The organism is Nostoc sp. (genome assembly GCF_036917195.1).
Taxonomy (GTDB): domain Bacteria; phylum Cyanobacteriota; class Cyanobacteriia; order Cyanobacteriales; family Nostocaceae; genus Nostoc.
In genome coordinates, this window is sequence record NZ_JBALDG010000077.1 from 1 (window position 1) to 57671 (window position 57671).

Annotated in this window: 43 protein-coding genes, 2 tRNA genes and 3 pseudogenes (1 of these 48 running past the window's edge); 29 read left to right on the top strand and 19 right to left on the bottom strand. The window is 41.7% G+C overall.

Annotated features, from left to right (window positions below; genetic code table 11):
- The 3 genes from V7K40_RS26410 to V7K40_RS26420 form a co-directional block, all read right to left on the bottom strand.
- Window positions 1-3311 (bottom strand): AAA-like domain-containing protein (locus tag V7K40_RS26410; RefSeq protein WP_334965017.1); only part of this gene is annotated, 3311 nt, incomplete at its 3' end.
- A 242-nt stretch (window positions 3312-3553) separates the two neighbouring features.
- Window positions 3554-4180, bottom strand: a complete 627-nt coding sequence (locus V7K40_RS26415) for a type I restriction endonuclease (RefSeq protein WP_334965019.1) — start codon at window positions 4178-4180, stop codon at window positions 3554-3556.
- A 74-nt stretch (window positions 4181-4254) separates the two neighbouring features.
- Window positions 4255-5886: an AAA-like domain-containing protein gene (locus V7K40_RS26420; RefSeq protein WP_334965021.1), complete on the bottom strand. Its 1632-nt coding sequence runs from the start codon at window positions 5884-5886 to the stop codon at window positions 4255-4257.
- A 108-nt stretch (window positions 5887-5994) separates the two neighbouring features.
- Between V7K40_RS26420 and V7K40_RS26425 the strand changes: the two genes are divergently transcribed.
- The gene (locus V7K40_RS26425; protein WP_334965023.1) at window positions 5995-6330 is read left to right on the top strand and encodes a hypothetical protein; all 336 of its coding nucleotides are present in this window, start codon (window positions 5995-5997) and stop codon (window positions 6328-6330) included.
- Window positions 6331-6421: 91 nt separating this feature from the next.
- Here V7K40_RS26425 and V7K40_RS26430 read toward each other — a convergent pair whose 3' ends face one another.
- Together V7K40_RS26430 and V7K40_RS26435 are read right to left on the bottom strand one after the other, a co-directional pair.
- The gene (locus V7K40_RS26430) at window positions 6422-7468 is read right to left on the bottom strand and encodes a serine/threonine-protein kinase (protein WP_334965025.1); all 1047 of its coding nucleotides are present in this window, start codon (window positions 7466-7468) and stop codon (window positions 6422-6424) included.
- Between the two features lie 212 nt (window positions 7469-7680).
- Window positions 7681-8574 (bottom strand): alpha/beta fold hydrolase, encoded by an 894-nt coding sequence (locus V7K40_RS26435; RefSeq protein WP_334965027.1) that lies wholly within the window; start codon window positions 8572-8574, stop codon window positions 7681-7683.
- A gap of 153 nt (window positions 8575-8727) precedes the next feature.
- Between V7K40_RS26435 and V7K40_RS26440 the strand changes: the two genes are divergently transcribed.
- Entirely contained in the window at window positions 8728-9507 is a 780-nt protein-coding gene (locus V7K40_RS26440; protein ID WP_334965386.1) for an MBL fold metallo-hydrolase, read from the top strand.
- Between the two features lie 138 nt (window positions 9508-9645).
- On the opposite strand, the gene V7K40_RS26445 is transcribed toward V7K40_RS26440, so the two are convergent.
- Window positions 9646-10671 (bottom strand): mechanosensitive ion channel family protein, encoded by a 1026-nt coding sequence (locus V7K40_RS26445; RefSeq protein ID WP_334965029.1) that lies wholly within the window; start codon window positions 10669-10671, stop codon window positions 9646-9648.
- Between the two features lie 112 nt (window positions 10672-10783).
- Between V7K40_RS26445 and V7K40_RS26450 the strand changes: the two genes are divergently transcribed.
- From V7K40_RS26450 to V7K40_RS26460, 3 genes are all read left to right on the top strand, one after another.
- Window positions 10784-11701 (top strand): histone deacetylase, encoded by a 918-nt coding sequence (locus tag V7K40_RS26450; RefSeq protein ID WP_334965031.1) that lies wholly within the window; start codon window positions 10784-10786, stop codon window positions 11699-11701.
- Between the two features lie 121 nt (window positions 11702-11822).
- On the top strand, window positions 11823-16322 hold the full coding sequence (locus tag V7K40_RS26455) for a translation initiation factor IF-2 N-terminal domain-containing protein (protein WP_334965033.1): 4500 nt from the start codon (window positions 11823-11825) through the stop codon (window positions 16320-16322).
- 335 nt (window positions 16323-16657) lie between these two features.
- Window positions 16658-16867: a hypothetical protein gene (locus tag V7K40_RS26460; protein WP_334965035.1), complete on the top strand. Its 210-nt coding sequence runs from the start codon at window positions 16658-16660 to the stop codon at window positions 16865-16867.
- Window positions 16868-17370: 503 nt separating this feature from the next.
- Here V7K40_RS26460 and V7K40_RS26465 read toward each other — a convergent pair.
- On the bottom strand, window positions 17371-17877 hold the full coding sequence (locus V7K40_RS26465; RefSeq protein ID WP_334965037.1) for a hypothetical protein: 507 nt from the start codon (window positions 17875-17877) through the stop codon (window positions 17371-17373).
- Between the two features lie 63 nt (window positions 17878-17940).
- Between V7K40_RS26465 and V7K40_RS26470 the strand changes: the two genes are divergently transcribed.
- The 10 genes and pseudogenes from V7K40_RS26470 (at window position 17941) to V7K40_RS26515 (ending at window position 32665) form a co-directional block, all read left to right on the top strand.
- Complete coding sequence (locus tag V7K40_RS26470) at window positions 17941-18123, top strand: hypothetical protein (RefSeq protein WP_334965039.1); 183 nt, start codon at window positions 17941-17943, stop codon at window positions 18121-18123.
- 457 nt (window positions 18124-18580) lie between these two features.
- Window positions 18581-19240 carry an HAD hydrolase-like protein gene (locus tag V7K40_RS26475; protein ID WP_334965041.1) on the top strand — a complete coding sequence of 220 codons (660 nt, stop codon included), beginning with the start codon at window positions 18581-18583 and terminating at the stop codon, window positions 19238-19240.
- 223 nt (window positions 19241-19463) lie between these two features.
- Window positions 19464-19616 (top strand): annotated as a pseudogene (locus tag V7K40_RS26480) (AAA domain-containing protein); the annotation flags it as partial.
- Window positions 19617-21020: 1404 nt separating this feature from the next.
- Window positions 21021-24587, top strand: a pseudogene (locus tag V7K40_RS26485) (AAA domain-containing protein).
- Window positions 24565-26397, top strand: a complete 1833-nt coding sequence (locus V7K40_RS26490) for a hypothetical protein (RefSeq protein ID WP_334965043.1) — start codon at window positions 24565-24567, stop codon at window positions 26395-26397. The pseudogene V7K40_RS26485 and the gene V7K40_RS26490 overlap by 23 nt, the downstream one beginning before the upstream one ends.
- Before the next feature lie 530 nt (window positions 26398-26927).
- Entirely contained in the window at window positions 26928-28067 is a 1140-nt protein-coding gene (gene gshA / locus V7K40_RS26495; RefSeq protein ID WP_334965045.1) for a glutamate--cysteine ligase, read from the top strand.
- Window positions 28068-28397: 330 nt separating this feature from the next.
- A complete protein-coding gene (locus V7K40_RS26500; RefSeq protein ID WP_334965047.1) occupies window positions 28398-28859 on the top strand; it encodes a tRNA (cytidine(34)-2'-O)-methyltransferase in 462 nt (153 codons plus the stop codon).
- A gap of 800 nt (window positions 28860-29659) precedes the next feature.
- Entirely contained in the window at window positions 29660-31945 is a 2286-nt protein-coding gene (locus V7K40_RS26505; RefSeq protein WP_334965049.1) for a peptidoglycan DD-metalloendopeptidase family protein, read from the top strand.
- A 166-nt stretch (window positions 31946-32111) separates the two neighbouring features.
- A tRNA-Met gene (locus V7K40_RS26510) sits at window positions 32112-32185 on the top strand.
- Between the two features lie 147 nt (window positions 32186-32332).
- On the top strand, window positions 32333-32665 hold the full coding sequence (locus V7K40_RS26515) for a hypothetical protein (protein ID WP_334965051.1): 333 nt from the start codon (window positions 32333-32335) through the stop codon (window positions 32663-32665).
- A 10-nt stretch (window positions 32666-32675) separates the two neighbouring features.
- On the opposite strand, the gene V7K40_RS26520 is transcribed toward V7K40_RS26515, so the two are convergent.
- The gene (locus tag V7K40_RS26520) at window positions 32676-33221 is read right to left on the bottom strand and encodes a hypothetical protein (RefSeq protein WP_334965053.1); all 546 of its coding nucleotides are present in this window, start codon (window positions 33219-33221) and stop codon (window positions 32676-32678) included.
- 702 nt (window positions 33222-33923) lie between these two features.
- On the opposite strand from V7K40_RS26520, the gene V7K40_RS26525 reads away from it, so the two are divergent.
- Complete coding sequence (locus V7K40_RS26525) at window positions 33924-34313, top strand: hypothetical protein (RefSeq protein WP_334965055.1); 390 nt, start codon at window positions 33924-33926, stop codon at window positions 34311-34313.
- A gap of 260 nt (window positions 34314-34573) precedes the next feature.
- On the opposite strand, the gene V7K40_RS26530 is transcribed toward V7K40_RS26525, so the two are convergent.
- Together V7K40_RS26530 and V7K40_RS26535 are read right to left on the bottom strand one after the other, a co-directional pair.
- Window positions 34574-35551, bottom strand: a complete 978-nt coding sequence (locus V7K40_RS26530) for a DUF4351 domain-containing protein (RefSeq protein WP_334965057.1) — start codon at window positions 35549-35551, stop codon at window positions 34574-34576.
- 285 nt (window positions 35552-35836) lie between these two features.
- Window positions 35837-38239 carry an amylo-alpha-1,6-glucosidase gene (locus V7K40_RS26535; protein ID WP_334965059.1) on the bottom strand — a complete coding sequence of 801 codons (2403 nt, stop codon included), beginning with the start codon at window positions 38237-38239 and terminating at the stop codon, window positions 35837-35839.
- 131 nt (window positions 38240-38370) lie between these two features.
- Here V7K40_RS26535 and V7K40_RS26540 point away from each other — a divergent pair, with 131 nt between their 5' ends.
- The 3 genes from V7K40_RS26540 (at window position 38371) to V7K40_RS26550 (ending at window position 40385) form a co-directional block, all read left to right on the top strand.
- Window positions 38371-38982 (top strand): peroxiredoxin, encoded by a 612-nt coding sequence (locus V7K40_RS26540; protein WP_229482485.1) that lies wholly within the window; start codon window positions 38371-38373, stop codon window positions 38980-38982.
- 155 nt (window positions 38983-39137) lie between these two features.
- On the top strand, window positions 39138-39674 hold the full coding sequence (locus V7K40_RS26545; protein WP_334965065.1) for a peroxiredoxin: 537 nt from the start codon (window positions 39138-39140) through the stop codon (window positions 39672-39674).
- Window positions 39675-39731: 57 nt separating this feature from the next.
- A complete protein-coding gene (locus V7K40_RS26550; RefSeq protein WP_334965067.1) occupies window positions 39732-40385 on the top strand; it encodes a glutathione S-transferase family protein in 654 nt (217 codons plus the stop codon).
- 78 nt (window positions 40386-40463) lie between these two features.
- Here V7K40_RS26550 and V7K40_RS26555 read toward each other — a convergent pair whose 3' ends face one another.
- From V7K40_RS26555 to V7K40_RS26565, 3 genes are all read right to left on the bottom strand, one after another.
- Window positions 40464-41498 carry a DnaJ C-terminal domain-containing protein gene (locus V7K40_RS26555; RefSeq protein WP_334965069.1) on the bottom strand — a complete coding sequence of 345 codons (1035 nt, stop codon included), beginning with the start codon at window positions 41496-41498 and terminating at the stop codon, window positions 40464-40466.
- Window positions 41499-41676: 178 nt separating this feature from the next.
- Window positions 41677-42150, bottom strand: coding sequence for an AAA family ATPase (locus V7K40_RS26560; protein ID WP_334965071.1), 474 nt, complete (start codon window positions 42148-42150; stop codon window positions 41677-41679).
- A 223-nt stretch (window positions 42151-42373) separates the two neighbouring features.
- Window positions 42374-43663, bottom strand: a complete 1290-nt coding sequence (locus tag V7K40_RS26565) for a glucose-1-phosphate adenylyltransferase (RefSeq protein ID WP_334965073.1) — start codon at window positions 43661-43663, stop codon at window positions 42374-42376.
- A gap of 472 nt (window positions 43664-44135) precedes the next feature.
- Between V7K40_RS26565 and V7K40_RS26570 the strand changes: the two are divergent.
- Window positions 44136-44338: pseudogene (locus V7K40_RS26570) on the top strand (CU044_2847 family protein).
- A 43-nt stretch (window positions 44339-44381) separates the two neighbouring features.
- On the opposite strand, the gene V7K40_RS26575 reads toward V7K40_RS26570, so the two are convergent.
- Together V7K40_RS26575 and V7K40_RS26580 are read right to left on the bottom strand one after the other, a co-directional pair.
- Window positions 44382-44681, bottom strand: coding sequence for a hypothetical protein (locus V7K40_RS26575; RefSeq protein ID WP_334965075.1), 300 nt, complete (start codon window positions 44679-44681; stop codon window positions 44382-44384).
- 114 nt (window positions 44682-44795) lie between these two features.
- A complete protein-coding gene (locus tag V7K40_RS26580; RefSeq protein WP_334965077.1) occupies window positions 44796-46523 on the bottom strand; it encodes a S8 family peptidase in 1728 nt (575 codons plus the stop codon).
- A gap of 717 nt (window positions 46524-47240) precedes the next feature.
- On the opposite strand from V7K40_RS26580, the gene V7K40_RS26585 reads away from it, so the two are divergent.
- Window positions 47241-48707, top strand: coding sequence for a glycoside hydrolase family 13 protein (locus tag V7K40_RS26585; protein WP_334965079.1), 1467 nt, complete (start codon window positions 47241-47243; stop codon window positions 48705-48707).
- A gap of 131 nt (window positions 48708-48838) precedes the next feature.
- Here the strand turns inward: V7K40_RS26585 and V7K40_RS26590 are convergent, their stop codons facing one another.
- Window positions 48839-49258 (bottom strand): fasciclin domain-containing protein, encoded by a 420-nt coding sequence (locus V7K40_RS26590; RefSeq protein ID WP_334965081.1) that lies wholly within the window; start codon window positions 49256-49258, stop codon window positions 48839-48841.
- A gap of 165 nt (window positions 49259-49423) precedes the next feature.
- Between V7K40_RS26590 and V7K40_RS26595 the strand changes: the two genes are divergently transcribed.
- From V7K40_RS26595 to V7K40_RS26610, 4 genes are all read left to right on the top strand, one after another.
- Entirely contained in the window at window positions 49424-49660 is a 237-nt protein-coding gene (locus V7K40_RS26595) for a DNA-directed RNA polymerase subunit omega (protein ID WP_273767371.1), read from the top strand.
- 24 nt (window positions 49661-49684) lie between these two features.
- The gene (locus V7K40_RS26600) at window positions 49685-50293 is read left to right on the top strand and encodes a hypothetical protein (RefSeq protein ID WP_334965083.1); all 609 of its coding nucleotides are present in this window, start codon (window positions 49685-49687) and stop codon (window positions 50291-50293) included.
- 49 nt (window positions 50294-50342) lie between these two features.
- Entirely contained in the window at window positions 50343-50708 is a 366-nt protein-coding gene (locus V7K40_RS26605; RefSeq protein ID WP_334965085.1) for a DUF1818 family protein, read from the top strand.
- 50 nt (window positions 50709-50758) lie between these two features.
- Window positions 50759-50832 (top strand) — tRNA-Pro (locus V7K40_RS26610).
- Window positions 50833-51096: 264 nt separating this feature from the next.
- Here the strand turns inward: V7K40_RS26610 and V7K40_RS26615 are convergent.
- The gene (locus tag V7K40_RS26615) at window positions 51097-51540 is read right to left on the bottom strand and encodes a PIN domain-containing protein (protein WP_334965087.1); all 444 of its coding nucleotides are present in this window, start codon (window positions 51538-51540) and stop codon (window positions 51097-51099) included.
- Complete coding sequence (locus V7K40_RS26620; protein ID WP_334965088.1) at window positions 51528-51767, bottom strand: hypothetical protein; 240 nt, start codon at window positions 51765-51767, stop codon at window positions 51528-51530. The genes V7K40_RS26615 and V7K40_RS26620 overlap by 13 nt, the downstream gene beginning before the upstream one ends.
- Window positions 51768-52151: 384 nt before the next feature.
- Here V7K40_RS26620 and V7K40_RS26625 point away from each other — a divergent pair, with 384 nt between their 5' ends.
- On the top strand, window positions 52152-53792 hold the full coding sequence (locus tag V7K40_RS26625) for a metallophosphoesterase family protein (RefSeq protein WP_334965090.1): 1641 nt from the start codon (window positions 52152-52154) through the stop codon (window positions 53790-53792).
- Between the two features lie 322 nt (window positions 53793-54114).
- Here V7K40_RS26625 and V7K40_RS26630 read toward each other — a convergent pair whose 3' ends face one another.
- Window positions 54115-55047 (bottom strand): serine hydrolase, encoded by a 933-nt coding sequence (locus V7K40_RS26630; RefSeq protein ID WP_334965092.1) that lies wholly within the window; start codon window positions 55045-55047, stop codon window positions 54115-54117.
- 9 nt (window positions 55048-55056) lie between these two features.
- On the opposite strand from V7K40_RS26630, the gene V7K40_RS26635 reads away from it, so the two are divergent.
- The 3 genes from V7K40_RS26635 to V7K40_RS26645 form a co-directional block, all read left to right on the top strand.
- Entirely contained in the window at window positions 55057-55779 is a 723-nt protein-coding gene (locus V7K40_RS26635) for a C40 family peptidase (RefSeq protein ID WP_334965094.1), read from the top strand.
- A complete protein-coding gene (locus V7K40_RS26640) occupies window positions 55776-56789 on the top strand; it encodes a glycosyltransferase family 2 protein (protein WP_334965096.1) in 1014 nt (337 codons plus the stop codon). The genes V7K40_RS26635 and V7K40_RS26640 overlap by 4 nt, the downstream gene beginning before the upstream one ends.
- 516 nt (window positions 56790-57305) lie before the next feature.
- Window positions 57306-57671, top strand: partial view of an MFS transporter gene (locus V7K40_RS26645; RefSeq protein WP_334965098.1) — the beginning only. Its footprint extends 888 nt past the window's final position; 366 of the gene's 1254 nt are visible here — the first part of the coding sequence; its start codon is at window positions 57306-57308; the stop codon falls past the right edge of the window.

Consider the following 57671-nt stretch of genomic DNA (forward strand, 5'->3'; position numbering starts at 1 on the left):
GTGGTAATTTCTTTGCGCGTGTCGAGATTCCACAATTTGATTGTCTTGTCACCACTGGCGGAAGCTAAAGTTTTGCCATCCGGGCTGAAGACGACACTGTTGACATAATTGCTATGCCCACTCAGAGTGGTAATTTCTTTGCGCGTGTCGAGATTCCACAATTTGATTGTCTTGTCACCACTGGCGGAAGCTAAAGTTTTGCCATCCGGGCTGAAGACGACCCTTCTGACCCAATTTCTATGTCCTTTCAGAGTAGTAATTTCTTTGCCCGTGTCGAGATTCCACAATTTGATCGTGTTGTCAGAACTAGCGGAAGCTAAAGTTTTGCCATCCGGGCTGAAGACGACACTGTTGACATAATTGCTATGCCCACTCAGAGTGGTAATTTCTTTGCCCGTGTCCCGATTCCACAATTTGATCGTCCTGTCAAGACTAGCGGAAGCTAAAGTTTTGCCATCCGGGCTGAAGACGACGCTTGTGACCGAATTGCTATGCCCACTCAGAGTGGTAATTTCTTTGCGCGTGTCCAGATTCCACAATTTGATTGTCTTGTCACCACTGGCGGAAGCTAAAGTTTTGCCATCCGGGCTGAAGACGACACTGTTGACATAATTGCTATGCCCACTCAGAGTGGTAATTTCTTTGCCCGTGTCCCGATTCCACAATTTGATTGTCTTGTCATGACTAGCGGAAGCTAAAGTTTTGCCATCCGGGCTGAAGACGACGCTTGTGACCGAATTGCTATGCCCACTCAGAGTAGTAATTTCTTTGCGCGTGTCCAGATTCCACAATTTGATCGTCTTGTCAAAACTTGTGGAAGCTAAAGTTTTGCCATCCGGGCTGAAGACGACACTGTTGACATAATTGCTATGCCCACTCAGAGTGGTAATTTCTTTGCGCGTGTCCAGATTCCACAATTTGATCGTCTTGTCAAAACTTGTGGAAGCTAAAGTTTTGCCATCCGGGCTGAAGACGACGCTTCTGACCCAATTTCTATGTCCTTTCAGAGTAGTAATTTCTTTGCCCGTGTCGAGATTCCACAATTTGATCGTCCTGTCAGCACTGGCGGAAGCTAAAGTTTTGCCATCCGGGCTGAAGACGACGCTTGTGACCCAATTTCTATGTCCTTTCAGAGTAGTAATTTCTTTGCCCGTGTCGAGATTCCACAATTTGATCGTGTTGTCACCACTGGCGGAAGCTAAAGTTTTGCCATCTGGGCTGAAGACGACGCTGAAGACCGAATTGCTATGCCCTTCCAGACGATTTTTTTCACGAATATTAGTACTAGATAGAATTCTCTGTAAACTAAACAAAGGGCTGTATGCTGGATAGTCTGCTAAAGATTGTTTATCCTTGATCAGACTTTTTAATCTTCCTGCCGTCTCCATTGCTAATAGCAGTGCATCAAATTCTCTCGAAGCCTCGAACAGCTGCAACGTATTTGTTACGCCTTGTTCCAATTCCGTAGCCGTTAAAGCAACTTCTCTGGCTGCTTTTGCCTTTTTGAGTTCCTCCACAGAAGTTTTACGGGCATTGACTGCCTCTTGCCGTTGTTGAATTGCTTGGCTTGCCTGTACTTCCGCTTGACTAGCGTTTGCACTAGCTGCTGCCACTTTATTTTGGGCTAGTTTCAACTTTTGCTGTGCCTGATTCACTTTGTTATTTGCAACATTCAGTTCTGAAGCTGCGTAACTAAGATTCAGTTTTGCCTGTGTTGCTTGTTTTGATATCCTTTGATTGTCACGTGATATTTTGGCATTGTCTGCCGATATCCGGTGATTATCTTTCTTGGTTGCTTCAGTTTCTCTCTTCGCCTGATTTAATTCGGTTTGGGCATTATCTATTTCTGCCTTTACTGTTCGTGCTTGCCCTAATTGATATTCAGCAAATATTAATGATGCAAATGCCCCCAGCACAGTCAGTCCTAAGACTAAATAACCAATACGAATTCGTTGATTAGCTTTGTGGTTCGCCTCTGCTAATACCTGCTTTGCCTGTTCCTCTACCTCCAGCCTTTTCTGCACATCGCGCTTTTCTAACTCTTGGCTAGCAGCTAAAAACTGATAGTCCAAATCACTCAAACTTTTACCGACTGCCCATTCTTGAGCATCGTGCAAAGTTTGTCCCCGCAAGAAGCGCGACTCATCTTGACGTTCCGACTCAACCCAGGCATTAAATGTATTGGAGTAAGGGCGCAAGTTTGCTAAAATCTTGTCACACCATTCTTGTTTAAACACCTCTGCATAAATCCGGTTATAAATTCGCAGTTTCCCTTCCCGCTTCACCACCAAACCTGTCAGCCGCAGTTCCGTTTGTTCAGGACTATCATCAGTTGCTATCTCTCCCTGCTGCAAAATCTGCTGATACAACCCCAACAATCGCCCAGTCCGCTGTTCCCCACTCCGCAAAATTCTGTCTCGAATTGTCTTCAAATGCTCCGGCTCATCCTGCGTCTCCCAATTTTCAATAATCCCCCTTCTTACCAAATTCTCAACCCACTCCTCTGCTCCTCTGGTTACTGAGCGTAGTCCAAGTATGCCCCTCTGCTCCTCTGCCAGCAACTTACAAACTTTTTGCGTCAAAAATGGCTGTCCGCCCGTCCACTCCAGCACCACCTGCATCAACTTTTGAGAATCACCCACTTCTGCCAATCCCCGCGCCAATGCTTCCGCCTCCGCGAGTTTAAACCCAGTTAAATCAATTGCTTGCCCAATATTAAAAGGTGTGCGCCGTTTATCTTGAATCAAATCTGAAGGTGTAGATACGCCAATCAAAGCAAAGGTGAGGCGATTATATTCAGGATGGTCTGCTCGTCGGTTGTAGCAATCGCGGATAACTGCAAAAAAGTCATCCAAGTTAAATAAAAGACTTAGAATGCTGTCAATTTCATCAATAAAAATAACAATCTTTTCAGTAATTGTTTGAAGTAAAACCGTTTCAATAAACTTGCTCAAGCGCTGTACTGGTGAAAGCAAACCATTATCATTCCACCAAGTATCTAAATCAAAAGTCGTATAAATATTCAAACTTCCCACCAAAGTCTCAATCACCCCGGCATACCACTGTTCTGGTGTAATATCTGCTGTCCCAATAGCTGTGAAATCAACAACAGCACAAGCAAATCCCTCAGTTTGCAACTGCTGCATTACCTGCACCCGCAAGCTAGATTTACCCATCTGCCGGGAATTGAGTACATAACAAAAATCCCCAGCCTTCAAGCCTTCATAGAGGTCATGGTCAGCTTGCCGCCTAACATAAGTTGGTGCATTTTGAGGCAGACTACCACCGACTTGATATTGATACTGGGTCATAAACAATTCAAAATTCAGCGCGAGTTAGACAAACCTCTCCCTGCCTTGAACTAAAGTTCAAGTCTGTCCCTCTCCGATTCGGAGAGGGACGGTTTTGCGTAGTAAAACCAGGGAGAGGTCTTTTTGTTATGGTTAGGCTACTTAGAGAGATAGTACATAATTTATCGAACTCACGTAATATAAGTTTGATAGGGTATGTTAGTAATCGCATAGGGCATCGAAAGTCTTAGTGTACGCAATAATTACGAATTACGAATTAAATGAGCTAGCCGTTTTAAGACTTTGACGACAGTATGTATGTCATCCCGACTATCTAAAGCAAACAAATCAGATAGGGCGTATTGTGAGGTTTCGGCTTTTATCAGTTTGAGAAATCTAAATTCATTACCATTGGAGATAAACCCAAAAACAGGTTTTTCGGAACTTACATCCGCTAGCATATAAGCCAATGCTTGTGGAATTGCTGGCACTAAGGAGTAATCTGCTCGTTTTGCTTCTACAACCAGAACCCAGAATGGTGGTTTAAAAACTAAGATATCAATACGTCCTCTAACAATTGTGCCTTCGTCTTCAGAACAAATTTCCACCTGTTGTTCCGACGCAATGTAAAAAGGCGGTTGATAAAAACCTGCTAGACGCAATAGTGGAGATAGCACCACCATTTTGACTACAGGTTCTAAAATTTGGTAGCGAGATAAATGCAAATATTCTGCCTTGACTTGGTTGAGAGATTGCTTTTCTAAGTCACTCAACTCAGGTAAATCTTGCTGCCACTCTACAAAAAACTGTTCATTGTCTGCACGTTGTAGCCCAAATTGATCGATGAGTTGGGCTAAGGTTATATCTCTTCCTTGAATAAATTGAACCATTGTTAATCCTTTTTGTTAAATGGTAATTGCTGATAAAAGTCCTATTGCACTCCTAATGTACTTTTTTAATTTTTCTACCCCAAGCGATCGCAAAAATATTGACGATACAATTCACACAGTGGCACTACTTCATTGCCTTGAAACTTAACTAACCCCATACTGCGGAGTTTAAACGCTTCAGTTGTGCCGACATCCACGGGGCGATTTGCCATCATCACTTGTTTAACCGCAGCTAGCAATTCTGCATCCTCTTGCAAATTCAGCCAATGGCGGCGTAAATGGTCACTGTAAGGCCCTTCCTCAGTTGCAGCAATTTTTTGCAGATTTTCCAGCGTTATCCTCCCACGGGCAATTTCATAAAGCGCTACCCGCACTAAATAAGGATGACCACCCACCAGCGTGATTAATTCTTCAATTTGTGAGTTAGACCAATTGAGGCTGTGACGCTGTACCAAGTTTTGTACTTGTATTTGATTTAAGTCTGGCAACTCAATGGGTAAACCCACATTAAAAGGGGACTGATTTATATTGAGTGGAATATAAACTTCCTTAGAATGCACAATCACCAACCGGAGATTTTTCCAAATTGTTTCATTCTTTGACCGCTCATGCCAAGCTCGTAGTAATCCAAAAAAATCAGCAGCAATTATCGGATGCTTGAAGACTTCATCGACTTCATCCAAACCCAAAGCTATAGGCTTATTAATCGCGGGTAATAAATACCGTTGAAAATAATTTGTAGATTTATTCTTGCTACCTAAAACACCTTTCCAATACTCGTCTAATTTATCGGGTAGATTCAGTTCGTAAGTAATGCTGGCGCAGAACCACTGCAAAAACTGATCTAAATTGCTGAGAAATTCTGCATCGGCTGATTGGAAATTCACGGGTGCAGTCTGATAGCCATGTTGACTAGCATAATGAAGAACCCGCGACATCAGCGAAGTTTTGCCCATCTGCCGGGGAGCTTTGATGCGAATTAAGGCCCCTGGTTGAAGAATCGCTTCATAACAGTCTACCTCAATAGGCGATCGCTCGACATAGAAGGCAGAGTTTAGAGATACCTGCCCTTCTGGATTTTCTAAGGAAACTGCTGGTTTTATCTGGTTATCAGCAATAGCTTCGTTAACAGAGATAGCACCTTTGGGATTGTTCCGACTTTTCAGCACTGGAGTCGAAGACTCTGGAATACTTTCTAAGTCAATAGCGCTACAGCCAAACTCGTAGGCATCCTCATACGACCTGTCAGCACCTAGTGCATCATAAAAGCCTACCGCAAATTTAATCGCGGCGCGATCGCCAATTGCCCGATTCATCCCAACCACGCAGTTAATGTGTTGATAAATTGCCTCGGCTTGCACCTCGCTATAGCAAGCATTTAATAAGATACACTCAACTTTGTCCTTAAATAACTTAAATAGCCTTGCCAGTGACTCTGTACTCACCAGCTGCATTTGCCCTGTATTATTTTCCAAGGCTAAACCTTGATTTCCTCCCCCATGTCCAGAAAAATGGATAATATGAGGATCGTGATCTAAAAGCGCCCGCCGCAAATCATCAGGACGCATTGCCCATTTAGTAATAAGTTCAAACTTCTCTCGGCTGCGAGAACGTTGCAACCCTTCCTGAATTTCCCTTACTTCCTCGTCCAAGCGGAGTTTATCTGTCGTTGTGGGATTAGCTGACACAATCAGGATTTTTTTCACAGCGCTATCAACTATTGAATGCAGGCTTCTGACTTAGATGTAGTTTACTACAGCAGATAACTGGACAATTACTGATAGCGCATTACCGTTAACGAGTTTTTTATCCTCGTGAACGAGTCTTTGAACTCCGTCAACGAGTCTTTTAGCTCCGTTAACGAGTCTTTGAACTCCGTTAACGAGTCTTTTAGCTCCGCGAATGAGTCTTTTAGCTCCGTGAACGAGTCTTTTAGCTCCGTTAACGAGTCTTTGATACTCGTGAATGAGTCTTTTAGCTCCATTAACGAGTCTTTGAACTCCGTTAACGAGTTTTTTATTCTCGTGAATGAGTCTTTTAGCTCCGTGAACGAGTCTTTAATACTCGTGAATGAGTCTTTTAGCTCCGTTAACAAGTCTTTAATACTCGTGAAAATGACAGCAATTTTCACAAGCGTGGAATATACATAATTTTAGGGGCACAATATATTGTGCCCCTACACGTATAGTCTATTCAATTGAAAACTACTGTAATCCCTAGCCGGATGCAACCTAACTAATCTTAATGCCCAGTATTTTCTTGGCAACTTGCGTTTAAATAAAAACTTTGACATTCCCTAGCTTCCAGTAATTGCCTAACCTGCTCACCAGACTGACAACTCATCAAAGTTGCCTCCAGTGCAGCTAGTGTAACAACAGTGGCTAGTCCCAGCACTGTAGCTCGTTTTCTAGGTTTGATTATACTGACTAAAGTATCTATCCCAGTGGCACTACCAACAACTTCAATGGGCTTGAGTACTTTCAAAGCAACAGCCGCATTAGCATAGCGGCGTTTCTGGTTTGGTTCCACCATTTTCATCAACCACGACTGAAAACGCGGACTGATTTGAGGAACTAATTTCTGGAAATTAAAGCGATAGTTATGATCAATTAATTTCCCAATCTCAACCGAACGGGTATTAGTAAGTAAGCAAATTAGTGTTGCTCCTAAACTATATAAATCTGATGCCTCAGTCAGGGAATGACCAAACTGTTCCTCTGGTGGCATAAAACCTGGGGTTCCTGCTACAAAGCTACTAAGAGCTATTTTTGCACCCTGTATCCTAGCTAAACCAAAATCAACTAGGTAAGCATTTAGTTGTTCATCAACCAAAATATTCTCTGGCTTAATATCCCGATGGATAATTGACGGAACTTGCTTTTGCAAATAAACCAAAATTTCTAAGATTGACAGAGCAATTTGCTTAATTTCTTCAGGATGAAAGCTGCGTCTTAATCCCAAGGATGGGGCATTTTTGTATTCCTGCACCAGATAAAAAACCCCTGGCATTTCAAAGCAATCTATATAGTGAGGGATGCGGGAATGATTCAGTTGTTGCAGGATTTCAATTTCGCGCTCATAGGCTTTCACTCCTGACAAATCAGCACCTGCACAGGCAAAACAAAACTCTTTAATCACCACCTGTTGATTAGAGTTGAGGACATTAGCTAGATAAGTAATGCGTCCCCCTTCTCTATTGCGTCCTAGTTCGGTGATAACTTGATAGCCAAGTTCGGAAAAATCTGGATGGTGATTTAAGGGAATTATCCCTTTATATCCATTGTGCATATCAAGCTCCCTTCCACTTCACATGAGTTTGATTTTGTCAAGGTGCAATAAAAAATAAGAGGGACTCACCCAGATTGTTAGCCGTATTCTTGCACGCACCAAGATACATAGGTACAAAGTTATTCTTGGTGACGGACACTTGGCTCAATGTCACACACAAGTGTCTTCAATGGTCAGTCTACTTTCGTCTTTGCGTCTTGGGGCGGAAATTATCACCTTTGCGCTAACCAATCGACAATCTGGGCATTAACAACATCTGGAACTTCATCGTGGGGACAATGACCGGCATTGGGAATGGGAACAATTTTGATTTCTTTGCCATTCTCCCGCGCCTTTTCGTAAATCTTAGCCCCGGTAATTGGTGTCCAAGGATCATCAGCACCCCAAATCACTAATAAAGGACGTTCGACTTTGGGCAAAAGTTCCTCTGGACTTGGGCCAGGAGGCGCTGTGAGAATGGAGGCGAAGACTTGTTGCGCTCCTGGGTCGCAAGAGGGAGTATAAAGTAAATCGACTAATTCATCGGTGACGGCTTCACGGTTCCGGTAAACTTGGTAGAGAGTGCGGCGAATTTGGGCTTTTTGACGGATGCGGTTATAGACAAATTTACCTGTAACTGGCGATCGCACAAATCGATTAAAAGCTGTCATTACCATCCGTAACGGCGGGTTCAATTCGTGGGGACGATGACTCAACCCACCCGCAGAGTTAATTAAAATACCACCAGCAGCAATTTCTGGATGTTCTACCAGTACAATCAAGCTCAAAAGTGCGCCGATAGAGTTGCCAATAAATACAGCAGGTTCGTGTATGTGTGCTGTGCAGAAATCTTTCAGCAGTTCCACCCAAACCTCCACAGTGTAATCAATGGGTGCTTTATCGGAACCACCAAAACCCAAAAGATCCAAAGCAAATACCTGGTAGCCAGCATCAGCTAAGACTGGGATATTTTTGCGCCAGTGTCCAATGGAAGCACCAAAGCCGTGAACCAGTACCAAAGGGCGTCCTGTGCCCATGACAGTGTACTGAATTTTGTAGCCCTGCCAAGTCCAAATGAGTTTTTCAAAGGCGTCTTGGCTCGCAAACTGCTGTGTAGTTACAGTCATTAATAAGATTCATAAAGTATTTCTTCAATATTAATGTTCCCTGACCTGAAAGAATACTGAATAAAATGTTATTTTTGAACCCTTTGCCAAAGCGGCGTTCCTCCTCCCCGTGACCAGTTGATAATGAAGATAGGCGTTATCTTTACAAATTTTATGTTCTTAACTTGGTTAGACAGCAACTCTTGGCTGCTAGAAATCGGCGGGAAACGGATACTGATTGACCCTTGGCTGGTTGGTTCCTTAATTTTTAGCAATTTGGATTGGCTATTTAAAGGTTCGCGATCGCAAGAGCGCCCGATACCAGATAATATTGATCTGATCCTGCTGTCTCAGGGTTTAGAAGACCATACTCACCCACCAACGCTCAAGCTGCTGGATCACAGCATCAAGGTTGTAGCTTCTCCCAATGCAGCCAAGGTAGTACAGCAGTTAGGTTACACCCAGGTAACAGTATTGGCTCATGGTGAAACTTTCACTTTAAATAATCAAGTTGAAATCAAAGCTTTCCCCGGCTCTCCAATTGGCCCGACTCTGGTGGAAAATAGTTATCTCCTAAAAGAATTGGAGAGTGGTTTAACTGTATACTATGAGCCTCACGGGTATCATTCACCGCAACTTAAGCAGGTTGCACCTATCGATGTAGTGATTACACCGTTTGTAGACATGACGCTACCTTTGCTTGGGCCGATTATTAAAGGACAAAATAGTGCCTTAGAAGTAGTAAAGTCCTTACAGCCTCAAGTAATATTATCTACAGCGGCTGGAGGCGATGTGGCGTTTGCGGGATTGCTGATGAAATTCATTCAGACTAAAGGGAGTGCTGATGAATTTCGTTCGTTAGTAGAGAAAAACAATCTTTCGACGCAGGTACTTGAACCGAAACCAGGCGATCGCTTTCAACTAGCATTAGAAAAGCGAGCATTAGCAATCTAAGTTGCAGCTAGCCCTAGCGATTAGAAATCGTGGCTATACAAACGTAGTCCACCTACGCAGACTAACGGAAAATTAAAGGTTTGCTAATCTGCAAAGGCAGGTAAAGTCTCGTATAGCTGGGACTTCTAGTCGCCAGGGCTAATTCCGTTCTCTAGCTGAATTATCTTGCATATACACTTTTCTAATCGGAAAAGGAATTTGAATTCCTGCTTGCTGATAGCGTTTGTGTAATTTTTTAACAAACAGATGTTTACCAATCCGCTGATCAAAGTATTCACTTACCCGCATATAAAGCGTAAAATCTATACTAAAATCATTAAAAGTATGAAATCTGATATATGGTTCACTTTCTTTTAATTCCGGTGCAATTTCTTGCATAACTTCTTTGGCAACTTCTACAGTCACTTTTTCAACTTGTTCCAAATCACTATCATAACTGACACCCACATCCATTGTTAAAGTAATTTCCTTGGCAGGTAAATGATAGTTGGTGAAAATTGCAGTAGACAACTTAGAATTAGGAACAATAACTACATTATTTGAAATTTCTTTAATTGTTGTATTCCGCCAAGAAATATCTATAACATATCCCTCATGTCCAGCATCTAATTTTACATAGTCTCCGGTTCTAACTTGCTTAGAAATAATTAAGTAAAAACCAGAAAATAAATTTGCAAGTGTGTCTTGAAGTGCCAAACCAACTGCTATACCACCAATACCTAAAGTTGTGATTATCGGTGTAATTTGAACACCCACTGTTTGCAATATAATTAACGTTCCCAAAACGAAAACAGTAGCCTTAGCAAGGTTAGAAATTAGTGATGTAGGAACCCCTTCTGTTCTGCGAATAAATAAATTAACAAAACCAGCAGTCAATCTGGCTAAGACTAAGGTTACTGAAAACAGCAATGCGATCGTCAGAATTTTTTGCAGTACGATGGCAATATCTGGCTTGAGAGGAGAACTCAGGACTGCCCAAAAACAACCGCCAAGAACAAACCAAATAAAAGTCATGCGGTGCAGAGAGCGAAATATAATTTTACTCCCAACAATTCGTTTATTAGTAACTAACGTTTCCAGTTTTTTAAAGATAACTTTTTCCCCAATTATTCCAGCCAAAAAGCCAGCTAGAATAAACCATATCGGCGTAATCCATTCCATCATATAAATTTTAAATTTTGAGTTTTACATTTAGGATAACAGCACTGTTGCTGCAATTATGGCTAAATTTTACCTTGTTAGTTGTCGGATTACCTGCTTGAGATTTTCTTTCCTTATGGACTTGCCAATTATTTACCACCCAGATTACATTGCTCCCCTACCTGAAGGACATCGCTTCCCGATGTCTAAGTTCCGACAACTTTACGAATTACTGTTAGCTGATGGTGTAGCTAATCAAGAACAATTTCACACCCCCGAACGTCCGCCGCTAAAGTTGATAGAGTTAGTCCATACCCCAACCTACGTTCAAGCTTACTGCGAAGGAACCCTAGATGCCAAAGCACAGCGTCGCATTGGTTTGCCTTGGAGTCCAGCACTGGCGAATCGTACCTGTGTAGCGGTAGGTGGTACGATACTCACTGCTAAACTGGCACTAAGTCAGGGTTTAGCTTGTAATACGGCTGGTGGCACTCATCATGCTTTTCCTAGTTATGGGTCTGGTTTTTGTATTTTCAACGATTTAGCGATCGCCTGCCGCGTTTTACAAAAACTCGGACTTGTGCAGAAAATCCTAATTGTAGATTTGGATGTCCATCAAGGAGACGGCACCGCTTTTATCTTCCAAGACGACGACAGTGTTTTTACTTTTTCCATGCACTGCGAAGTCAATTTCCCCGGTACTAAACAAAACAGTGATTTGGATGTTCCTTTGCCGGTGGGAATGGAAGATGACGCTTATTTACAAACTTTAGCGAATTATTTAGCAGATTTATTGTCTAAAGTCAAGCCAGATTTAGTATTTTATGATGCAGGTGTTGATCCTCATATAGGCGATCGTTTAGGCAAATTAGCTTTAACCGATGCTGGCATTTTTCGCCGAGAAATGCAGGTTTTAAATACCTGTATGAGTAACGGTTATCCTGTCGCCTGTGTCATTGGCGGCGGTTATGCTGATGATATGAAATCTTTAGTCTGGCGGCATTCCCTGCTGCATCGGGCTGCTAGTGAAGTTTATCAGCAGTACAAACTTTGATGCAACATTACTTCTTGCAAAAATCTTAATTTATTATTTGGAACGACAGATGAATTATCTGTGCTCATGCGTTGTTTTATTTTCCTAAATAGAAAAACTTTGTCGGTAAAGGCAGTACTGGATGAACAAAGTCAAACTCAGAATCTACGAACTAGCAAAAGAATTGAATTTGGATAGCAAGAAGCTATTAGCAATTTGTGACAAACTCAACATTGCAGTCAAAGGCCATACCAGCACCATCTCAGAATCTGATGCAGAAAGCATTCGTTCAGTGGCAAATAAACTAACAGCAAAATCCTCGAAAGTTAAAACAAACTCTGAAGATTGGGGCTATATGTTCATAGCTTCAGCAATTGATAGTTTCATCCGCAATCTTGAAGGTGAAACTGTCCTTAAATCATATCCCGAATTTAGGGAGCGGCGCGATCGCGCCAATGAGTTAATGTTGGAATGTGTCGGTAAAAAGCCTTGTCTATTTTATGTGCGTCGCAAAGGTGCAGGGAAAGAGCCAAGAGAAGAAATTTGGGATTTGACAATAGCAACAGACTCCGATGATTTTCAATTACCTGCAAGACTTGAGAAGCTCAGAAAAACTTTAGGATTCAGAGCGGCTGTACAAAAAGATGGACACGGTGGTTTAAAGATACTGTCGGCTCAATTGTTACAACCCTCACGGGGACACGCCGATAGCTATGCTGTACCTTGTCGCTTGCGTTTGCTGGCGAATCATCAGCATCATCTCGACATTCCGCCAGTCACATTGAAACGCATAGCAGCTGCACCAGCTTGTGGCGACCATGTGCCTACAGAAGATCAGCTGAAAACTTGGAAAGCATTTTTGCAGATTGAGGAAAAAATCGCTAAAGCACGTCAATTTTGCGTGCGTTACATAGGTCATAATTATAACTTTAAAAGGCGGATTAGTTTTGAAATTGATGTAGCTTCAGCCACCCTTGACGGCTTTTATCAAAATTCCCTGGAAGTAGAAAATTTCTGGGAACGAGCAAGACAGGCAAAGAACGAAGATTTGAAGCTTTTTGAAACTGCTCCCATCGGAAAAAATTGGATTAACGGTCGTCAATTAGGGACTGTTGAAGAAGTTGATCCCAACCGTTGTATTATCAACCTCAGACTAGAACGCGACTTAGCTGAATATATGGCAGCAGAGCGTTATAAATTGCCAGCTACTGGATTTTTATGTTTTGAGGCAGTTGGTGATATTCAGCAGATTCAGCGCAAGAAAAAAGCTTTGGATGATTTGAATAATGGTTACACCCAAAATCCCTACTTGGGCAACTTTTTATTCGATGCTTCCCAGGCTAGACAAATCAAAACAACTGTCGAACTTCAACCACAAGATTTGTTATTATCTTCTGCTAATCCTGGTCAGAAAGCAGCAGTAGAAAAGGTACTAGCTGCTAAGGATCTTGTTCTCATCCAAGGGCCACCAGGTACTGGTAAAACTACTGTAATTGCCGAGATTTGCTATCAAATTGCCCTTCGTGGTGGACGTACCTTAATCGCGTCTCAAGCCAATTTAGCAGTAGATAACGCCCTGAGTAGATTAATTCATAACCCAGTGATTCGGGCTGTACGCAAGGGTAGAGCCGAAAAAGTTGGGGAGGAAGGACAGCCATTTTTAGAAGACCAAGTGATTGGCAGATGGCTAGAAAATACAGCAAATGACTGCGAAGACAATCTTACTCAACGGCTTGAAAATATCCAAACTTTCAGTCAATTACTAGCATCATCACAAAGATTCACAGCCTACTTGCAAGCCGAGGAAGAATTTAATCAGCAACAAACTAAATTCAATAAAAATAAGTTAAAATTAGAGGAAAACTTTAAAAGTCAAGAAAAATATTACAACGAAACTGTAAGACAATATAACGGGATTGAATCTCTAATTTGCGGACTGGAAAACATCCTAAATATTGCACCAAATATCAACTGGGAAGCTCCAAAAGTTACAGATTTTTTGCCACTTCTGAAGCCTTACACAGAAGGTAACAGTTTAGTGGAAGAATTTTTAGCAAATGTTCGTAAAGCCATAAAATATACTGATGAACTTGGTTTTGTGCGCCCGGCGATTGGTGCTTTTGGTTTAGCAGTTTGGTTGCGTGAAACTGTAGCAAGAGAAATTTCTGAATTTAAAACTGCTTTTGCTTATGCTCAAGATGCAACTAAAGCCATGTTAGAAGTTGCAGCATCAGTGCAGATTGTCAAACAGAATTTCGCCTTGTTAAATCAGCTACAACCAGATTATCAGCAATATCTTACCAAACTGCAAAACATCCAGCAAACAATTCAGATATGGGAAAACCGCAAACGGGAAATAGATTATATTATCTCAGCAGTTAAAGAATGGAAATCTACAGCACCTTCTCATCTGTATCAAACTTTGAAAGATTGTCATCAATCAGGTTTACCACTAACAGAGAATTTAGTGGACTTGCCGCTAGGTTTGTTGATGTTTGCTAACACATTAAAATTACCAATAGTACCAAAAATTTACAATATTAACCTACCAGACTGGGAGCTATTAGCAAAAGCGATCACTTATGAGATAGACGGAGGTTTTACTGACAGACGGGGTAAACAGCATAATTTCAGCTATTTTTTACAACAAAATTTTAGTCAGATTCCAATGGTGCTATCAAAGAGCGATACCTCCGGCGGGCTTTGCCTACGCACTCAATGGCAAGAAACCTATCAACAGTTTAGTAATTATCAACTACTCAACCCCAAACAGCGAAAATTGCTGGTTGAGAATACCCAGGCTTTCTTAATTAGAATGCAAAAAACCTATGGTGCATCATGGGAATGGAATAATATCGACTCTACTCTCACCAGAATTACACAAGAATTACTAGATACTATTCTTATAAATGCACGTCAATGTGTTTTAAAAGTAAAAACGGAAACGGAACAACAGCTTCAGCATCTGCAACGACAATTAAAAGAACTTCAGAAAAATGAAATCAGCCAACAGCAAATATCTGTTACTCAAGCTGAGGTAGAAAAAGCGCAGCAAGACGCTAATTTGCAACTTGAACAAGTTATCAATATTTTGCAAGAACTTAATCAACAAAATATACCTGCTCAATTACGCATTCTAACTGAAAAATATCTTGCAACACAATCAAATATTTGGGAGCAGCCGCAAGAATTATCAAATCAAGTGAATTCCTGGGTAACTTGTATTAATCAGCTTGAAACCTTGATTTCATCATTAGAACCTTTTGCTGTGCTGGAGATAATTAAAAATTCTCTACATGAGCATTTCTCAAAACTAAAAGAAGAAACTGAAACTTCTCTACAGCAGCTTCAAAAATTACAAATTAGCCTTCGTGAAATAGAACAGAAATTACAACCACAGCCATCAGAAAATTTAATAGGAGAAAGAAATTGGTGGTTAACAGAATGGCAAAGAATACCGGATAAATTTAAGCCAGAAAATTCTACTGCTGACTTGTTTAATATAAAATTATTACGCAGCATTAATATTAAGTTTGAATCTTGGCAAGAGCAACTTAAAAAAGAAGAAAATTATCTCAATAAATATCAAAATTTTGTTCAAGATTGGATTGGAAAACTCAGACAGCCAACTGAAGGCAATCACGACGATTTAAGGCGTATATATTTAGATAATGCCAACGTTGTTGGTATCACTTGTGTTCAAGCTGCAAATAGAAGTTTTTCTGAAGAATTCAAATCTTTTGATGTTGTGATCATTGATGAAGTTAGTAAGTGTACTCCACCAGAGTTACTAATCCCAGCTTTGAAAGGTAAAAAGTTAGTCATGGTAGGTGATCATCGGCAATTACCACCCATGCTTGATACTAGCACTTTAGAAGAAGTTGCTCAGACAATTGGCAATACACGAGAAGAACTACAATTCTTAGAAGAATCACTGTTTAAAAGTCAGTTTGAATCTGCTGATGAAAGCATTAAGCAAATGCTAACTACACAATATCGAATGCACCCATTTATTATGGGAGCAATTAATCAATTTTATGATGGGAAACTAGAATCCGGGATTTTGGAGCCGGATAGAAAACGCGCACATCATTTAGCAGGCGAAATTATCCAAGAATCTCAGCATCTTATCTGGGTAAAAACGTCTATAGAGAATCAGTTTTTAGAACAACGAAATGGAACTTCTTACTTTAATACTCAAGAAATTGATGCGATTGAACGTCTGTGTCAGCAGTTTGAGAGTACTTGGGCCTCTAAAGTTGCTAATGGTGAACCGAAAAAAGAAATTGCTGTAATTACGTTTTATGGCGCTCAATTAAGAAAAATTGATGAACGTCTGCAATCTGAACTTTTCCCTTCTCTAGAAATTCGTACTGGTACAGTAGACAGATTTCAAGGTATGGAACGACCTGTTGTAATTGTGAGTATGGTTCGCAATAATAATAAAGGAGATGTGGGATTTGCTAAGAAACCAGAACGGGTAAATGTTGCATTTTCTCGCGCTCAAGAACTGTTGATAATTGTGGGTTGCCATAATTTATTTACCGATCAATCAGGTAAAGTCGGAAGTATGTATTTGGAAGTTTCAAATATTGTAAGTCTTCATGGAGGTTTTGTAGATGTTTCTCGCCTCTTCTGCTAAACCTATTGATGACAAGCTCAAAAAAAATTTAGTAGACGAAAGTGAGGCGATATACTGGGCAAATTAGCCCGTGTAGGTAGAGGTTATCCAGTCGCCTGCGTCATTCGTGGCAGTTATGCTGATAAGATTAAGTTCCTCGTTTAGCGTCACTTCTTTCTAAGATTAAAGCGATAAATAATTGAGTTCTTTTCTCTTGCCCTTACCCGCAATGCCTTTTCCCCTTTCCCCTTTAACCGAAAAATATTGAGATACTAGACATTTCTGGAAAAGAGATTGTGGCATGTGTAGTCTAAAGCAAATATCACTTGATGCTTAATTTAGCTCAAGGGGGTCTAATGATTGATCGCTTTGTAAATCTAATTTTTATCGATTCCTTCGCCCTAGCAATTAACCTGACGTTTGGTACATTGCTTCGGACTAAAATCTGCAACTATTCATGGGATGGAATTGTAGGTGATAAGCTTTCAACACCAGAAACTAGCGCTAGTTCTTCTGAGTTGCCACCATCCTTAGAGGAGGTAGATATAACCACTCATATTTCATGAAGCCTGCCGACTTTTCTAAGGAGTCGGGAATTTTATTGTTGGTGGGTAATACTACCCAAAATCAGCAAAGTAACAGAAGTTGAAGATGTTTTTCCTTCCCAGCATTTGGGAATACTAGACTTAGAAAACTTTGTTGGCAAAGGTAAGCAGTAGATGAACAACGCCAAAGTTAGAATCTATGAGCTATCAAAAGAATTAAATTTGGAAAACGAAGAGTTATAGCAACGGACAGGGAGCTTAGGACAGTAATAAAATCACTAAAGTACGTTGTTGAAAGCGCGTTTACTGCCAACTGTCCTAACGGCTCTGGCAACTGCTATACTAGCAATATGCGACCAACTCAACATCGCGGTCAAAAGCTATAGCAGCAAGATTTCAGAATCCGAGGCAGAACGAATTCGTTTGGCTGCTGAAAAACTTGTATCTAAAAAGGAGACACCCACAAATGAATTAGGGTAACCGTTGATGGGGTCAAATTCATCAATACCTTATAGGCTGTTCTATCAAGGTTTTACACGTTGCCCAGTGAAAGTGAACGTTCCCGCTACGGGAGCATAATCTACGAGCGGATTTGCGTTTATATTGAAGATACGAAGTGTTGCTGTTCCCTGCACTGTCCCAGTTTTTAGCTCAAACTTTGCACGAAAATCCCCTCTACCAATGGAAGGGGGTAATTTCGCTGTTTGGTAATTAAAGTTGAGTGTAGTGGCACTAATCTCTCTCTCTCCAATACATTTCCAACTGCCCTGTATGTTACCAAAGGGTTGGACGGACGGAACACCGCTTTGGATGGAGTCATTGGCAAAAAAGTTACCATCTTTGGTGAACGTTATAATCCCACGAAAAGAACCGAAGTTACCAGAGTTTGTCGTGAGGTACGTACCTGTGACAAGTTTGCGACAATCCGTTATGGATTGAGCTTCGACTTTATGTAGATTCACTACATTTGGAATAGTGAGTGCTGACAAGACACAAATCGTTAACGTGGCGAAAGTATTACGAGTTTTCATTTTAAAACATCCACTTATAAGTTCTAATTACCATTTATTTGCCAAATCTAATAATATTACAATGTGTCATCAGTTGAGCCAAATCACAGTAGCAGCGAGATAAATTGCACTGAGAAAGTTGACTTTGAGCTTGTCGTAACGAGTGGCGATCGCACTGATTTAAGGGGGATTTATCTAGATAATGCCAATTTTATCCGTGTCTTTACCTTTGTTAGTGCGATCGCTGTAATTGGTGGCTTGGCATAGCTTGGTGTGGTGCTCAAGAGCGATCGCAACACACCAGCAATGCAAAACCCCACAGCTAGAAGGGACACTACGGGGTAGTGAGAGAATTATGGATTGGGTGGATTGATTGCGTGTACGACTTATCTAGTACGCACAAGTCATAGTAGCTAGTTTGTCAAGTTCTTTCAGAGTGTAAATTTTTTAAACGTTCATTTGTTAAACAGCACCTGAGAGTCTACTCTGAAGTTGATATAAGACATTATAATACCGTAAAAACACCAAAGCTAAAATCTCTAGCCTGTAATGAAGTTTAAGATGATGGTAGCTTGGTAATTTCTACAGGTGATAATGTTCCTCTATGGGCAAGTGGTACAAGATTGAGAGGCTAAAAATAAGCTACCTTGCTTAATCCTAAATTGACACTAATGTGTTCACAACGACAACAAATAATTTTTTATTTCACAGGAAAGTAAACAGAATGAAAATTTTATTACTCGACCTGAACGGAACAATTCGCTGTGGAAAAACGGGAAAGTATATTGAATGGCCCCAAGGACAAAAACCGATGCTTGGTGCAGATAAAGCAATAGAACATTTTGCTGCTCGTAATTGGCAGATTATAGGAATATCTAATCAAGCGGCAATTGCAGCCGGATACAAAATCTTAGAAGCTACAATTGTAGAAATGCAGTTTACTTTACAGTTATTTCCTCAACTTCAAGAAATATTCTTCTGTCCAGATTTTGAGGGTAGAAAATGTGTAATGGTGTCTAGAGAAAAAACTATTAAATGTTCTCTAGATTCTGAAGAGGGATATGAATTAGTAGGTAACTTAAGAGAAATTAATTTTAGGAAGCCTGGGGATGGAATGCTTAGAGCAGCGATTGAAAAATATTCCCGGATTAATATCGAGTCTTTTCTAGAATCATGTAAAGTAGATCCTGAATATGATTGCTGGATGATTGGAGACCGTAAAGAAGATAAAAAAGCAGCAGCAAGCCTGGGGATAAATTATCTTGATGCCGAAATATGGCGGCGGCAGTTTGTGCCAGGAATGCACGAAGTACGCCAAATTACTCCCACTCAAGTGCGATTTTTGGAAGGAATCGAAATTGACGCTTATACCAATTCTGTGTGAAGATGCGCCAAAATCAAATAGGTGAGTGTTAAAGGTGATGTCAAAATTATAGTTTTGGATTTTCTTTTTATGTAGTTTGCTTATACTACTAGTTGAAGTTTAGAATGTGAGTTAGAAAATACTGCTATTGATTGCGAAAAAAATCTTAGCCAACGTCTCGATAATATAAAAGTTTTACAGCAATTGTTGGCAGCATTACAACGATTCACGAAACTCAAATCCAAATACGCAAATCACCACTGGTACAGTAGACCGATTTCAAAGTATGGAACGACCTATTGTAATTGTTAGTATCGTTCGCAATAATAGTAAAGAAGATGTGGGATTTGCTAAAAAGCTAGAACGGGTTAACGTTGCATTTTACCGCGCTCAATAACTATTAGTAATTGTGGGTTGTCATTCGCTATTTACTCAGCAGCGTAGACAAATTGGCAGTATGTACTCAGAAGTTTCAAACATCGTGCGTCTACATGGAGGTTTCGTTGATGTTTCTCGCCTCTTCTGCTAAACCTATTGATGACAATCTCAAGAATTTGGTAGACGAAAGTGAGGCGATATACTAGGCAAATTAGCCATCACCATCTGATATTTTTGCCCGGAAAATTTCGGATTTAAGTGAACATCTAGTATTTAAGTTACAAACTATATATAGTAACCCTATATATAGTTTATAAAAATTGAAAGGCTCACATTCTCGACTTCTTAAAGAAGTTCGGTATTTGATTGTTGATGGGCAATACTACACAAAATAAGCAAAATAACAGAAATTGAAGATGTTGTTCCTTGCCAACATTTGGGAATACTAAACTTAGAAAACTTTGTTGGCAAAGGCAAGCGGTGGATGAACAACGCCAGAATCTTAACAAATCGTCCCTCTAATAGCCCAGAACCATCTGTTACTACCTCTTTCCAGGCAAATTCCTTAAATATTAAAACAGATTCGGAAAACTGGGGCTATATCTTCTTAGGTTCTCCGGCAATTGATAGTTTAATCAGCAATATTGAAGGTCAAGCAGCCGTTGAATCATATCCTGACTATCGGGAGCGACGAGAGCGTGCTAACGAGTTAATATTTGATTTACTGGGTCAAGAACCTCGCCTGGTATATGTACGCCGCAAGGGTGCAGGTCAACAACCTGGAGAAGAAATTTGGGATTTAACCATAGTAACAGATCAGGATGATTTCCAATTACCTGCAAGACTTGAGAAGCTAGGAAAAACACTAAGATTCATAGCAGTTGTAGAGCAAGATGGAAGGGGTGGTTTAAAGGTACTATCTGCTAAATTGCTAGAACTTTCACAGGGAAATGCTGATGGCTATACTGTACCTTATCGTTTACGGTTGCTGCCTAATCATCAGTATCGTATCGATATTCCGCCAACGGCATTGGCACGGATGGCAGCTATGCCTATATGCGGCGACCATCTGCCTACAGAAGATCATCTACGAATTTGGGAAGTATTTTTACAGATTGAGGAAAAAATCGCTAAAACACGCCAATTTTGTGTGCCTTTTTTCAGTCATAATGCCTTCGGAAGACGGATCACTTTTGAGATTGACGTAACCTCAGCTACTCTTGACGGTTCTGATGAAAATTCCTTGGCTGTGGAAAACTTCTGGGAACGGGTAAAACGAGCAAAAAATGAAGAGGTTAAGCTATTCGAGACTACTCCTACAGGGCAAAACTGGCGCAACAGCCGCCAATTAGGAATTATTGAAGAAGTTCTCCCAAACAGTTGCATTATCCGCGTGAGGCTAGAACGCGATTTAGCTGACTACATGGCAGCAGGGGGTTATCAGCTACCAGCTACCGGATTTTTGTTTTTCGAGGCAGTTGGTGATATCCAACAGATTAAACGCAAAAAAGCAGCCTTGACACAATTAAGACAAGGACGTACCCAAAATCCCTATTTGGGAAACTTTTTATTCGACGCTTCCCAAGCAAGACCTATCCAAAAAACCGTTGAACTGCGACCAGAGGATTTGTTGTTATCCTCTGCTAATCCTAGCCAGAAAGCAGCAGTAGAAACGGTGCTTGCAGCTGAGGATTTAGTTCTCATTCAAGGGCCACCAGGTACTGGTAAAACTACCGTAATTGCCGAAATTTGCTATCAAGTTGCTCTACGGGGTGGACGCACTCTAATTACTTCTCAAGCCAATTTAGCAGTAGATAACGCCCTGAGTCGATTAGTTCATAACCCAGTGATTCGGGCTGTGCGAAAGGGAAACGCCGAAAGAGTTGGAGAACAAGGACAGCCATTTCTAGAAAATCGAGTGATTAGCACATGGTTAGAAAATACTGCTACTGACTGCGAAAATAATCTTACCCAACGCCTCGATAATGTAAGAGTTTTACGTCAATTGCTGGCAGCATCACAACGATTCACAGCATACCTGAAAGTAGAAGAAGTATTTAAGGGAGAGCAGAATTTATTACAGACGCGTAAAGCAAATTTAGAGTCAGCTTGTACGACCCAAAGAAATGAATACAATCAAGCTGCATCCCAACTGGCCGAGGTCGAATCTCTAAAAACTGCTTTGGAGGAGTTGTTGAATCAAGCACCTTCAGTAGATTGGCAAGATCCAACACTTCTTAATTTATGGACGGGTCTGAATAAATACACATCTACAGACGCTTCCTTGCGAAACTTTGCTGCAAATCTTCGGTTAGCAATTAATTTGGCTTCTGAACTTGGTATGGTTCAACCAAATCATAGCTTATTTGGTTTAGCTGGTTGGTTGCAGAACACTGTAGCTTCTTGGATTGCTGAAGTTCGCACAGCATTAACCTACGCCAGTGATATAGCTATGGCAATGACCGAAGCGGAGTTAACTGCACAAACTTACACACAAAATTCAGAATCTCTTACTCACTTAAAGTCAAATCACCAACAATTGCTTGTAAACCAGCAAAGCTTACAATCAAGAATTAGAAATCTACACAATCGTGAATCTGAGGTCAGTTTAACAATAAATGACCTTGATATATGGTTGTCTACAGCTAATTTAAATATCGTCAATGTATTGACACAGTGCTTACAAAATCGTCAAGACTTTACAGTTGACTTAATCTCATTACCTTCGAGATTACGAAGCATAACGATGGAAGCTCAATATCTACCTTGGCAACAAAGTCTTGATCAGTGTCAGTTGAAAGTCAATGAATTAATTCAAAATTATCGCCAATGGGATAGGGTACGCAGTCGGGTTACTGAAATCAGAGATTTACTAGTGCAGGGGCGAAATATACTAGGTAATCGCCCAATCAATGAAGCTGCTATTTCCCAGGTGAGCGTTAGTAACGCGCAAGACCCTGTGGAATCTCTCATAAAGCTGAAGCAACTAGCACAAAATAGCATCGGTGACATTGAGAAACCACTAGGGATCTGGGGTCGGATTATTGAATGGGTGCTTGCGGTTGCTGTCAATCAGCCAAGTTTGGATTCCATAGCTCAAAAATTACGTCCGTATAGCCGCCGTTATGGTGCGGCGGTAACTCTTGAGGCTATTAGGAGACAAGCCCAGATTATACGTCAAAGAGTTCAACCTGTTGAGAGTGAATCGGCTATCTCCCAAATTACAGAGGAGGTGGTTAATGGTATAGTTACGAGTGCGCGTACATGGCTGAAGCAACTACAGGCTGAAACGGAAATAGAGCAAAACCAGCTTGAGGTTGAATTAAATGAACAAATGAGGTTAGCGGCTAATGAGCAGCAAAAAATATCTGCTAATCAAGAGCAGATAGAAGTTTTTCGCAGTGAGGCTGACTTCAAATTTACAAGAGCGATCGCACTCTTACAAGAACTTTTCCCCTTCTCATACTTACCCAAAGAATTAAAACTTTTAGTGCAAGAATACCTCGATAATCCTTCAAATATTCTGACTAAAATACCACAATTTAGAGCAAAAATACGGGACTGGGGAAATCATATCAACCAACTTGATACTTTGATTTCCTTAATCGATCCTATTGCTACGCTTTCCACTAGCAGAGACCTGCTTATAGTTCGCATTAGTAGCTTGCAGAAAACAACTGAAACTTACAAAAGCCAATTTATAGAAACTCAAAGTCAAATAAAGATAATTGTTGAGCATTTACAGCAACAATTAGAATATATATCAACTGAGCAAACTTGGTGGCGGTTAATATGGGAAACAATTCCTAATAAACTCAAGCCTAAAGTTAATTCTACAGACTTATTTAATCTTGACTTTTTACGCACTATCAAGGCAAAGTTTGAACATTGGCAACAGCAACTCCAAACTGAAGAAAGTTATCTCAATCGATATCAGCAATTTGTCCAAGATTGGATAGGTAAATTAAGACAGCCAACCGAAGGTGCTCGCAACGATTTAAGGCGCATTTATCTAGACAATGCCAACGTCATCGGCATAACTTGTGTACAAGCTGCAAATAGAGATTTTTCAGAAGAATTCAAATACTTTGATGTTGTCATTATTGATGAGGTTAGTAAATGTACCCCTCCAGAGTTACTAATCCCTGCCTTAAAAGGCAAAAAGTTAGTCATGGTAGGCGACCATCGACAATTACCACCCATGCTTGACACGAAGACTTTAGAGGAAGTTTCTCAAGAGATTGGCAGCACAAATACAGAACTACAATTATTACAAGAATCACTGTTTAAAATTCAGTTTGAAGCTGCTAATGATAGCATCAAACAAATGTTAAATATTCAATATCGAATGCACCCCATAATTATGGGTGCAATCAATCAGTTTTATGACGGTAAATTAGAATGTGGTATTTTAGAGTCGGATACAAAACGCGCACATAATTTAGCAGGCGAAATCATCGAAGAATCTAAGCATCTTATCTAGGTAAAAACGCCTGGAGGTAATGAGTTTCAAGAGAAACGTACAGGAACTTCATTCTATAATATTCCAGAAATTAATGCCATTGAAATTTTGTGTAAGCAGTTTGAGACTACTTGGGCTTCTAGAGTTGCTAAGGGTGAACCAAAAAAAGAAATCGCCGTGATTACGTTTTATGGCGCTCAACTCAGAAAAATTGATCAACGCCTGCAATCTGAACTTTTCCCATCGCTGCAAATCACCACTGGTACAGTAGACAGATTTCAAGGTATGGAACGACCTGTTGTAATTGTTAGTATGGTTCGCAATAATAGTAGAGGAGATGTGGGATTTGCCAAGAAGCCAGAACGGGTTAACGTTGCATTTTCCCGCGCTCAAGAACTACTAGTAATTGTGGGTTGTCATTCGCTATTCACTCAGCAGGGTGGACAAGTCGGGAGTATGTACTCCAATGTTTCAAACATCGTGCGTCTACATGGAGGTTTCATTGATGTTTCTCGCCTCTTCTGCTAAACCTATTGATGACAATCTCAAGAATTGGGTAGACGAAATTGAAGCGCAAAGTCCTAGTTTATCAGTTTTAGCAGCGCGTCAATTTCGCTATAGCTTGCGTCAAACTCCTGTAGAAATAAATATCAAGGAACCCCGCCAGTTTAACGTACTCGAAGAATTTATCATCCGCGCTGCTATTGAATTTCAACCCCCGCCAACAGAGAATGAATTAGCCTCTGTACTTGGGCTTGATTCTGTATTTATCCAAACTACTACTGCAACTCTTCGTTCATTACAAACTCTATCAGCAACATCGCCAATTACAGTCACTCCTGAAGGGCGTTCATTCTATGAAAAAGGGTCTGTACCACAGCCCCCATATCCTGTACAGCTTAATGCTATTACAGACCCTTTAAGCTACAAAATTACCTTTCAAGCTGAATCTTTAAACGAGACAATGATAAATTTGCCTGACTTGGCAGATTTTATAAATATTGATAATACAATTACTGATATTTCCGTGTTACCTCTTGAGGAAATACAAAAAAGTATTCAGGCTTCAGGTTTAGCACTTCATATGCCAGAAGACGGAAAAATCGTCACTTCGTGTAAGATAGTAGCTTCGACTCAAAAAATTTGGAGGAAGATATCACTTTTTGTTATCTTCGATGCCCTTGAAGATAAATTGAGCATCCAAATAAGAAGTGGAAAGCAAATTTTAGAGTCAGCATCAAATTGGTTGGAATTGCTACATACTGAAGGCAAAATTTCTTTGCAAGCATTATGTGAATTGCCAACTGAAACCATCAATTTTGAGCGTGAAGTCATTCTCAGGCAGAAAAATACTCAAATAGAAGCTAGGCTCGAAAATATTCGCCAAAATGCGCTAGAAAATCCCGCAAAATCCAGTAATAAAGTAGATAATTCGACAGTGGTAGGTGAAGCCATACAGTTACGCAATGGACAAATTAGCCAAGCTTTTTCAGAAGTTTTAAATTCGGCTAAAAGTCAGGTTTTGATTTATTCTCCTTGGGTGAATCAGACCGTTGTAAATGAAAAATTTTTAACTCTGTTACAGAAATTAGCTAATCGGAGAGTTTGGATTTTAATTGGACATGGAATTGCGCGGCGACAAGAAGATGAAGATAAACCAATTGCACCAGAAGTAGAGAAAAAACTTCGAGCGATAAAAACACCTGATGGTTTACCATCGGTACAGGTTTTTTGGCTAGGAGATTCTCATGTTAAAGAAGTAATAGTTGATAAAGAAATTCATCTTTGCGGCTCTCATAACTGGCTATCTTATCGCGGCGATTACCTACCACGAGGCGAGTCAGTTTATAAAGTTACAATTCCCCATCAAGTTCAGGAAGCTTATGAATTTCTCGCTAATCGCTTCCAAAATCACGCTCAAAAATTATGGGAAAATGCTCTAGAAAACCGCGATTTTAAACTGGCTGTAGAGTCTTTATATGTGTGGGGTGCGCTAGGTATGGAAGATATTGCACTCAAAGAGATACAGCAAAATAATTGGCTGGAACTTTTGCCTGTGTGGTTAAATGTAGCACTTCAAGGGTTAAGGTCAAAAAATATACAAGCTGATTCAGCAATTTTTAAAACAGCACTTTCGTTGCTGAATCAGGTTTCTATTGAAGAAGCTTTTACCCTGCAATTGCAACAGGGATGGCGTAAGGTTGTAGGTGCGATCGCTACTAACAATCCTAAAACTGCTTTAAACTTACTTAGTGATGAAGTATGGGCACAGTTTTTACGTCTCAATATTGTTCAAGATAAGGATTCACCCAATGATTTTATATTGCAACATACATAACTCAATAGCAAAAATCCTCAGCATTACACTAAAGGTTTTCACTATCGAGTTATCTATAGTTATCCCTTCATACTACCTTGTTATTATCTAAGTATGAACCACAATGCCATAAGACAAAATATCATAGTGTTAGCATTCTATTTGCTACTTTAATATAATATTAATACCTCAGTGGTATACACGCAAAACTGATATATATCTTTAGATATATATTTTTATTTTACATTAGCAGATCATCTTTAATAAAAAATCCATAAAACGGAGTGTCTTTGGTCTACGCTAACTATCTAAAATGACCGAGTTTCAATAACATACATGATGTCTATTTATACAGTGTGTGAATCATAATTAAGATATTTTTCATACTTAAGTAATAATAATTTTCCGGAAGATAGGCAATAAATCTGTCGTCCTGATTTGGTATGACTTCGCAATTCAATGATTCTTAACCTTTGATTGACTTAAAGATAGATCCAGAAAATCGTCTTATTCGATACAATTTACAGGCAGAGAGAGCTGAGGAGAACAAGGTGGTCTTATTAAAAGGCTTTGAGATTGAGATTTACACTGGCACGCCTCAAGGTGAAATCGTAGGTCTCTCCGACAAAATTGTTGCAGCTTTGGATGGATTTATGCGAGAGCCAGATAGCCGCAACGTCGAATACATAACCGAACCATCCCTTAATTACGAGAATTTATTGTGTGCCTTGCTGCGTCCCCGGCGGGAGTTGCGAAACTACCTGAATCGCTTGGGCGATTACACCTTGATACCTGGGAGTACTTTATCTTTGGGTGGGGGCGATCGCTTTCTGCGTTCCGATCCAGCAAACCCCTATCATGACTACATTGAGAACACCTACGGGACGAAAGTAGTCACCGCAAGCGTACATATCAATGTAGGCATCAGCGACCCAGAAGTATTAATGCGCGCGTGTCGGGTGATTCGGATGGAAGCACCTCTATTTCTTGCCCTCAGCGCCTCATCTCCCTTTCTAGATGGCAAAACTACTGGCTATCATTCCACCCGTTGGGGCCTATTTCCGCAAACGCCTAGCTATGTACCGTTATTCGCCAGCCACGCCGATCATATTCAGTGGGTGGAAAATCAACTCATTGCAGGAACCATGCAAAACGTGCGGCATTTGTGGACATCAGTGCGACCAAATGGCGATCGCCGTCCCTATGACTTGAATCGCCTAGAATTGCGAATTTGCGATTTAGTCACAGATCCCATTGCCTTGCTAGCTATTACTGCTTTATTAGAAGCGCGTTTGTTGCAAGTAATCGAAAATCCCAGTATCGATCCATTAACCCAAAGTACCTTCTCTGGCGAAGAACTCGTCACCCTGACTGCTGACAACGAAGCTGCTGCTGCTGCTGGTAGTCTTGATGCTCAACTGAGGCATTGGCAAGATGGCAGAAGTATCTTAGCCAGAGATTGGATTGCCCAAATGTACCAAGATGTTTGGGCGATCGCCAAACAACAAGGCTTTAGCTGCTTCCTTTCCCCTTTACACAAAATCCTCCGCGAAGGCAATGAAGCTCAACAGTGGTTGCAATTACACGCAGTCGGTTTTGACAGCCAGCGCGTCATTACTCAGGCTATTGTCGCCACCCAAGAGCGCGAAATCGAACTTGAAGACAAATTGTGTTCGTCCCTATTAGCTTAACTGAGGAGGCAGAGGATAAGGGAGATGAGGGAAAAATAATTAATGGCCAATGCCCGCATCTTCTGTCTTCATACAAATGGTAGATTTTCTTGGAGACACCACTCACCCTAAAAGACAGAAACACTTATCTACATAAAACTTAATATTTTCTGGTTTTAGCCAAATATCCTCTCAGGCCATTGCTCTGGGAGGGTTTGTGCTTAGTTTTAAAAATCTAATCGATGCAGGATACTTGATTATTATTAACAAAACCTATGAATAGCTTCTACCCTTTGGTAGATTTAACATTAACAATCAATTTTTTTATACAATACGTAGATTATACGGATAATGCCTCAGGTAGTTTTACTTAACCCGCAAATCCCTCCTAATACAGGTAATATTGCTCGGACTTGTGCAGCTACGGGTACGGAGTTGCATCTGGTGGGTCCTTTGGGGTTTGAAATTAGCGATCGCTACCTCAAAAGAGCTGGGTTAGATTACTGGCCTTATGTCAAACTGCACTATCACGAATCCCTAGAAGCCTTTAAAAGCGTACATCAAGAGCGTGGAGGCAGATGGTTGGGTTATACTGTCGGTGGAAATTTTAATTATGTCAACTTTCAGTTTCAACCCGATGATTGGTTGCTATTTGGTAGTGAAACCACGGGCTTACCACCAACAATTCTGTCAGATTGCGATGCTACTCTGTATATTCCCATGAGCCAACCGGGGGTTCGCAGCTTGAATCTGTCAGTAAGTGTGGCAATTGGCTTATTTGAAACCCGTCGTCAGTTAGGCTATCTAGAATAACTGTTTACCTGCTTGATTATAAGTATATTTACTACTGCTCTCTCCAAATATCTATTAGATGAATGATTTATGGCAGCAAAAATTTTCTGAATACGGCAGTAAAACGTAGCAAAGTATACTCAAATTCTCTTTTTTTCGTGAATTGTAGTGGAAGATACTTACAAACACAAGAAGCTTGTTATAAGAAATTTGTATATAAAACTTGGGATAATGCCAAATTTGAATGGTAGATTTTGATCAATTTGAAACATGTAAACTGGGGAACAAAAGCGCTAAAACCCAGTCATATTTGGTATTTGAGCCATTTTTGATTGAGTAACGCAAGAAAGCAGCCCCAAAATAGCCGATAGTTAATACGGTTGTTTTTTAAGGAATAATCAACGTAAAGTCTCGTGTTGAAGAAGACTGATTGGGTAGAAATATCTTGAAGATATCTACAGTAGGGGGCATCACTTTTCCAGAAGTCGCAGCAATTTAATTCTCGGCAGCGACTATGGACTTGACAAATAGTTTGTCCAGTCCCCGCGATTGACGCAAGACAGGCGCGGACAATGGTAAAGAGTATAAATGTCCTAAGTGGTGTGAGGGTGTGAGGAGTGGTTGGGACAAGAAAACACAGCAAACTTTAAGTTTTGCTAACACGTGTGAACTTGTCTAAATCAGAGAAGCAGGTTAATCTTGCGTAAGCATCTCTGGTGAATGTGATCTTGATCTATCGTTCGTTGTGATCTAAATCATTGATTAGTATCCAACTGAAAAATCAAGGTCAGTTAAGCGCTAGTGATCATAGGAGGTCGTCTTTGAAACGAGCATTGAAAAAGAGAGTAAAAGCTGTGTTGAACAATAATCCCAGCAGCGATGATGCCCCGGTAGAACTGCTAAATGTAATGAATCCAAAAGTTAACCGCCGGGTGCGGACAAAAGCTGCCATGATTGGCTTGGCAATCTCTATGGGAGCAACCAGCCTTTTGGTGACTCGACAAAGCGATCAAGCCCAAGCAGCGGTGCCAGTAGGCAGCCAAAAGGCAACGTCAACGATTCCTGCTGTTCCTGACACTCAGGTGAAATTCGCCTCCACAAAGCTGGAGTCCCAAGCAGTCTCATCAGCGAGCGTGCCGGAAAATCCTGTGATCGTGGAACCAACGGCAGTATCACAAGTGCCTGGGCTTGAAGCTAAATGGCAAGTCGCGGCAAATGGAATGTCTTTGCAAGTTCCTGCATTAGCAACGTTTTCCCAAGCAACAGCGGCTTATAAAAATTCCACCCACCTGAAGCGCCAAGTGGCACAGGGAGTGAACAATACCTTAGCCGAAACTAGTTTTCCAACAGTCAATAATCTGTCTGACTCTAGTGCTGATGGTGTTGGTATTACAAATGCATCACTAACTGCCCAGTCACAAACAGTGGCAATATCTGGCGTAGTCAACAGTGAAATAAATGCACAACTTAAGGCGCAACAAGAGTTCGCACTGAATCGCTTACAAGAAAAATCGAACCGTTTAAGAAACAGTCTGGCACAGTTGCGCTCTGGGGAGACCAAAAATTTATCACAAGCTGATATGGGGTTGGTGCAACCGACGACTGTAGTTGAGAAAATTGTATTAGCTCAGTCGGACACTTCTGTTGATGCGAGCAAAGCAAAGTTGATATCGAGGTTAAAACACAAGACACAGACGACTGCACTAACACCAACTACACCAACAGTTATTGCGTCATCGCCTCGAACAGCCTATGAAGTTAAGCCTGGAGATACACTAGCAGCGATCGCCAGCAGATACAATACTTCAGTACCAGAACTTGTTAAGGCAAATAACCTCAATAATCCAAATGAACTGCAAATTAGTCAAAAACTGATTATTCCTGCTGCTCAAGTTGAGGCAATTGTAGCGACCAAGCCCACTTTTGTAGAGTCCAGCAAAACTCCTCATGTTGCCACCTCTCCTGTGAACATTGGTAGTGCCAACTCATATCTACCTACTTCACAATCACCAACTATTGCTGACAACAGTAGCGTTACCGTCCCTACACCGGTAATTGTTCAGATTCAGGCAAATAGTGCGACCGACTTAGAAACAGCTCCCTCCACGGCTAATTCTTACGGCGTCGGGGGTGAAGGTCCAGTGCCAACAGCTTTTGCTGAAATGCAACAGCTGAAAACACCAATAAATAGGGTAGCAAGGGTAAACAATAACGACCGTTTGCGGGGCTTACAAGGGGAAATTCAGAGGTTACAGCAGAAATATCGCGCTCAACAGTCTGGTAACTTAGTTGTGCCAGTAGCAGCTACCGAAATGAATAATGCTGCAATGCTCACTCCTATTTCTACCCCTAATAATTTCCCAGTACCCAACCCCGCAGTTAGACCGAATAGTGTAGCAATACCCATTCCAGTTCCTACACCTATTAGGTCTAGCTATAGCGTTCAGCCAATTAAGCCCCAATTCAGTACTGCTGTACGCCCTACCGAGCCAGTAAACTCAGAGTTCTTGCCTAATCTAGGGTCTGCTAGCCAGTGGACTCCCTCTAGCACCCCATCGGGCACAAGAGTTGCAACGCCTCCAAGAAGAGTAAATGCCTCTGACTCCTTAGGAATGATGCGGGGAAGGACAGTTTCTCCACAGGTGATGCCACCTTTGGCAGCAGTGGATCAATATTTGCCTAGACCCATTGACGAACTGATACCTCCTCCATCTACTTCAACCTTAGCTTACAACTGGCCTGCGAAGGGCACTCTCACTTCTGGCTTTGGTATGCGTTGGGGAAGACCGCATAAGGGAATTGATATTGCTAACTCCACTGGTACACCGATTGCTGCCTCAGCTGATGGTGTAGTGGAAAAAGCAGGCTGGAATAAGGGAGGCTATGGTAATGTTGTCGATATCCGCCATCCAGACGGCAGTCTGACTCGGTACGCTCATAACAGTAAGATTCTGGTGCAACCAGGTCAGCAGGTGCATCAAGGACAAACAATTGCTTTCATGGGCAGCACTGGTCACAGCACCGGCCCACACAGCCACTTTGAAATCCATCCACCAGGTAAGGGTGCTGTTAACCCAATAGCCTTCTTACCACCAAATCGCGTGTAATTCTTGACTGTCTCTAACTAAATCATTGCCTTGTTATTTGAGGGAGGTAAACTCCCTTTTTTGCTTTCTATTACCTCAACAGGGATGGAAATTGTAATAAAATTGCAAAAGGGGCTAGTTTTGAGCAAATTTGTATGCTATATTAGTTAATGATTTGGATAAATATGGCTCAGTAGCTCAGTTGGTTAGAGCACGGGACTCATAAGCCTGGGGTCGTTGGTTCAACTCCGACCTGAGCCACTTTAAAAGTAAGATAACATAAGCGTTTTAGCTTCTAGTCATCAATAGTACTAGGGAGCTGAATTTCTATATAAGGCTCTTTTGACTATCAAATGACTATTATCTTCAGCGCATAGTCATTAAGTTGATATCCTATGAAAGTTTGTATTGAGGTATTTAGAAGACCATCTTACATTAATATTTTATAAACTTTTATGCAATTATTATAATAAATACTTATCTTTAAATCTAACTGACACTCTTGAGAATCAAGTTGCTGCTGAGATTCAGGCACGACGAATAGAGTTAGATATCCTATCTGGTTATTTTGACCCTACCCTTGCCAAATACAAAGCTGATCACACCGCTACCCCTAAGAAACAAAAGGTATACAGCCTACTTGAGTTATGGGAAAAGTATACTCAGTTTAAAAGTGGTCAAGTACAGGAATCAACTCTTGCCCGTGACTACTCATTAGTTTTATTTGATTACATTAAGTAAGTTACGAAGATTAAATTATCTCTATATGTTTAGCTATTTCAACTAAACCTTTTATTTCTTCTTTAGCTTCTGCCTCACTAGTTATAGGTCCTAGAGTTGTTTGCTCTACTTCTACTAATCCTTTTTTACTTTTAATTCTTAGTTTGACTGTATGAAAGATACTTTCTCCTTCTCTTTTTATAGTCCAAGAGATAATTTTATTATTTTCTAAGCTTTGATAAAGTCCATGATTTAGTAAAGATGTTTTAGATTTAGAAATTATTAAACTATAGTAATCTAAGGCATCTCCTTTTGCTCCAGGGTTATTAGCTAAACAATTAACCAAATTATAAGTTCCACTATCTAAAAGTTCTACAGAACCATCCTTTTTAGCTATTGCTCTATGATTAGAGGGAATAGTTATCTTGATTCCCATCCTCATTAAAGGTACTACTCTATTAATTTTAGAAGGCTCTTCCTCTTTATATTCACATCTCACTTGTTTAGCTTGAGCTATCCCTGGCAGTACTAATGAGCCAACCAGGATTACAGGTAACAGAAGTTTATTAAGTCTCATTTTTATCACCAATGGGATGTCTATACTTAGACTACCCAAATACCAGGCTGGTATATCAGTTGACTGAAAATCAGGGGCTTACAATATGGCACTGAAACCTAGTCTTTCCTTAGTAACTCACTGTAAGAGAGAATTTAAGAAAGACTAGGTTAACCTAGCTGGGGGCTGCATATTCATAATTAGTAGCACTAAAGTTAACGTTCAACCATCCTTAAGAAATGGGCCGTACCCTTTAGCGTTTTACACAGTTAAACTACAACTCATCTGCAGATGGGAGTTACCCTGTGTGACTAGTGGGTACATTATAGCCGTAGACTTGGTAAACCTATAAACAGTAGGTTTACTTAAAATTATATTTCAGTGTTTCTTCTCTGATGAGGTAACTATTATATATAGTAGTTTGAGATAGAAGTTTTGAAATATTTTCAAGTAGGTGGTATGAGTAATAAAAATGATTCAGGTAGTCAAGTAGTTGGAGGGATTCTTACACTATTAATAGTGATGGGAGTTAAATCCTGTACTAAAGGCAGTTATCACCCTAATACAAATTATCAATATGAGTCACCTAGTAGAGTCGGTCCATGTGGTTATTCTGAGTGCCCTACACCTAGCTTTAGAGATAATTAATTTTCCTCAGGCTGCTGTGCATTGGCGGGGCTAAACTGAAGGTATTTTATTGAGCAGGACGAAGGTGTAAATGACTTGTATTATGATGCAACTGCATTAGCTGGTCAGTACCTGAAAGAAGCTATGGAGAAGGAGCTTGAGCCTGAAGAAGTCTCACGCTACACACCTATCAACTCTACTAAAAAGCCTGCTAAGAATAATAAGCACAATCACAAAACTTTTATGTTATCTAATCTGGCAGGGATTGTAGAGAAGGGTAAACTTGTAATTCCTTATGATGAGCAGGACAGATTAAAGCAACTTAAAACTGAAATGAGATTTTATAAGCTAGATGACAAGGGTCTAGCCACAGATACTGTTATGAGTTTAGCTTTAGCTGCTTATGCTTGGAAAAGAAGAGAGAGTAATAATACTTATTATGATGAAGAGGAAGCAGCAGATTATTTATTGGATAGGGTTGCTTAAGAAATTTAACCTTTTATTTCCTTTTATATAATAAAGGGCCTATCTCTTCCATTACATCTGCACAAATTCCTTGACTTAAACTTAAGCCAGCCACCACTACTGGGTCTATAGATTGACTATGAAATAAGATATCTGGAACTGAAATGCTTATATAGTTGGCTTTATTATAGGGACTCATAAGCCTGGGGTCGTTGGTTCAACTCCGACCTGAGCCACTTTAAAATTTATAAGTAGTAAGAGGCAAGTTTGACCTCTAATACTTAGGACTCAGCACTAACTGTTTGATGAGTTTGTAGCCAGTTGAGCAAATCAGCGATCGCACTAAAATCTAACAAAGCCTCACCCAGTGCTTCCAATTGTTCTAGAGAAAGACTCTGAATCTGTTCTCGAACCTGTTGTGGTAACTCTCCTACCCGTTTTTGTAGCAGTCGTAGTACAAGTGTTTGTGCTTGTTCCTGTTGTCCTTCTTCCTTCCCTCGCTCGTAGCCAATGCGCTCGCCTGTAGTAATGTAACTCATGGTACGCTCCTGCTCGAATTGTTTAAACTCCTGCCAAAATTCTGCTTCTAATCCTTTTGGTAAAATCATAACCCAATCAATAAAACGATAGAGGTTACGAATATCCCTTTCTTGCAGCCCTTGTTCATACAATCGCCGAATTAAACTAAATTTCCACGTTTTCCTTTCTCCCAACTGTTTAGTAGTTTGCTGGGTTTTCAAATGTGCCATTACCACCATCGCAAAGGGATTATCGCTCTTTTCTAACTCTGTCCATCGATTTTGATAATCGAGCAGTTTGACGGTTCCAAATCTAAAATGTAGACCACAATCGGGATAATTATAACTGTATTGATTTGGCCTCCAAGTCGAGTCAGCATCGCACAAAATTGCTAGGCTAATGGCTGGTTTAGCAAATTTGTCAAAAATTCGCAGGTTGTAGGAAAACATCCTTTGAGCAAAATTATCTTTCGATTTTGCCTGAATTTCGACATGAATCAACAGCCAAATTTCCTCTCCTTGAATTTGCCAGACTTTGACCAATTTATCTGCATATCTTCTACCAAGTTCTGCTTCATGGGCTATTTGTTGAAATTCCTTATCAAGAAACTCGTAGGGACGTTCCCAATTAATTAGTGCTGCTGTTTGTGGAAAGAAAAATTGCATTGCTTGTGGGAAGTAAGCTTCTAGGATTTCTTTCCACGGGGAATCATTATCGGCTCTTTCTTGTTCCTCGCTCATGAGTTGATTGGTAGATTCATGTTTTTGATAATAAGATGTGAGCAGCCGATATTTTTCAGCAGGTTAGAAGTTCCTTAGTCAAGAAAATTATATACAAAAGTCAGCAAACATAGATTTTGGGATCAAAACCACCTTTTGATGGTGCTATTTTACTTGAACAACTAAATACTTTATCGCTGAAAAATTTTCATCAGAACAACTGGAAATTCAGCCTATTATTACATTTTTGGGATAAAAATTTACATATAGTGAGTGGTGAACTATAGCTATCTCTTATACTCAGCACTATTTAATGTGGCGGATTACTTCGGCAACTGACCAAGCTTGAGCGATCGCTCCTCTGGGTGTATGAGGTGCATCGCCATCAAAAATCTCAGAAATAGAACCAAGACTTGCGTCAAATAGGAAGTGATCTAGCAGAGGTTGCCAATCAAAAGGCAGCGATTGTTGCGGATAGAAACGTTGCCAAGCACGAATAAATGGGCCAATTAGCCAAGCCCAAACAGTGCCTTGGTGATAAGCGCGATCGCGTTGCTCTTGGTTACCCTCATATCTCCCTTTGTATTCGGGATCTCCTGGATCGAGACTGCGAAGACCATAGGGGGTAAGCAAGCTGGCAGTTGCCAAATCTAGTACTTGACACCCTTGCTCTGCAAAAAACCCACAATGGTGCAGTGACAGTGCCAAAACGGCATTAGGACGAATTTGAAAATTCCGGCGATCGTCTGGCTCAATAGTGTCGTAGAAATAACCTAGTTGAGGATTCCAAAACTTTTGTAGAGAGGTTTTCACCTGTTGTGCTTGCTGAGTATAACGTTGTGCTTGCTTAGTGAGACGCACTGGATCGCCAAACTTAAGCTCGCTCAAGCGTTCTGCCCACTGACTCAGCCAACATAAAGCTGAATACCACAGCGCATTAATTTCTACTGGCTTACCATGACGGGGAGTGAGAGGGTCTGCCCCAATTACCACATCCATCCAGGTGAGGGCTACACCACGAGCATCCCAACTAATTAGCCCATCAGTAGCATCAACCTGGATATTGTAGCGTGTACCACCAACAAAGGCTTTGTGGATTTGTTGGACTACAGGGAATTGCTCTGCCAAAAATTCCCAATCTTGAGTGGCTTCCAAATAAAGTCCTAAAGTTTCAATCCACCACAATGCCACATCGATACTGTTATAAAGTGGTTCGCCATCGGCATCAGGAAATGCATTAGGAATCAAACCGTGGCGACAGTAATGCCCAAAAGTTCCCAATACTCTTTTTGCCAAGTCAAAGCGCTGTGGAACTAGTGCCAATCCAGGTAAGGCGATTAATATGTCGCGTCCTCGGTCATTAAACCAGTGATAACCAGCAATGATTGTGGGGCCTGCAATTGAGGCTCTATAGACGATAAACTGATCGCTTGCTTTGAGTAGTTGCTGCCAGATTGTAGATTGGGGAGCCAGCGCTGTAATGAGGCAGTCCGGTCTTCTCCCAAGGGGAAACGCTTTAGCGCATAGCGCAGCGTTAGCGAGTCCGCGTTCCTTGCGCGTCTCGTAGAGAGCGTTTGGGGGTTTCCCCCAGGAGGAACTGCCGAAAGGGTTTCCCGACTTGAGGCGACTGGCGTCATAGGGCATAAGAGGCACAGGTCTAGGGATGGGGGGCAAAGGGGAGGGTACAGCAGAGAGCTCGCTCCAACCAAAAATCTGGCAGAGTCGGTCTTGCTCTGCTTCCACGGCTTCTGCAAAGGTTTCGGAGGTGAGAACACCTGCCATCGAGTCCGGAAAACCTACTCGTGCTTCTAGAGTCACCGCATCTCCTGGTTGCAGTGTGACTATCAAGTAACCAGGACTGTAGAGGTCTTCCTTGTTGCCTAATCCTCGTTTTGTCTCCTCAGGCAATCCATAATTCCAATACCAAACTGCATCTGATTGATAATTTCCTTGTGTCCAGCGCAAGTGCCAAGGTATACCAAAATGTCCATAATTTTTTGCTTGCAGACAGACTTGCTGTTGCCCAAGCAATTCTGAGAACTGTAATCCTTGACTAGCAGTTTGCTGGTGGTGAAAATTACGTTCTGCTATCAGCAGTCGCAGCCGTAAAATCGCTGTGTCACTTCCTTCATAGCGATATTGGATCAAAATTCGATGACAAAATTGGGCAGGGGCATTGGGGAGCCAGTACGTTGCGGAGGTTCCCGACGCTCGTTGCACTAAAGCGTCTCCCCTTGGGAGATGACTCGCTAACGCTGCGCTATCCGTTGTTCGCGTAGCGTCTCCCTTAGGAGAAGCAACTGGCGTCATTAGGCATTGGGCATTGCTTATCTCCCTTTGTCCCCCTTGTCCCCAGTCCCCAGTCCCGACTAACCCATAGGGCATCACCAATTGTCTGGTTAATTGCCAGTTATCTTGACCCCAAATCCATTTTGGAACTGGGTTAATATCAAAACAGCGTAGCAGTTCGTAGCCTGTCAGTTCAATCTGACTGTTACCCCAAACATTTGTCCCCAGTGCCACAACGCCCCCGAATACTTCTAAGCTAGCTTCTAGGTGCGAAAATAGCAGAGTCCGCCCAGAAGGCGGGTTTGTAGCGGTAAACAGCCAACCGTGATAAGTGCGTGTGCGGACATCAGAAACCGTACCGCTGGCAAAACTTCCCAAGCCATTGGTAAGCAACCATTCTCTTGTATCTAAATCAAGCATTTGCTACTCAAAATCGTTATGAGTATGATATAGTCGTAACAGATTGTAATTAAACTGTGAGAGCGTAGATGGGTAAGTTTTAGCTGACCCGAATTCTAACGCTACTAAACGGATAAAGGAGAATTAGGTTAATGTCCCTCACTTACGGAACCGAAGGAAGCCTCCGCGTTGGTCAACAAGCTCCCGATTTCACAGCAACGGCTGTGGTAGATCAGGAATTTAAGACAATCAAACTTTCCGATTATCGCGGTAAATATGTCGTCCTGTTTTTCTACCCACTAGACTTTACCTTTGTTTGTCCCACTGAGATCACAGCATTTAGCGATCGCTACGAAGAATTCAAGAAAATTAATACAGAAGTCCTTGGGGCTTCCGTTGACAGTGAATTCTCCCACCTCGCTTGGATTCAAACTGATCGTAAGTCTGGTGGCGTCGGCGACCTGAATTATCCTCTAGTCTCCGACATCAAAAAAGAGATTAGCGCCGCTTATAACGTGCTTGACCCAGCAGCAGGCATTGCCTTGCGTGGTCTATTCCTGATCGACAAAGATGGTATTATACAGCACGCCACAATCAACAACCTAGCTTTTGGTCGTAGCGTTGATGAAACTCTGCGGACATTGCAAGCAATTCAGTATGTTCAGTCTCACCCTGACGAAGTTTGCCCAGCTGGTTGGCAACCTGGTGATCAGACAATGGTTCCTGACCCAGTGAAGTCCAAAGTATACTTCTCTGCTGTCTAAATTTTGCTAGTTAGCATCTAATCCATCCTGTTGGAGTTGAGAGTAAAATCAATGAAAACCACAGATAAATAGAGATACACATTAAACAGTGTCAACCTCCATATCTATTTGTGGTTTTTTCATACAATAGTATTTAAATAATCAGGGTTAAAATTATGCTTACTTCAACTGATTTTAGTGGTTTATTAAATGAGCGCTTCTTCCGCAATTTTTTACCAGTTCCAGCAACATATCAACTCAGGTTGGGAGTGGGAACACCAGATTTTCAACTGCCAGATATTACCAACGGGACTTTAGTAAAATTGTCTGATTATAAAGGCAAACAACCAGTATTAGTCGCCTTTACTCGCATCTTTACCGAAAAACAATATTGTCCTTTTTGTTTTCCTCACATCAAAGCTTTGAAGGAGAATTATGAGCAATTTAAAAAGCGTGGTATAGAAGTTTTGATGATTACTAGTACTGATGAACGGCAGAGTCAAATAGTTGTGAGAGATTTAGGCTTACAAATGCCGTTGCTGAGTGATCCAAGTTGTCGCATATTTCGTACCTATCAAGTAGGCCAAGCACTGGGAGCGCCTTTACCAGCACAGTTTGTATTAGATAAAGAAGGAAAACTCCGCTACTGGCATTTATTTTCTTTTCTGGATCACAACGCTAGTGTTGAGACATTGTTAGAACAATTCAATTGAGTATAAGGTGTAAGATTGGCAATGTCCGCCCTACTTATAAAGCTGTGAGGTTTTCTTGTGCTGACACTTTACCACACGCCTTTTTCTCCCAACTCGCGCCGCGTCTGGATTACCCTTTTGGAAAAAGGACTTGAGTTTGAATTGGTAGAGATAAAACTGGATGGAGAGCAGTTTAAACCAGAGTTTTTGGCAATTAGCCCCTTCCACCATATTCCAGCTTTGGTAGATGATGGCTTTAATGTAGTGGAATCCTTAGCAATTTTGGACTATTTAGAGGCAAAATATCCTACACCTGCGATGTTGCCTAAAGATGCCAAGGATTTAGCGATCGCCCGGATGGTACAACTGGTGACTGTGAATGAGCTTTTTCCAGCAACTACCACCTTTCTACCTCAGTTTCTCGGCTTACCTGGAGGAGATCCAGAAAAAATTGAGAAGGCACAGCAAAAAATTGCCACAGTGCTGAAGTTTTTTGAAAATTTATTAGATGATCGCCCTTACTTTGCTAGTCAAAACTTCACTCTTGCGGAAGTTGTAGCTGGAACTGTAGTAACTGTGCTACCAAGTGTAGGCATTTCCTTAAGTGACTATCCAAAACTGAGCGCTTGGCATGATCGTTTAGTAGCACGGACAACGTGGCAAGCTACCGAGACTACTCCAGAGGCAATAGAAGCGTTAAAGTCCATCGTGGTAGCGAGAATGGCACAGTAAATTCATACCTAACTAATTTAGAGACGCGAAGCTAGACTTCGTGCCGCAATGCTTTCGTGTCTCTACAATCCAAAATATTTACAGCTTGACTTGCTGCAAATGACTGCGGGGATTATAAGTACGTATAGCCCGGATTTTTTCATAATATTCCCGCTCTTGTTGGCTGAGGTCTTTTGGTGGTGCGATCGCCACCTTCACCAACTGATCGCCGCGTCCACCCTTGGCGAGAGGCCAACCTTTGCCACGTAAACGCAGCGATTGACCAGAACGCACTCCCGCTGGTAGCTTGACATTAACTGAACCATCAGGTGTGGGTACATCAATAGACGCTCCTAAGGTAGCTTCATCTGGTGTGATTGCCACTTCGCACACCAAGTTATCGCCTTCCATTTGGAAGAACGAATGCGGCTGAAGTTCGACTTTTAAGTACAAATCCCCTCGTTGTTGAGTCATTGGGTTGATTTGACCTTTACCCCGCACGCGCAGGCGAGTACCAGGTTTAGCCCCAGATGGGATACGAACATCAATTGTTTCGTTACCTAAACTGAAGCGCTTTTGCACACCATTAAATGCTTCAGCAAAAGTTAGGCTGATTACAGCTTCTGTGTCCTGGGAAGTACCCGTGCTTGCATCACCAAACCCATAATCGTTAAAGCCGCCGCTAAAACCACTCGGCGCACCTGTGGAACTGCGGTAAGAGTAATTTTGTGAGTAATTTGAGTAATTTTGTGAGTAACTTTGTTGCCGTCCACCGCGAGGGCTAGCACCGCCAAAGCGTCCTAGCAACTCATTAATGAACTCATCAAAATTGCCGTATTGACTGAAGTCAAAGCCACCCATATCAGCACCAACACCGCCGGATGGGAAACCTTCACCAGCTTGTTTCCAATATTGACCGAATTGGTCGTATTTTTTGCGTTTATCTGTATCTGACACAACTTCGTAGGCTTCGCTAACTTCTTTGAAGCGTGCTTCTGCCTGTTTGTTATTTGGGTTGACATCGGGGTGATATTTGCGGGCTAGTTTACGAAAGGCTTGTTTAATCTCCTCCTGACTGGCAGTCTTACTAACTCCCAAAATTGCGTAATAGTCTTTGAAGTCGGTTGCAGCCATCTACTAGTCTCCTATAGAAATATCCTGTTATGTTTTTTTTTAAGATCACAGATGTTTAATTGCTAGGTATAGTGCCAAGCAATAAAGAATCTGATTTTAAATTAGCAAACAATATAGAAAATCAAGTGTGGTTCTTGCTCACCGTGCGATCGCAATTTCCGTACTCCGATTTTTCTGATCAGCGGATCAGCCTGTCTAACCCTTCTTCCAGGCTTGGGGGAGCATCCCGGAGTTGACGGTGCATCCGCAAAATAATTTCTTCTGGAACCTGACGCGATCGCCTTTTATTGCGTGCCAAACACAGCCAAACTGGCGTATCTACCCAAATTCCCGTAATCTGGGTAAAGCCCAAGTCACGGGCTAAAGCAATGACTTCACGTCGATGGCGGCGTTGGGCGTTGGTAGCGTCGAAAATTGCTGTATTTTCTGTAGAAATAGCTTGCTGAAATTGCCGTTCTACTTCTCGCCAAATCAGCAGCCACGGACCCTGAATGGCTTGCGAACCGAACAGTTGCCCCCGGATGGCATCCGTAGAAATCAGCGACATCTGGGGGCATTCTGCCAGTAATGTTTTTGCCAAAGTTGACTTACCGCTACCTGGAAGACCAATCAGTAATAAAAGTGAGGAGTGAGAAGTTACAGCAGTTTTCATGTATTTGAATCACATCTGTCGTAGGGGCGCAAGGCCTTACGCCCCTACTGCGTGGTCTATTTACCTGAAAATAACTGTAAAAGTGAGGAATTAAAAGTGAGGAGTGAGGAGTAATCAGAATTTTTAGTCATTAATTCCTAACTCCTGTACAGACGCGATTAATTGCGTCTCTCCTAACTCCTGTACAGACGTGATTAATCGCGTCTCTCCTAACTCCTAACTATTAAATGATCGTTCCATCAGGAATTACAGCATTTTTCAGCACCACGACGATACCACTACGGATATAGAAACCTTGACTTTCGCGGTCAGCTTCTTGCACATTATCTTTATTGATAATTTTGACATCGTGACCGATACTGGCGTTTTTATCGATGATGGCACGGCGAATAAGCGAGTCAGTACCGATACCTACGGGAATGTCACCTTTTTCTACGTTAGATTGGCGTTCTACAGAAGCTTGATAAAAATCTGCACCCATGAGTAGGGACTCTTCAATGACGCAGCCAGATTCAATCCGCGCTCGCACTCCTAATACTGAATGTTGAATGCGGCAATTTTTTAGAATACAACCTTCGCCGATAATTGATTCTGTGATCTGGCAATCTAAAAGTTTACTCGGAGGTAAGTAACGAGGGCGGGTATAAATTGGCGCTTTTTCATCGTAGAAACTAAAGGGTGGCTGGGGTTGCTGAGTTAGGGCTAAATTTGCGTGATAAAATGCTTCAATTGTTCCAATATCTTCCCAATAGCCATCAAACAGATAAGCTTGAACATTGTAATCCTTAGAAGCATCAGGAATAATTTCTTTGCCGAAATCAGTCCTTTCTAAACCTTCTCTCAATAACTTGAACAAAACCTCTTTTTTAAAGACATAAATCCCCATTGAGGCGATGTAAGGCTGTTGCTGGGCTTGTTCTTTTGATAATCCCAGTACACTTGTATCAACTTGCATTTGGAGTAACGCTTCACCTTTGGGTTTTTCGCTAAAATCGATTACTCTACCAGAATCGTCAATTTTCATCAAGCCAAAATCCGAGGCGCGGCGCTCATCGATGGGGATGACTGAGAGAGTAATATCAGCACCCGTTTCTCTATGGCGCTGGATAAAATGGCGATAATCCATGCGGTAGAGGTGATCACCGGAGAGGATCAAATATTCGTCTACATTCCATTCTTCCAACAGCCACAGGTACTGACGCACAGCATCGGCTGTACCTTGGAACCAGTTGGGGTTTTCTAGGGTTTGCTGTGCGGCTAGCACTTCCACAAAGCCTTCGGTAAAGCCACTAAAGTTGTAGGTACGGGCGATATGGCGATTTAAGGAAGCTGAGTTGAATTGTGTCAGGACATAGATTTTGAATATTTCGGAATTTATGCAGTTACTGACAGGGATATCGATTAGGCGGTACTTCCCCGCTACTGGTACTGCTGGTTTAGCGCGTAGTTTCGTTAGGGGGTAAAGCCGAGTACCCGCGCCACCACCAAGGATCATTGATAATACTTTTTTCACAAAATTTCTCCTGACTGCCTTTCAACTCTCATCTTCAGTTTAGGACTGTCTGCCACCACAGGTAAGGGGGGAGCAAATATTCTCAAGGATGAATTTTACAGAATGCTGTTGGTGATGAATAATGCGTCCACTGACGAAACATAATAGAACATTTGTATTAATAAGGGATATATATTATGAAAGCGATTGCTACACAAGTTTTACGACTATTACCATTTTTCTATGGATTTGCACATTAAGATACCCCCAATTCCCTCAAAAAAGGGGGTGAAAGAGGCAGGAGGATCTGATTTGTGGCAAAATCACACAGAATTGGTATTAACACTTTTTTTGGTAGACATCGTAGACATTTTATACTCCTTTGAGGACATCGACAATCGCAAAGTTCAATTAAGTTAATGTCAATTCCATTATCCAAAATTGGTTGACTGCTTCCAGGGAGGCGATCGCTCGGATGCAACAAGCTCGCCAAATGATTCGCTCTTATACTATATATGCTTTTAGTGCTTTTAAAGACTTCAATACTGCTGAGATTGAGGAGGTAAAACTTATATTTGGCATTAAGTTGGGTGGGAAAGCGGCATTCCTTACATTACTGAAGGTTCAGCTGAAAGTAATCTGCAAATTGAGGTGAAGTGTAAGTTTCCAGAAAAACAAAAACCTGATTTACAGTAACTGCAAAAAATTATCCGCGCAGTGTAGGGTTAGGCGATGCCCATTAAACACCCAACTTACCTATATTTATTCTCCTATTAACCAAACGTAATTGCTGCGATCGCTTCAAATACTTCACCCAAGGTTGCTCTGACAATTGGGAAATGGCATTTTCTGATAGTGTTGCCGTAAAAATATCTTTGCCACTGGTAACACCACTGACGCCTAAACTTTCTAAAACAGCAGTTGCAGCAGAGTCTAAAATTGGTTCAGTATGGATGAAAACCTCCAAACTAGTTTCTTCTGGGTCTTGAACATCATTTAGCCCTGTAGCAAGAGCGGCATCTAGTTTCTGATAATTCATCAGCAATTCCTTGGTAAAAAGGGTAGACAATAATTGCATACTCTAACTTATCAAATTTATATGTTTTTATCGCCTACCCTTGTACAGAAATAATATCCACCTTTCTCAGTCTAATTACAGATTTAAAGCATTAATCACTCCATAACCCCATTTGTGATCAAATGTGCCTGCGGGTTTTCCGGGAATGGCACTATTTTTGCGTAGCAAGTCTTTCACAGTAGCCGGATCAAGTTTAGGATCACGCTGCAACAGCAGTGCTACTAATCCACTAACCAACGGTGTCGCCATACTCGTACCAGCCTGAACTACAAACTTGGAATTAATCATCGATGAGCGGTCAAAACTGGCATCGGCGGAAAGGGTGGAAACAATCATTGCTCCTGGTGCTGCTACATCGGGCTTGTGTCCATCATTGCGTAGTGGACCTTCACTACTGAATTCCGAAATAGTATGCAATTCTAAGCCCATTTCTCGCACTTGGTTATCAATATCTGTGTACTTGGTTTTAGTAGTATAGGCAGCAACTGTAATTGCACTGCTAGCAGCTCCTGGCGAACCAATTTTTATCGCATCCTTCACGCTTTTACCTGTGAAAAACACTGACGAAGTGTCATCTAATGTCCACACATTTAAACGTGTGTCAGTTGAAGAAGTGTTGCGGACTCGCAGTTGCCAAACACCTCCCATTACTGGCGAGGGACCATTACCACGTATTTGCACAAAGAAATTATGGTCGCCGTTGGCTTGATCTGGTCCTGGTGTCGCTAATTGCACCCGTGCATCTGGTAATTGGTAATCTTGTGCAGGATTGCCGTCAATAATTATTTTTTGGAAGGGGGTAACAAAACCGTTAGGACTCCGCACTGACACTTCCAATTCGCTATCTTTGGAATACCAAGCGTTTAACCAAACTATGCCTATTTGATTCAAAGGAACATTAAAGCGCATACCACGAGTGCGCCCACTGGGTATCGTCGCTTGTCCATGAATATTGGCGTCCCCTTCGTTACCCGCAGCACAGCAAACAATTCTTCCAGGGCCAGTTTCGGCGTCAATGACTTTGGATAAGGAGTCGCTACCATCATGGGCATCAGCGTGTCCACCCAAGCTGAGATTCACCACTGCTGGGCGTCCCAACTCTCTAGCAACTCGGAAAATGTAATGGACGCCATCAGCAATGTGGGCATCCTGTAAATCTGATCTGACGACAACTAATTCCGCCTCTGGTGCTACACCGCCATAGGTAGTATCGGCACCAGCGGCAATTCCAGCAACATGAGTTCCATGACCACCAGTATCCTGAGAAATTGTCAGTTGCGCTGCCGTCAATTCAGCCCCATAGCCGCCCTCTGTGACTCCCGGGCCTGGTAGTGTTTGATCCCAAATTTGTAAAATTCGCCCAGCAAAGGCGGGGTGTTTCGGATCAATGCCACTGTCTATAATGCCGATGATTACTCCTTTACCAGTCAGTCCGGTATGGTTTTTAAACTCCGGCAGTTTGACTTTTGCTAGTGCAGTGTCCATCCTCAAATGAAGTTTGCGTGATGGCTTAATCCGCTGAATAACATCTTCTTCAGATAAGACATCTAAACTTTCTATTGGTAAGAAAGCTGTCCGCACACTCCCAGAATTCTGATTGACTTCAATATTATATTGTGATAGATAACTCAAGTCTGCATCAGGGTCGCAGTAAATAAAAACGACGCTCTTAGTTGGCTTGACCGGGCTTTTGTGGGCAGTTATCCCAAGCGATCGCTTGTGTGTAACTAAAGCTTGATCTCCTTCATTTTGATAGTCTTGAAATGCCAAAAGTAGTCCAGGAGAAAGTTTTTCGTGTCTCATTTTTACCTCAAATTTAATTTATTGGGTGAAAGCAAAGTGGTTTACCCTGATAAGTCGCTCTAGCATTAATGCAGACTATGTAGTTTTTTTGCCTTGATTATTTGATGCGACTATAGTTATCTATTTTTTTCATAGATAACATCAAATAAGCTTAAGAAGCGGGAAGTTATTTCTAAGACAATTGCTAATTCATAACTCATATTCATAAATTATGTCTCCCTCATAGTGATTTCTCTGGCTGGTGAGACATTTTTGAGCAGCCGCATTTAAGAATTACCCAAGACTGGCCTCACTGGGAATTTTTATGAAGCTATTAAACTAATCCAGTGTCTGGCTAAATCATTACGGACAAAGTAAATAAAATAAAATTAAGAATAATTAAGTAATAAATAAAAAAGATAATTTTAATAAACATTAAACACTAACAAATTGTAGTCAGAATAGTTAATAGTGATTATCAGCGAGGTTGCTCTAGAACAAGGCGCTTAAGCCCCAAGTTTCACAAATAATTGGTATAAATCAGGACTTACAGGTAACAGAAAATTGAACCACAGAGGACGCAGAGGACACGGAGGAATAAGAGTTTGAGAGTTTTTTTGCGTAAGTCCTATAAATCCCTAATGAGTACTGAAAAATAACAGATTTTCTATCATAAGTAAGAGCCATAAAGAAGCTAATATTTGCAACGATCGCTTCTGAAGCTACAAAAAGTTATTCATGCAAATTCAAACACCAGACTGGGTAAAACACGCTGTTTTCTACCAAATATTTCCAGACCGCTTTGCCAGAAGCAAACAGCCGCGCAAACGGCTGCTGCGTGAAGCCCGTTGGGAAGATTGGGACGCTATGCCAACACTTCAAGGTTATAAAGGCGGCGACTTATGGGGCATCATGGAGGGTTTAGACTACATACAGGATCTGGGAATCAATGCGATTTACTTTACACCCATTTTTCAATCTGCTAGCAATCACCGCTATCATACCCACGATTATTACCAAGTTGACCCGATGCTGGGGGGTAACGAGGCTTTTAAGGAATTGCTCGACGCAGCCCATCAACGGAATATCAAAGTTGTTTTGGATGGGGTGTTTAACCATTCCAGTCGTGGCTTTTTCTTTTTCCACGACGTTTTAGAAAATGGTCCCCATTCGCCTTGGGTAAATTGGTTCAAAATAGAAGGCTGGCCTCTTGCACCCTATACTGGTGAATTAAGAGCAAACTACGTAGGTTGGGGGAGAAATCGCGCCTTGCCAGAATTTAACCACGACAATCCAGAAGTACGGGAATACATTATGGAAATTGCCGAATATTGGATTAAATTCGGTATCGACGGTTGGCGGTTAGATGTACCATTTGAAATAAAAACTCCAGGCTTTTGGCAGGAATTCCGCGATCGCGTTAAGGCAGTCAATCCCGAAGCTTACATTGTGGGCGAAGTCTGGGGAGATTCTCGGAAGTGGTTGGATGGGACGCAATTTGACGGGGTAATGAATTATCTATTTGCCGGGCCAACAATTGCCTTTGCGGCTGGCGATCGCGTAGTCTTAGAACAAGTCCAAAGCCAGGACTATCAACCCTACCCACCTTTATTTGCTGCTGAGTATGCCACTAAAATCCAGGAATTACTGGAACTTTACCCTTGGGAAATTCAGCTAACTCAACTCAATTTGCTCGCAAGTCACGATACAGCCCGATTGATGACCATTGCAGGCAGCGATAAAGCTAGCGTCGAATTGTCAACTTTACTGCTACTCACCTTTCCCGGTGCCCCCAGCATCTACTATGGTGATGAAGTTGGTTTACCTGGTGGCATAGATCCAGACTCTCGTCGTAGCTTTCCTTTAGAAGCCAAGTGGGAGCGAGAAATTTTCAATAGTCACCGTCAATTAATTGCCCTGCGTCACACTTACCCAGCGTTGCGTACAGGTGATTACCAAGTCCTCCATGCTCAAGGACAACTTTACATCTTTGCGCGAACTTTGGGCACAGAGGAATTGATAATTGCCATCAACGCTGGCACAAGTTCGGCAACAGCGAATGCAGATGTCGTCAGTTTGCGTACTCAACCCAACAAGTTGTTATATGGCACTGCTGAGGTTGAGTGGAATGGTGAAGCAGAAACTCAGCAGTTGTCATTAACTCTTCCTGCACGCAGTGGGTGCATCCTGGGGACTGGAGACTAGGGACTGGGGACTGGGGACTGGGGAATAGTAGTTTTCTTTCTCAATGCCCCATACTTCGGCTTACCTCGGCTTTGCTCGGCACAAGTCGCTCAGTACAAGTGCCCAATCCCCCATGCCCCATAACCAATGCATTAACTTCCCGCCACCATTGCAGGCATCAACACCGCATCAATAATATGGATCACGCCATTGTCTGTCAAAATATCTGTTTTGAGGACATTGGCGTTATTTACCTTAAATTTGCCGTCGACAGATTCAATGGCTACAATTGACCCCTCAAGCGTCGCTGCCTCATTAATCTGTACCAAGTCATCAGACCGAACATCCCCACTAGCAATATGATACGCCACAATTTTCTTGAGCTTGGGGATATCTTGTAGTAGCGAATCTAAAGTTCCCTCTGGCAGATTGGCAAAGGCTTCATCAGTTGGTGCAAATAGTGTAAAAGAACCAGGACTCTTCAGAATTTCTATGAGATTTGCAGCTTCAGCAGCTTTTACCAGGGTATTGAAGTTTCCCGCGTTGACAGCAGTTTCCAAAAGGTCAGCCATAAGGGTGTGTCACTTTAGTTAGGTAATATTATAAGTAACTTAACTTATAAAGTGATTAAAACATTATTCAACCTGTATCAATATAGAGGTTGCTAGCGATTAAATACACAGCGGCAGATTTATCAGGACTGCTACACTGGGGAATGACCTCAAGAACCACTAATTATGCTAAAGCGTTCTAAGTTCGAGACAACTCAGTCTCAGATTATGCATCGGGCTGAGGAGCTGATTGGTGCAGCCTCAAATCGTTACCGCATTACGGTTCAGGTGGCAAATCGTGCTAAACGTCGGCGTTATGAAGACTTTGAAAGTAACGAAGATGTGATGATGAAACCAGTGCTAAGGGCAATTATCGAAATGTCCGATGAATTGACTCAGCCAGAGATTATTGGTGAAATATAAAAAAAAGACTTTAGAGAAGGTAGGATGAGCAAAAATTTATCGTTCATTCAACCCCTACTCAAGCCCTGGCAGACACTCACTGCCTTAATGGTAGTGGGTGTAATTGTTTTGAGTTCAGGGGCTGACAAATCAATACAGACAAATTTATTTAGCATCCAACCTGCGATGGCTCAAAGAATCACTCCTGGCGATGTTTGGCAGCAAGTATATCAGCAATTGCCAAATTTACCACGGGAAAATAACTATATCAGCAAAGAAAATGGAAAAGTTGCCGAAAACAACACCTTAGTAAATCGCCTGATTAAATATCACATTTATACCAAAGGGCGTGCCCCAATTTATCGCTTAGATTGGAAGCTAACTTTAGCTGATTACCTGGGTGCGAACGAAATTATCTATGATACTAGCTATCCAGGAAATGATTCACTACGGGAAAATCCTCTAGAAGGCGATCGCAAAGCCATCAGCCGGCTCACCCGCAGCCAGCGAGATGCTTTAGTGCAAGTCTTAGTCAATATATTTAATCCTACTTCTCAAAATACCCTATCGCCTAACTCAGATACCACAGCCAATCCTAGTACATCAACTACCCCACAGCCACCCCAACGAGGAGGTGCCGAATTACTGAAGTAATGGGAAAGTTATGAGTTGTAAATTAATAACTCCTAACTTTTAACTTTTTATGGAACGCGTTGTAAAAAGCGGATCTGGCTGGCGTATTGGCTGGAACCCCGAAGCACCTGATTTTAAAGGTTTAGTCGGTACAGATGATTGGGCAATTGAGTTAACCGAAGCCGAGTTGAATGATTTTTGCCGTCTAGTAGCACAGCTAGCAGACACGATGAAGCAACTCGCAACTGAATTGATGGAAGAGGAAAAAATTGCTTGTGAAGCTGAAAGCGATTTATTATGGATGGAAGTGGAAGGTTATCCTGATGCTTACAGTCTGCGCTTCATCTTGAATACAGGGCGGTGTGTAGAAGGTAAATGGGATGCTTCTGCTGTTCCAGATTTACTGCAAGCTACTGGGATACTTAAGGTTTTTTAAATTTGCCTCTTGATTATCCTAGAGTTTTGTTATAGAATGGTAATTCTGACCGGGGCGTAGCGCAGCTTGGTAGCGTGCCACTTTGGGGTAGTGGAGGTCGTGGGTTCGAATCCCGCCGCTCCGATTGATGATAAGCCATGCCTGCTAGTCTTTTTAAAAGATTGGCAGGTTTTTCAATCATGTCTGCCAGATAATATCAAATCTTTAGCATAAAATCATTCCAAAGCTTCACTACAAATAAATTGAGTTCAGTATCGTAGTGATACCGATACCGCAGATATTAGAGAGTTAACGCTGGAAAATCAGAGAATTTTGAATTATCTAGAATCTTTGAAAAAATAATTGTCCTAAGGTGGATGAAATTTATTTAACGCAGCATATCCAGAGTTCAAGATGTTAAAACTTCGCTGAGGATAATAACTGGTAAACCGGAGACATTGCTAAAGCCTTTATCATTGGTTATAAACTGGTTGCTATTAATAGATAAGGCTGTAGCTGCATGAATAGCATCAGGTGTTTTTAAGTTTGTTGTAGCGCGAAGGTTAGCAGCTTGTCGCAGTATAAATTGACTGATAGGAACTAGTTGCATATTTTCTGACAACAGCAGTTCTTCGTAAGCATTGAGCAAAAAGGTATCATTGTTTCTCAAAGGAATAACTAAAGTCTCCATCAATATAAGTTCACTGCTGACAACTTCAATTTCTCCTGTCTGAAATTTTAACCATAGGGGTCGCAGTAGTGAATAATAATTGGGGTTCCATTCAACACTGTAAATTACGATTGATGTATATATATAGATGACGCCAGAAGAGGGGAGTATTAACTGTCCCATGAATCCCGTTCCTCTTGCAGCTGTCTATCTATTTCTTCAACACTTTTTGGTGTGCGTTTAGCGTGAACTTCTTCTATAATTTCTATTGCAGAACGCCTTTTCACTTTAGGCTTTTCTGGCAAAATAACAAATACATCAACGGTGTCACCAATCTCGGATTCTGGAAGTTCTATTTCTATTTTGTTTCCTGGTAAAACTTTAGTTGTGATGCGTAAAGCTGCTTGCATGATTTTTTCAACTTTATACAGTTAGAACATCTTCGTAAATATTTGCCATTGTTAGGGTTAACCCTATTGAGTTTAATTCTAGTCTATTGTCCTACAAGCCTTACAGGGCAGCGACTCGCTCATCTATTTCTTTCTCCCATATTTCACAGTTAACGCCTTTTACGTCTAGGCATTTTTGGACTAGTTTAGATATTGCTTCGCGTTCTGTATTAGAAACACTAAAAAAGGCTAATAAGAAAACTGCGTTCAGTCAGTGAATACTCTAAAAAATTTGGTATATTACTTATGCTCAGACGCAAAAGCCGCCGTAAAATCTCCTCAGTGGCTATGCTTGCCCTTGTTATATGCTTTATGGTAAGTGTGCGTTTATTTGGGCAAACAATTATGACATCACCACCCCAACTGCTCACCGACCCATTTTTGCAACTGCCAACTGAAACCTCAGTGCGAGTAGTTTGGTTTACTGAGTTTGCTGGTGTTAATCACATAGTAACCTACGGGGAAAATCTCAAACAAACTGTTAAGGCAGATACTACCAAACTTAGTCGTACGCGTGAAGACCAAGAGTCAAGAGTTGCAACCCAAACCAAAAATAACCAAGTTTATCAAAAACCCGTCTGGCGCGACATTTGGCGACATGAAGCTGAGGTGACTGGATTAACTCCTGGTGTGCGGCTAAACTATCGTGTTACGAGTGGGGGAGAAGACGGCGAGAGTGTTAGCAGTGATGTTTTTAGCCTCGCAGCTACTCCAAAACCGAATACACCATTAAAAATTCTACTCACCTCTGACCATCAGTTAAAGCCGATGACATCTGCAAATCTGCAAAAGGTGGTAGAAACAATTGGACGAGTCGATGGGGTATGGTTTGCCGGTGATTTGGTCAACGTCAGCGATCGCGCCTCAGAATGGTTTGATCATGATAGTGGTGGTGCATTATTTCCCGGTTTACAAGGTCGTGCTAAATATGACATGACGCATAACGGTGTTAAGACAACCTATATTGGTGGACAAATAATTCAACATGCACCCATGTTTACTTGCGTTGGTAATCATGAGGTGATGGGGCGATTTGCCAGGGTGGGAAGTTTAGATGGTGAATTTGATGATACAATTCCCCGTGTCGTTGCTCAAAAAATCTACCAGGACAAATCTTTAATAGATAATTCTTTTAATACTAATACCTACGAAGAGATTTTCTCTTTACCAAAAAGTAAAGAGGGTGGAAAAAGGTATTATGCAGTCAGTTTTGGTAATGTGCGTTTGGTGGTACTGTACGCTACGAATATGTGGCGCCCTCCCAGCTTAGATGGAAAGCGTAAGGGTAGATATCAGGAAGCAGAAAAAGATTTAAATAATCCTGAAAATTGGGGTTATGGACAGTTGATTTATGAGTCAATTGCTAAAGGCAGCAAGCAGTACAATTGGCTAGAGGCAGAACTCGACAGCCCTGAGTTTAAACAAGCAAAATACAAAGTCGTGATGTTCCATCATCCGCCCCACACTCTGGGTGATAATATAGTTCCTGCTTATACAGATCCAATTCAAATAATTGAACGGGATGGTAATAATATCAAAGCAGTGCGTTATGAGTACCCGAAAGACGCAGATTATATTATCCGCGATGTTGTGCCAATACTTGAAACGGCTAATGTGCAATTGGTATTCTATGGGCATTCCCATTTATGGAACCGTTTTGTAAGTCCCAGTGGAATGCACTTTCTGGAAACATCTAATGTGGGCAATACTTACGGCGCTGCTTGGGGTGACAGAAAGCGAGAAGTACCAATTGGGTATCAAGAAAATTATATTAAGGTTGGTGATCCCAATGGTTTAGAGCCGATAGTGCCAACAATTGCTCCCTTGCTGGGCGAAGATGGGAAGCCGATGCCTTATATTACGAGTAATGATATTACCGTTTTCAGTATCTTTGATACGGGGACGGGTACGATAAGTAGTTATCGTTTTGATACTCGCAAGCCTGATTCGGAAGTATTGAAATTTGATGAATTTAAGTTGAAATAGTATATATGCACAGATGTGCATTGGTGTCAATTTAAGCCAAAACTTTTGAAAATCTCGTTTCCAGGTGTAACCTGGAAATACTCTTCATATCATGTCCGGTTGATTAGTTGTCATTGCGAACAAAGTGAAGCAATCTCCGAACCGCAAGCGAATTGCAACTCTTAGAGACGCAATCGCGTTCGTTCCACTGCGTTACACTCGCAATGACATATCGTAAGTGATTGAGCGGATTTGATATCATTGGGCTGCTGCCACTAATGAGGGAGGCGGAGCCTCTGAGTAAGCATTCCCAGTCTTCGACTGGGAACGAGGTAATTTGGAATTATAGACTAGCGATCGCTTCGGCAACTAATTTAGAAACAAAGGGCAAAATAGCTCGGTTCTTAGCCTGCGCTTTGCCTTCAGTAAATACCACTAAGAGGTAGGGGCGCTGATTTGGTAATTCAATATACGCGGCATCATGGCGAACTTGACTTGTCCAACCGGCCTTTGACCAAATTTGAGCATTTTCAGGAAGTCCACCACCTAAAAAACCTGTTACCTGATCTTCCTCGGCGTCAGCGGACAAATCGTTGAGAGTCCGTTTGAGCAAAGCCATCATCGCTTGCGATCGCCCACTTGAAACTGCCACCCCGCCTACAATACTATGCAGTAACCTAGCGATCGCATTTGTTGTTACCATATTGCGATTTTCCAGTAACTCTCCCACAAACGCCCGTTCCCGTCCATAGGGACCATCACCCCAAGTTTTTTGACAGATGTTAATCGTTTCCATTTCTTCCCAACCCAAGGATTGGTAATAGCGGTTAACAATATTACGCTGATATTTCCAGGTTTCAAAGGGCCCAGTTGGTAAATGTGGGCCTGAGGTGGTGCCACTGAGAATATCCACAATCAAACTGGTAGCATCATTACTAGAATCTACAATCATATCCTGCAAGGCTCGCTCCAACTCCTTGGAGGTTTGACTCATGCCTTTTTCTAACCATTCGTTTACCGCCACCAGATAAAATAGCTTGACTACACTGGCGGGATAAATCCGTTCAACACCACGATAAGTGAAACCACGAACTGGGTGATCCCAAAAAGCTTTGGGAGTCAGAGCGCCACCAGTATTTACTAGCACTGGTGGATCGTAAACAACCCAAGTTAGCGCAATTTGGTTACGGGCTAAAGTCCCAAATGCTGCCCAAGTTGCATCTAAAATGCCTAACCCAAGATTTTCGAGTTGTTCGTCTTTATTAAAAAAAATCATTCTCGAATAATGTCCTTTAATCTAAAATCCAAAATCCCAAATCCAAAATCAGGGGAGTATCAGTGTCTAGCTAACCTGAACTTATATGATTCTCCTGAATGTACACGCTTGGCAACTCAAGCCGCATCTGGGCGACATTTATGGGTAACATCAAATCATCAAAATTCAGCGGTTGAGCTGTATTTGTGTGAAGATGACTATCCGGGATGGGTATCCCTTTCAGATTTTGATTCATTACAATCTGCTACTGTACCTTATCAGGCTGCAACATTTTCTGAATCTGAAATTAAAAAACTCCTAGCAAAGGTGATCGCCTTTACCCAAAAAGCGATGCAACAATCCAATTATTACCTTTGGGGTGGTACAGTAGCACCAAATTATGACTGTTCTGGGTTGATCCAGGCGGCGTTTGCTTCGGTGAGCATTTGGTTACCCAGAGATGCTTATCAACAGGAAGGATTCACTCAACCAATTACTATTGCAGAATTAGCAGCCGGGGATCTAGTATTTTTTGGAACTAGCCCAAAAGCAACCCATGTCGGACTTTATTTAGCGGATGGTTATTACATCCATAGTTCTGGGAAAGAGCAGGGACGAGATGGGATTGGGATTGATGTTCTCTCAAAACAGGGAAATGGGGTTAGTCAGTCGTACTATCAGCAACTGCGAGGTGCTGGTAGAGTTATCAAAAGTTACGAACCACAGAGACGCACAGGACGCACAGGTATATGAGGAGTGGGAAGGTTTATCAAGGGTTGAGTCAGGAAAATGGGGTGATTTCAGCAATTGTCCCAGATGTTTCGGTGGTGGTGCCGATACATGACGAAGTGGAAAGTTTGCCGCTTTTACTAGAAGCGATCGCATCTACTTTATCCTCTAGTCAGATAAATTATGAAATAATTTGTGTGGATGATGGTTCTACAGATGGTTCCGGGGAGTTTCTCAAAAAAGAGGCGCAAATCCGCACTGATTTAAAAGCGGTGATTTTGCGTCGCAACTACGGTCAAACTGCGGCTATGGCTGCTGGGTTTTATTATGCTGTAGGTAAAGCGATCGTCACTTTAGATGCTGACCTCCAGAATGACCCAGCTGATATCCCCATGTTATTAGCAAAGCTGGCCGAAGGTTACGATTTGGTGAGTGGTTGGCGACAAAAACGCCAAGATGGTGCTGTAAATCGGTTACTTCCTTCCAAAATTGCCAATTGGCTAATTCGTCGCACCACCAGCGTGAATATTCATGACTATGGCTGTTCGTTGAAAGCCTATCGGACAGAACTGTTGGCAGATATGAATCTCTACGGGGAACTACACCGATTTTTACCTGCCCTGGCGTACATTGAAGGAGCTAGAATTACTGAAATACCAGTGCGTCATCACGCCCGTCGCTTTGGTCGAAGTAAATATGGGATTTGGCGGACATTCCGGGTGTTGATGGATTTGTTAACCATTCTGTTTATGAAAAGATTCCTCACCCGCCCGATGCACGTTTTTGGGCTGTTGGGCTTGATTTCAATGATTTCGGGGACAGCGATCGGAATTCACTTGACGTTCGTCAAATTTGCTTTCCATGAGGACATTGGCAATCGCCCTTTGCTGATTTTGGCAGTTCTCCTGTTAGTAACTGGAGTGCAGTTGTTTTGCTTCGGTCTTTTGGCAGAATTGCTCATGCGTACTTACCATGAATCCCAAGGAAGGCCTATCTATCGTGTGCGAGAGGTGGTAGCAAAAAATATTGACTAAGGTAACAATAGTTATGGCGGAATGGCACTAAGAAAAGCCGAAAGGCTTGTGTAACTTTGTTCCCAGTCTGAAGACTCTTAACGAGTTCCAAGAAGCTCTGTCTCTGGTCAAGAAAGAGGAGGCGGAGCCTCCCAAAATAGTTTCCCAGCCTCCAGGCTGAGAACGAGGCAAAACAAGACTTTGGACTTATCTTAGTGCCATTCAGTTATGGGGCATTGGACATTCGACATTGGGGATGAGTAAACACTCAAGAGTAAATATGGTTTACTCTTGACTCCTAACTCCTAATACCATTTTTTTGTGAGGCTGCGCCAAACCCTTTTAACTTCTTTCTTTCTTTCTTTGTGTCCTACCCTGCGGTAAGCCACAACTCTTGGAGACGCTCCGCAAACGTGTCTATACGTCCTTTGCGTCTACGTTTTTCTTTCTTGCACTTAAATATGGTTTAGCGCATCTTCATACAGAATTGGTATAACTCCTAACTATTGACAAAAAATTCATTAAATTGCATCTACTTTGAAAGCATTTAATACCTTTGACGCTGGACTACGGCGCAACCTGCTGATTTTATTTACAGCAGGTTTATTATTCTGGTCGAGCATATCTTCGCTCTTACCAACTTTACCGCTTTACATGGATGATGTGGGCGCAAGCAAACAAGAAATTGGGATTGTGATGGGCAGTTTCGCCATTGGGTTATTGCTATCTCGCCCGATGCTGGGACGTTTAGCCGATGAAAATGGTCGAAAAATTGTCTTGTTGATTGGTACGATCGTAGCTGCGATCGCACCCTTTGGTTACTTGGCAACCCAATCAATTCCACTGTTGATCCTGGTGCGGATTTTTCACGGTATTAGCATTGCCGCTTTTGCCACTGGCTAC

Coding starts and splice junctions, on each gene's coding strand:
- V7K40_RS26540 (WP_229482485.1), top strand. CDS start 38,371: ATGTCCCTCACTTACGGAACCGAAGGAAGCCTCCGCGTTGGTCAACAA.
- V7K40_RS26500 (WP_334965047.1), top strand. CDS start 28,398: ATGCCTCAGGTAGTTTTACTTAACCCGCAAATCCCTCCTAATACAGGT.
- V7K40_RS26450 (WP_334965031.1), top strand. CDS start 10,784: ATGGACTTGCCAATTATTTACCACCCAGATTACATTGCTCCCCTACCT.
- V7K40_RS26520 (WP_334965053.1), bottom strand. CDS start 33,221: ATGAGACTTAATAAACTTCTGTTACCTGTAATCCTGGTTGGCTCATTA.
- V7K40_RS26635 (WP_334965094.1), top strand. CDS start 55,057: ATGTCCTTTAATCTAAAATCCAAAATCCCAAATCCAAAATCAGGGGAG.
- V7K40_RS26490 (WP_334965043.1), top strand. CDS start 24,565: ATGTTTCTCGCCTCTTCTGCTAAACCTATTGATGACAATCTCAAGAAT.
- V7K40_RS26545 (WP_334965065.1), top strand. CDS start 39,138: ATGCTTACTTCAACTGATTTTAGTGGTTTATTAAATGAGCGCTTCTTC.
- V7K40_RS26620 (WP_334965088.1), bottom strand. CDS start 51,767: ATGCAAGCAGCTTTACGCATCACAACTAAAGTTTTACCAGGAAACAAA.
- V7K40_RS26605 (WP_334965085.1), top strand. CDS start 50,343: ATGGAACGCGTTGTAAAAAGCGGATCTGGCTGGCGTATTGGCTGGAAC.
- V7K40_RS26625 (WP_334965090.1), top strand. CDS start 52,152: ATGACATCACCACCCCAACTGCTCACCGACCCATTTTTGCAACTGCCA.
- V7K40_RS26555 (WP_334965069.1), bottom strand. CDS start 41,498: ATGGCTGCAACCGACTTCAAAGACTATTACGCAATTTTGGGAGTTAGT.
- V7K40_RS26530 (WP_334965057.1), bottom strand. CDS start 35,551: ATGAGCGAGGAACAAGAAAGAGCCGATAATGATTCCCCGTGGAAAGAA.
- V7K40_RS26440 (WP_334965386.1), top strand. CDS start 8,728: ATGTTCTTAACTTGGTTAGACAGCAACTCTTGGCTGCTAGAAATCGGC.
- V7K40_RS26640 (WP_334965096.1), top strand. CDS start 55,776: ATGAGGAGTGGGAAGGTTTATCAAGGGTTGAGTCAGGAAAATGGGGTG.
- V7K40_RS26445 (WP_334965029.1), bottom strand. CDS start 10,671: ATGATGGAATGGATTACGCCGATATGGTTTATTCTAGCTGGCTTTTTG.
- V7K40_RS26435 (WP_334965027.1), bottom strand. CDS start 8,574: ATGACTGTAACTACACAGCAGTTTGCGAGCCAAGACGCCTTTGAAAAA.
- V7K40_RS26580 (WP_334965077.1), bottom strand. CDS start 46,523: ATGAGACACGAAAAACTTTCTCCTGGACTACTTTTGGCATTTCAAGAC.
- V7K40_RS26615 (WP_334965087.1), bottom strand. CDS start 51,540: ATGGGACAGTTAATACTCCCCTCTTCTGGCGTCATCTATATATATACA.
- V7K40_RS26475 (WP_334965041.1), top strand. CDS start 18,581: ATGAAAATTTTATTACTCGACCTGAACGGAACAATTCGCTGTGGAAAA.
- V7K40_RS26430 (WP_334965025.1), bottom strand. CDS start 7,468: ATGCACAATGGATATAAAGGGATAATTCCCTTAAATCACCATCCAGAT.
- V7K40_RS26630 (WP_334965092.1), bottom strand. CDS start 55,047: ATGATTTTTTTTAATAAAGACGAACAACTCGAAAATCTTGGGTTAGGC.
- V7K40_RS26575 (WP_334965075.1), bottom strand. CDS start 44,681: ATGAATTATCAGAAACTAGATGCCGCTCTTGCTACAGGGCTAAATGAT.
- V7K40_RS26600 (WP_334965083.1), top strand. CDS start 49,685: ATGAGCAAAAATTTATCGTTCATTCAACCCCTACTCAAGCCCTGGCAG.
- V7K40_RS26535 (WP_334965059.1), bottom strand. CDS start 38,239: ATGCTTGATTTAGATACAAGAGAATGGTTGCTTACCAATGGCTTGGGA.
- V7K40_RS26585 (WP_334965079.1), top strand. CDS start 47,241: ATGCAAATTCAAACACCAGACTGGGTAAAACACGCTGTTTTCTACCAA.
- V7K40_RS26460 (WP_334965035.1), top strand. CDS start 16,658: ATGATTGATCGCTTTGTAAATCTAATTTTTATCGATTCCTTCGCCCTA.
- V7K40_RS26455 (WP_334965033.1), top strand. CDS start 11,823: ATGAACAAAGTCAAACTCAGAATCTACGAACTAGCAAAAGAATTGAAT.
- V7K40_RS26590 (WP_334965081.1), bottom strand. CDS start 49,258: ATGGCTGACCTTTTGGAAACTGCTGTCAACGCGGGAAACTTCAATACC.
- V7K40_RS26560 (WP_334965071.1), bottom strand. CDS start 42,150: ATGAAAACTGCTGTAACTTCTCACTCCTCACTTTTATTACTGATTGGT.
- V7K40_RS26595 (WP_273767371.1), top strand. CDS start 49,424: ATGCTAAAGCGTTCTAAGTTCGAGACAACTCAGTCTCAGATTATGCAT.
- V7K40_RS26465 (WP_334965037.1), bottom strand. CDS start 17,877: ATGAAAACTCGTAATACTTTCGCCACGTTAACGATTTGTGTCTTGTCA.
- V7K40_RS26415 (WP_334965019.1), bottom strand. CDS start 4,180: ATGGTTCAATTTATTCAAGGAAGAGATATAACCTTAGCCCAACTCATC.